Here is a 57671-nt window from a genome sequence, read left to right as displayed (position 1 = left end):
CAGGAAAAGCCGAGTTCGACGATGGGATGGTGGCGCCTGCATTGGACTCTTCCGATGAGTAAGGCTATGGACGCAGGGAACTCAAAGGCAGGATATCCCTGAGAAGAGCTTCCTGCCCGTGAGAAGGTTGGGACGCCGAGACCATTTCGGGAAGTGATCGGTCATGCCGCCCTGCGGCGGCCCCAGTTCAGGACAAAGACCGTCAGGGCCGGCAGGAAGGTCAAGGCGACGACGGCAGCTCCCATGATGCCGAACAGCACGATGGCACCCACGCCACGATAGAGCTCGCTGCCCGAGCCGGGGATAAAGACCAGGGGAGCCAGTCCGAAGATCGTGGTAATGCTGGACATGGCGATGGGGCGCAGGCGCGAGGCCACCGCCTCGGAAACGGCCTCTTGCGGTTCGCTTCCCGCCTTGCGCATGTTCTCCATGGCACGGTGAACCAGCAAGATGGGATTGTTCACCACGGTCCCCATGAGGATCAGGAAGCCCAGCATGGAGATCATGTCGAAGGGCTGGCTGATCTCCGGCAATCCGATGACCGGCAGGACGCCACCGACCAGATTCATCAGGGCCAATCCCACGATGCCACCAGCGATCCCGAGCGGGATGGTCGTCATGATCAACAGCGGATAGCCCCAATGGGTAAAGATCGCCACCAGCAGCAGATAGACGATGAGGATGGCCACGGCATAGTTCTCGAGCAGGGCGTCCTGGGTTGCCTCCAACTGATCGGCCGCACCGGAAATATCCAGGGTGATGCTGCTTGGAATCTCTCCGGCCGCGCGCAACTGCCCCACAACCTCCTCCTCCACACGCGCGACACCTGCTTCCAGGGGCACGGATCGTGGCGGAATGATGTTCAGTGTCACCGTCCGGTTGCCGTTGACCCGGCGTATTGAACTCGTATCCACCGTCTCCTCGATGCGAGCGACCGAGGACAGGGGCACCGTCGTGCCCTGCGGCGTATAGAGCGGCAGCTGACCTATGCGATCGGGGGCCGCATCCTGTCCGGCCTGGCTGTAGAGATAGATGTCGATCTTGTCATCCTGGCTGAAGAACTCGTCGACAAAGGCGCCGTCATTGAGGGCGGCCACGCTGAAGCCCAGCTGCTCGGCATCGAACCCCATTTCGGAGGCGCGCTCCCAGTCCGGATGGACCTGGATCAGCGGTTGGGAGAGCGAGAGCGTTGCGGGGTTGGTCTGAATGCGCGGATCGTCGAAGACCTGTTCGGCCTGGCGATAGGCGGCTTCGGCAACCTGGTAGATCTCCTGCAGCTCCGGACCGGAGATGTCCAGGTTGACGCTGCGCGTCCCGCCCTCGTTGCTGGTGATGATGGACCCTCTGGAGACGAACGAGCGCATGCCCGGATACTCCTCGTAGATCCGGGACAGCTCGTCCATCAGTGCCTCGATCTGTCCGGGGTCCTTCGTTGTCGCAATGATGCGAACGGACTGGGACTGGGCAGAGATACTGAACTGCCCCATCGCCGGAACCGGAGAGCGGCCGGCCTCGTAGTCGCCGGGCGAGGCGTCCTGATAGGGGCGCAGCCTTTCTTCCAGCTCCCGTGCGATCTCCGTCATCGTCGAGAGGTTATAGCCAGGCGGGGCGTTCATGGTGGCGAAGGTCTTGGCCTCTTCGCCCTCCGGCAGGTATTCAGCCGGCGGTGTCAGGGCGAATATGATGAAGCCGCTGACCGCCAGGGTTACGACGATGCAGACGGCACGGCGCAGTGGACGCGCAATGATCCAGTCCACCGTGCGCAGCACCGGATTGCGGTTTCCGTTCGTGGCTCCGGAACTTTCCTTGACGGGCTCTTTCCCGGCCATGGCCCCCACGCGCAGGATCCGCGCGCCCAGTGTCGGAATGATGGTGATCGCCACCAGCATCGATGTCAGGATCGAGGCTGAGATGGCGATCGCCACGTCGGAATAGAGCTGACCGGCCTCCTCCTTGATGAAGACGATGGGCGTGAAGACGAGCACCGTGGTCAGGGTCGAGGCCACCACCGCAGGCCAGACCTCCCGCACGCCCTCCACGGCGGCGCGGAATCGATCCAGGCCCCGCCGGCGCGCCATGTCGATGCTCTCCAGGACCACGATGCTGTTGTCGAGCGTCATGCCGATGGCAAAGGCCACCCCGGCAAGGGAGATGACGTTGATGGTCCTCCCTGCCAGCAAGAGTCCCAGGAAAGCGGCGATGGTACAGACGGGAATGCCGATCACGCCCACGAAGGTGGTGCGAAAGGACCGCAGGAAGGCATACATCACCAGCGTGGCAAGGCAGGCACCGAGGATCAGGTTGATCCATACGTTGGTCACCGAATCCTCGACATAGCGGACATCGTCATTGGTCAGTGACAACCGCATGCCGGCGGGCTCCAGCACATCCTCGTTGATCGCCTCGAGCTCCTCCATCACCGCACGCTTGATCTCGATGACGTTGGATCCGGCTTCCCGTCGTATGGAGAGGCCCAGCACCGGCTCGCCGTCGACCAGACTGACCTCCCCCGGTTCGAAATGGCCGAGACGGACGTCAGCCACATCGGACAGGCGAAGAATCGAATCGCCCCGACGGTCCAGGATGGTGGATTCCAGCGCCTCGATATCACCGTAGCGCCCGACTGTACGCAGCAGATACCTGCGCTTTCCGCTTTCCAGTTCTCCGCCGGACACATCCTGGTTGCGCGAGGTGATCGCATCGCGCACGTCGACCAGACTCAGGTCCCGTCCCGCCAGGCGATCCGGGTCCACCAGGATCTGGACCTGGCGTTCCCCGCCACGGAATTCCACCTGTGAAACTCCCTCAACCCGCTCCAGGCGCGTGCGTACATTGTCGTCTATGAAATCACCCATCATGTTCATATCCAGGCCGCGCGGGTTGCCGGGCAGGGGCGCCACGCGGAAATACATGAAGGCATTGTCGGAGAAGGAGGTGGCGTAGACCCGGGGCTGGTCCACGTTCTGCGGATAGGAGGGCACCTGGCTCAGGGCGTTGTTCACACGGATCAGGGTTTCCGTGATATCGATGTCATAGGGGAATTCCAGTTCGATCTCGGAGTCCCCGCTGGCAACCGTCGAGACCATGCGCTCGAGCCCGGGGATCGAGCTCAGGTATTCTTCCTGCTCAATCGCGATCTCCTTCTCCACATCCTGCGGTGTGGCACCAGGCCAATCGGTTTGAATGGTAATCGTGCGCACTTCCAGATCGGGAATCATCTGGACCGGGATACGCAGGGCGGCAGCCACCCCGATGACGCAAAGGATCAGCAGGATGACCGCCATCAGCGTTCCCCGCCGTACGATGCCCTCGAACATGAGTCAGGCTCCCGAAGGCTTGCAGCCGGCTATGCTCTGCGAGGGATCCTTCACGAGGCATCCTCTTCCAGGCGCACGGCCTGCCCTGGACGCAGGCCCTCATTGCCTTCTACGATGACGCGTTCGCCCGCCTCCAGGCCCTCACGGATCTGCAGCTGCCCATCAAAAGCCAAGCCTGTTTCCACCAGGCGTTCCTTGGCACGCAAACCGCCGTCGGCCTCTTCGACGGTCCAGACCACCGTGCGACCGTCCGGATACCGAATCAGCGCATCCCTGGGAATGACCGGATCCCGCTCGCCGGTTGCCAGGTGAAGGGTCACCTGAGCCGACATGCCTGGGGTCAGGGCCACCTGATCTTCTTCCAGGACCACGCGGGCGGTAAATGTCCGGGCGCTGGGATCGCCAACCGGAATGGCGCTCTCCAGACGTGCTTCGAAGTCCTCTCCTGGCAATGCCTCGAATTCCACCGAAATCTCCGTATCCTCTGCAAGGCGGGGGAAGTCATCCTGCGGCACGGGAACATCGATGCGCAGGCTGTCCATGGCCACCAGCTCGACCACAGCGGTCCCGGGAGAAACCCAGGCACCGACTTCGGTCATGCGCCGGGAAATCACACCGGAGAAGGGCGCAGCGATGTCATGGCGTTCGAGCCGCAACGCCTGTTCTTCCTGTTCCGCCTGCAATCTCTCCAGGACGGCGCGATCGGTTTCGACCTCCGTCTCGCGCGTGCGCAATTCGTCCTCGGAAACGGCCCGCTGTCCAACCAGCCGCTGGGCGACATCCAGGCGCCGCTCAGCATCAGCAAGTGCAGCCTGGGCTTCCCGCGTGGCGGCCTCGGCCTGGCGCAGGGTCAGCCTGGCGAACGCACTGTCCAGTTCGACCAGGGTCTCGCCCTTTTCGACATGACTACCGCCATCGACATGCATCCTGGAGACCCTGCCCGCAATCTCACTGGAGACGGGAGACACCCGTGCAGATGTGACCGTACCGGTCAGAGGCACCTGCTCGATGATATCGATCCGTTCCGTGGTCTCCACGGCAACCACCGCCCCTTCTTCCTGGGCCAGCGCGGACGTGCCGGTCGCCAGCGCAAGACCGACGGCGAACAGGTATTGCGGGATTGAATGCATGTATGCGAAGCCGCCTGCTCCCGTATCATTCGGACTCTCTCCCGATCTTCTGGACTGCGGACCGCAGCCACATTCCCCATCGGGAGATCCCTCTTTGTCTCAAAATAAACTAAACGTCCCGATATGACGTTCAAGTGGCAGTGTTTTCGCAGGGCTAGAGAAACGGCATGAAAGGGGCGAACGCGAGATGACGGCACGCCCCGCAAACACGGGCCCTCGTTACAGTCCCGGCACCGCCGTGCGTTTCTCCAGGTATTGCAGTACCTGCGCAACGGTTCCGGTCAGCACGATATAGACGAGGGCCAACAGCAGGAAGACTTCGAAGAACATGAAGGTCTCGTATCCGACCTTCTCGGCTCGGGCGGTGATCTCCGAAACGCCGATGGCATAGGCGATGGACGTGTATTTCAGTTCCAGGATGGCCTCGTTGGACCACTGCGGAATCACCCGGCGCAACGCCTGTGGCAACACGATCCAACGCAGGCCCTGCAGGGACGTCATGCCCATGGCACGGGCGGCCTGCATCTGCCCCCGCGGGATCGAGCGGATGGCCCCGCGGAAATACTCCGCCTGATAGGCCGAAGTGTTGAGACCTATGGCGATAACCGCTGCGGTGAATGGGTCGAAGACAATGCCGACTTCAGGCAGGCCCAGATAGATGAACAGCATCTGCACCAGCATCGGCGTGCCGCGAAACAGTTCCACATAGACGGTCGCCGCACCATAGGCCAGGGTGTTTCCGTACAGGCGCGCCCAGGCCAGCACCAGACCGAAAACCGCCCCCATCGATATGGCCAGGACCCAGAGCCCCAGCGTGATCGGCAGGCCTTCCAGGATGTAGGGCAAGTGCTCGACGGCGAAGGCATAGAACTCGCTCATGCGGCCTCCCCGCCCTGGCCGATCCGGCTGAGGAACTGACGCGTACGATCGTGTTGCGGCGCATCGAACAGCTGCGCCGGCGGCCCCTGCTCCAGGATATGGCCGCCGTCCATGAAGATGATTTCGTCCGCCGCCTGGCGCGCAAATCCGACCTCGTGACTGACCAGCAGCATCGTCATGCCCTCGCTGGCCAGGTTTTTCATGACGGCAATCACCTCGCCGGTCAGTTCCGGATCCAGCGCACTGGTCGGTTCGTCGAACAGGATGATCTTCGGCTCCATGGCCAGGGCCCGGGCGATGGAAACGCGCTGCTGCTGGCCGCCCGAGAGCTCGGCCGGATAGGCATGGGCGCGTTCGGACAGGCCCACGCGCTCCAGCTCGCGCATGGCCAGCTCGTGGGCCGCCCCTTTGCTCATGCCCCGGATCTTGCGCGGGCCGATGGCCACATTGTCGACGGCACGCAAGTGGGTGAAGAGATTGAAGTCTTGGAAGACGAAGGCCAGTTTCTCGCGCATCCTGTTGAGGTTGCGCGAGGTGATCTCGGTGCCCTCGACCAGGACCCGGCCTTCATCCGGGGGTGTCAGGTAGTTGATGCAGCGCAGCAGGGTGGACTTGCCCGTCCCCGAGGGCCCCATGATGACCTTCGACTGCCCTGTTTCCATCTCGAGCGACACGCCCTTCAGCACCTCGGCATCGTCGTAGCGCTTGTGAATGTTCTCGACCTTGAGAAGCATCTCAGGCGTCCCCTCTTTGCTCGAATCCCGGCACGGCGAGCCTCTTCTCCAGCTTGTAGAGGCCCCAGTTTCCCAGCCGGTTGAAAATGAAGTAGAGCGCCGCGACCACCGCAAAGACGATCAGGATATTCCCCTGGGTGCTGGAGATGATGTACTTCGCCTGGCGGGTCAGTTCGACCACGCCGATGACATAGGCCAGCGAAGTGGCCTTCATCTCGCTGGAGAATTCGTTGGTCCAGGGCCCGATGGACAGGCGCAGGGCCTGCGGCAGGACAATATCCCGGACAGCCTTGACCTTGGACATGCCCATGGCGCGTGCCGCCTGCATCTGGCCCGGCGGGACCGAGAGAATGCAGCCCCGGAAGATCTGGGACTGATAGGCAGCCGAGCGCAGCCCCAGCGCCAGCACGGCCGCCATGAAGGAGCCGATCTCCACGAAATCGGTGACCCCGTAATAGAACAGCAGCAAGAGGACGATGGCGGGAATGCCGCGGAAAATCCGCTCGAAGAGAATGCCCAGCCAGCGCAAGGTCCAGTGGCCATAGACCTCGAGCAATGCGAGCGACAGGCCCAGCACGAGACCCAGCGCCAGCAGGCAGACCAACAGCTGCAGGGCCACCCAGAGACCATGCAGCAGGTATGGCATCTGGCTAATGATGATTTCGACGATCATGCCCGGATCCGGATAAACTCACAGATGGGAATGCGGCGGAGCCTGAGGCTCCGCCGCACAGGTCTCAGTCGGAATAGCCGGGAATCGGCTCCTCGTAGGCATCCACGTAGTCCGGCATGGTCGTCGGAATGCTCCGGATGGTGGACTGCGGAGAGTACTCCTTCACGATCTCGGCCCACTGACCGGATTCATAGATGTTCATGATACCGGCGTTGAGCTTGCCCAGGATCTCGTTGGGATCGCCCTTCTCCACCGCCAGGGCCTGCGGCTGGTTCTGCTGGATGGTCCCGACGATCTTCACCGGCCGGTCCTTGGCGATAAAGTCCTCGGCCGTGTCGGTGGAGGTTACCACGGCGTCCAGACGTCCCGCGCCCATATCCTCGACGGCCGTCACGTAATCTTCGTAGCTGCGCAGGGTGATGCCCACGTCATCGTTGGCAGCCAGGTTGTCCTCGAGCCACTGAAATTGCGTGGCGCCACCCTGGGCTCCGACCGTAGCCCCACAGCAAAGCGCGGTGACCACGTTCAGGTCCGAGTCCTCGGCCACAAGCACCTCGTCATCGTTCTCCCACCAGGGGATCGAGAAATCGAGCACTTCGTTGCGCTCTTGCGTGATGTTGAGGCCCGTGACCAGCAGGTCGATGCGTCCCTTGGCCAGCGCGGGAATCAAGGATGGCCACGGCAGGTCCTTGAACTCGACCTCCATGCCCTGGTCCTCGGCGATGGCACGCATGGCATCGATCGCGATGCCCTTGTACTCGCCGTCTTCCACATAGGCCCAGGGCGGGAAGGACGCCTCGACACCGGCCACCAGGGCGTCCGCCGCGGCACTGGTCGTGCCCACGGCTCCGGCAGCGGCAAAGGCAGCACCCGCCGCGAGTGCACGTAGTCTACGTTTCATGAAAGCCTCCCATTGGTTCGTTGTCCAAGCTTGCCCCTCATCCCTGCCCCGCCCGGTTGGAGCGGCATGATTTTCATCCGACATTACAGGAATCAGAGAGCATCCCCAATCTGTCAGAAGGCAACAGGACAATGTCTCCAAAAGACCCCGCCCCACACCGATAATCTTTCCGTGAAAGAAGCTGTCGGCAGAGAGAAATCCTGCCTCTGTGTCCAGTAAAGCAAAGCTGGAAAGATTCTGATGTTCACGTTCGGCAAAAGGCTGACACACCCCCTGACGGTGAAATAAGAATTGGTTTGGGAGTCAGGTCGTAATGCTCCATGGCCTGGACGACGGCAACAGATCACCAGAAAGGGCGGAGGCAAGCAGCCATGAGCATCCAGGAAAACGGCGCCTTCACCCAGCATCAGCTGGAACAGCTGATGCACTCCATAGACGGGGCAATCTGGCAGGCCGATCCGGAAAGCTGGCACTATACCTTCATCAGCCCAAAGATCGAGGCAATCCTGGGCTATCCCGCCGAACGCTGGACGACCGAACCCGATTTCTGGGAAAGCCATCTGCACCCAGAAGACAGGGAGCGGACCATCGAGTTCTGCAAGGCGGCCATCCGCGAAGGCCGCACCCACCAGGTGGAATACCGGATGATCGCGGCCGATGGCCGTGTGGTCTGGCTGCACGACCTGATCTCCTTCTACAAGGGCGAGGAGAAGGACTGCCTGCAAGGCCTGCTGATCGATATAACCGAACAGCACCAGGTCCGGGAAAAGCTGCAGACGGAACGCCGGACCAGCGAGTCAATCCTGAACTCGATCGCGGATGCCGTGCATGTCCTGGACATCGACGGGCGTGTGGTCAGGCAGAACCCCACAGCCCGGAAAATCCTCGGCTGGGAGGAACCGGAAATCCTAAGCCGGGATTCCCATAGCTTGATCCACCATCATCACGCGGACGGAACCGCCTATCCGCGCGAGAACTGCCCCATCTACCGGACCCTAGGAGATGGGCTCACACGGCATGTCGACACGGACGTCTTCTTCAGCAGGGATGGCAGTGCCATAGCCGTGGACTATACCACGGCGCCCCTGACTGATGAGACGGGGGCCATCACCGGCGCGGTGGTGACCTTCCGCGACATCACCCAGAAGGAACGCTTTCGCCGGATCGCCCAGCTCGAGAAGGATATCCTGCAGAGAATTTCGGGAGGCGGAAGTCTCGAGGAAGTCATGGAGGCACTCGTCCGGGGAGCAGAAGATCTGGTCCCCCCGGCTATCGCCTCCATTGCTTTACTGGATCCCGATGGCCGGCACATCCGTGCCGGCGCGGCACCCGGCCTGCCCGAAAGTTACAACGAGGCCCTGGATGGACTGGAGATCGGCCCGGAGGCAGGCTCCTGCGGCACGGCCATGTACAAGAATGAACAGGTCATCGTCACCGACATAGAGAACGACCCCCTCTGGGCCGACTACAGGGATCTGGCCCGGCAATACGATCTGCGCGCCTGCTGGTCGACCCCCATAAAGAGCGCCGACGGCAGGATGCTGGCCAGCTTCGCACTCTATTACCGCGACGTCCGAGCGCCCAACACCTCGGACCTGGAGGTGATCGCGCGCCTGTCCCATCTCACCTCGATCATGATCGAGCGCACACGCGCTCTCGAGGCCCTGCGCGCGTCCGAGGAGAAGTTCCGCGAGTTGGCCGAGAACATCGAAGAGGTGTTCTGGATCAGCAATCCGAGCGGAGACGTGCTCCATTATGTCAGCCCCGCATTTGAGCGCATCTGGGGCCGCTCGTGCGAGAGCCTCTACGAAGACCCCATGCTCTGGCTGGACGCCATCCACGAGGAGGACCGCGAGTCCGTCATGCAGGTCCTGCAAGACCAGGCGAACGAAGGGTTCACTGCCGAGTATCGCATAGTCCGTCCCGACGGCAGCCTGTGCTGGATTTCGGATAAAGGCACAGTGATACGAAATGATGACGGAGAGGTCTTGCGTGTCATGGGGACGGCCCGGGACATCACGCGCCGCAAACAGGCCGAACTGGCCCTACGCGAAAGCGAACAGCGTTTCCAGGCCATCTCCTCGGCCGTCTCCGATGTGCTCTGGGACTGGGACTTGCAGAGCAATGCCCTGTGGTGGAATGCGGATGTAGCAAGGCTACTGGGCTGCGAACCAAGCGAACTGGAAACGCCGGAGCGCTGGCATCCATGGATTCACCCCGACGACCGGGCCAGGGTTTCTCACGATGTGCGTCAGGCAATCCTCGACAGGCAGGAGTTCTGGGAAACCGAGTATCGCGTGGTACGGCGCGACGGGCAGATCCGGCATGTGGAGGATCACGCCTGCCTGATCCTGGACCCTGCCGGGACGCCGGCACGACTGGTGGGCGGCATGACGGACGTCACCGAGCGCAAGCGCCATCAGCAACAATTGCGCGAACGCCTCAAGGAACTGCGCTGCCTCTATCGGGTATTGGAGATGACCGCCGATCCGTTGTCCTCGGTGGCGGACATCTCTCAGGGCATAGCAGATGTATTGACCGAAAGCCTGCTGCACGCGGATGTCAGTGTTGCCCGGATATATCTCGAGGACAGGGAATACCACAGTCGCGGCTGGCAGACTCCAGTGCTGGCATTCTCCGCCACCATCCGCTGCGATGGCCGGAACGTTGGTCATGTAGAGGTTGGTTACAGGGAACGGCGTCAGGCCGGCAACGACGCAGAGGAGGTTTTCTTCGAGGAAGAGCGCGAGATGGTTCACGCCGTGGCTGCGCACATCGGACGCATGCTGGAGAACCGGCGGATGGCGGAAAGCCTGACCAAGTCCGAACGATTGAAAGCCATCGGCCAGCTGACCGGCGGCGTCGCCCATGATTTCAACAATCTCCTGACGGTGATTCTCGGCAACACCGAGACCATGCTGGCCGAACTGCCCGAGGATCACGAGCTACGGGCGATGGCTGAGATGACCCAGAACGCGGCCGACCGCGGTGCAGAACTGACACGGCATCTCCTGGCCTTCGCCAGGCAGCAGCCCCTGTCCCCACAGGTCACCGATGTCGGCACCCAGATCCAGCAGATGAGCAGCTTGCTGCGTCATACACTGGGCGAGCATATAGAGATCACGACCTTGGCCGAAGACGGCCTCTGGCATGCGCTTGTGGATCCGGCCCAGCTTGAGAGTGCCGTTCTCAACCTTTGCCTCAATGCCCGTGATGCCATGCCGGAGGGAGGACGTTTGACCATAGAGCTGCGCAATGTCCGGCTCGACCAGGCTTATGGCGAGGGAGCCGACACGGTTGGACCGGGCACTTACGTGATGCTTGCGATCTCCGACAGCGGCCGCGGCATGCCGGCCGAGGTAACGGCGCGCGCCTTCGATCCCTTCTTCACCACCAAGGAGGTGGGCCAGGGTAGCGGCCTGGGCCTCAGCATGGTCTATGGCTTCGCCAAGCAATCCCAGGGGCATGCCGTGCTCTACTCCGAGGAAGGCCGGGGCACCACCGTGAAGCTCTACCTGCCACGCGCCTACAGTGGCTCCACAGGAGCCGAAGAGCCGGAACCGGAAACGGAAGCCCAGGGCGGTCCGGAGCGCATCCTGGTGGTCGAGGACGACGAACTGGTTCGCGGCCACGTGATCGGACAACTGGAAAGCCTGGGCTATAGAGTGGTCAGTGCGGAAAACGGCCATCACGCCCTGGAAATCCTGAAACAGGACAGCGATTTCGACCTGCTCTTCACGGACGTGGTCATGCCGGGCGGAATGGACGGCGGCGAGCTCGCCGAGAAGGCCAGGCAGCTGCATCCCAAGCTGCCCGTGCTCTTCACCTCGGGCTACACCGATCATGCCATCGTGCACCACGGACAGCTGGATCCCGGTGTCCACCTTCTGACCAAACCCTACCGTCGCCAAGTGCTGGCGGTAAAGCTACGCGAAGTCCTCTTGGGCACCTAAGTCGAGCAGCATAATCGGGCTTTATATGCGAATTCGTTCTGTTCGCGACTTTTCTCAGTGGAGACAGTTCGTACGGATGAGAATCGTCATCGCATCAAGCTCGAATTCCTCTGCAAGGCTCTTGCCCACCAGCTCCAGCCAACGTGCCTGCGCTTCGTAGGCCGTACGTTCGCGTGCCTCCGGACAATCGTATTCCAGCCCGCCGACATTCTGAAGGTGATGGACCACTTCATGCAGCAGCACCGAGACATCAGCAGGAGATTCAGCCGACCAGCCCTCTAACAGGTAGATCGTCTGGTTGCGATCATCGTAAACCGCGTGAAGATCGTGGTGAGTATCTGCTGCAACCGGGCCATGGAGACTCGCGGCCTGGTAACTGTAACGGCGCGCCAGCATCTCCGATGCGGAAACGAGCTCCACCTTCGGCGTTTCATAATTTGCCGGCAGAGCAAAAGTAAGGGAAAGCCAGGTCACAAACACCGTCAGCAATTCCTGCATGGCACGAACTCCGCATGAAGAGCCGGGGCATTCCGGCCTTACTTTACAAGGATGCCCGGCACTCGACAGGCCTGGAATCCTCCAGGGGTCTCGCGACGAAGGTCTCGTTCGCGACCGCCATTTCGACAGAATCCAGTCAAACAAGAGAGTTTCTGGGAGGTTTTGTCCCGTGACCACACGTGCATTGGTCCCAGTCCTGAAGTATGGTTATTGAAATTGAACAGTGGAGCGTCCTTCGATGAAGGTCCTCGTCGTCGACGACCATGTCCTGATCCGTGAGGCACTAAGCGGCGTCCTCAAGGAATTGAAGGCAAATGCCGAGATCGTCGAGGCAGGAGATGCTCGACAGGCAATGCTTTGCCTTGAAAATACTCCGGATTTCGAACTCATCCTGCTTGATCTGACTCTGCCGGACGGCAGCGGCTTCGATATCCTGGCCGAGATACGCACGCGCTTTCCGGCCATCTCCGTGGTCATACTCTCGGCCAGCAATGACCATGAGGACATTGCGCGGGCCCTTGATCTCGGCGCCCTCGGGTTCGTTCCCAAGTCGGCCAGGCGTGAGATCATGCTGAGCGCCTTCACGTTGATCTTCTCTGGCGGCATCTACGTTCCGCCGGAGATTCTCGGCCGGCCACAGCCCATCCCCGATGCTGGCCTGCACTCGCAGATGCAGCCGTCAGCCTCCGAACTCGGGCTTACCGAACGCCAGATGGAGGTGTTTGCACTGATGATGCAGGGCAAGAGCAACAAGGCAATCTGTCGCGTGCTTGATATCGCCGAGCCCACGGTAAAGAACCATGTCACTGCCATTTTGAAGGCCCTGAACGTGAGCAACCGCACCGAAGCTGTCATTGCAGCCGGGCGACCGAACTCCCGGGCATTGCCGCGCTAGGAGGAATTTCCTGTCTTGCCGTGTGTAGGACGCTCCGTGCCGCATGGGCCTGCACCAATCAAATGAGTCAGTATGGAACGCAGGGCCATAGGCGTAACCGGCTTGTGCAACAGATGATAGCCGCTGATCTGCGCCTGGTGCAGAACTTCCGGAGTCGTATCACCAGTGATGAGCAATGCGGGAACGGCATTCCCCATCACCTGACGGATCAGGGCAATTGCCTCGGGTCCGCTTCGACCTTCGGTAAGCCGATAGTCCGAGATGATCAGATCGAGCCGCGTCGGAGAGCGTTCAAGCTGCTCAACAGCTGCTCCGGAAGAGGGAGCTGTCAGTATCGTACAGCCCAACTTGCCGAGAAGCCCACCCATCTCGCTCAGCACCACCTCGTCATCATCAATCAGGAGGATACACTTTCCCACCAGAGGATCGGCAAGATCCCTTGGCATGTCCTGATAACTCGCGCTCTCTAACCCGGCCCGCGTGCGCGGTACGAAGATTGAAAAGCGCGTACCCTGGCCCGGCTGTGAACTCAGTTCTATGGAATGACCAAGAAGACGGGCAAAGCGCTCAACGATTGCGAGCCCGAGGCCGAGGCCAGCTTGCCGATCTGCTCGTCTGGGTGCCAGCTGGTAGAATTCATTGAAGATGGTCTTCTGCTGATCGTACGGAATACCAGGGCCACTGTCCCATACGTCGAACCGCAGGTTCTGACCGCGCGGCCGGCACCCGATCACCACGCTTCCCTTTTCCGTATATCGAATCGCGTTGGACACGAGATTAAGCAGAATGCGTTCAAGCAGAATGACGTCACTGCGCACCCAGGCGCTGCTCGGGACGATACGCAGGCGCAACCCCTTTGCATGGGCAACACCCGCGAATGTCGTTTCTAAGCGCATGAGCAGATGCTCGGCTGGAAACGACTTCAGGTCAGGAGCGAGAATACCCGCTTCAAGCTTCGACGTATCCAACAGCTCTTCGAACAGCTCGTTCATCGAAATGACCGACGCATCGATCCGTGTCACAAGATGGCTGCGCTTTACCGGATCCGCCTCGGCTCGCAACTGCGCCATGAAGAGGTTCAGGGCATGGAGGGGTTGACGCAGGTCATGGCTGGCCGAAGCTAGAAAGCGCGACTTGAAACTATTGGCTAGCTCCAGCTCGGCAGTACGCTGCTTGACTTCTCTTTCCAGGTAATCGGCTACCTGTAATTTCTCGGACAGCAAGGCGTCGCGTTCCAGGGTGTTGTGGCGCAGGATCTCGACCGTACGACTCATCTCCGTGATCTCATCGTTACCCTTCACCTCTACAGCTGTATGGAGGTGCCCCTCCGCAATGGCACGCATGCCCTCGGTAAGTTCACTCAGGCGGCGCACGATATTCCCACCGACATAGAACCAAACGATCAGGACCGAGGTGAACAGGCTCAGCACCACCAGAAACAGAAGCACCTGTGCACTCAGACGCTGGACCTGCAATGCATCACGGATCGCAGTGCCGATATCCTGCTTGGCATCATATCCAGCCTGATCGACGGCGGCGGTCAGCTGCATCGACAGTCTTTCCGTTTCCGCAAGCTGTCTCTTGCCCTCCTCGACCAGCTGGATTTCTTGGGCACGAGCGTTGGCGATCGCATTTGGCCCCTTGATGAAATTCCGAAGCCTGGCCAGCTGTTCCTGGAACAATGGCTGCAGCCCGGGACCAAGGCCCTCTGAGGTCGCCGCGAGAGCAGTCAGTGCAAGGCCAAGTTGGAATTCCAGGATCGGAAGCCTTTGCGTATGTTCGGTGGTCGAGGCTTCGGTCAGCATATCCACGACAGTCGAGACTTGTTGGCGAACGGATTGCACAAGCCTCTGGGTCTGGATCAGCGAGACCAGCTGCTGTGCAAAGCGATCTCGGTCCTGCGTGGGGTCTTCTTGTGTTTTCTCGACAATCATTGAGATTTCACTGTCCACAACCTGCAACCATGGCCCCAGAAGACGCTGTACCTCGGCGCTGGTGCGAAAGACCTCGCCCCTGAGCATCCCGATCTTCTCGTTGCTCTCAATTCTTTGTGCGACCAGTTCGTCCAGTTCAGCAAGGCTGTTAGCCAGCGACGAGACGATCGGTTCCATTATCTGGGACGGCAGAGTTCCTGCCCCACCGTCCGTCCTCTGGAGCAGCATGTCGTTCAGGCGTCCGCTTTCCGCGGTCAGTTCTGCCCTGATTTCAGCGAGCTTTGGTCGCTCTGTCGTCGCCAGCAAGGCCGGAGCAACAGCAATGATACGTTCGGCAGTACGAGAGAGTTCCAATGCCGAAAGCGCGGGCGTGACACGCCTATCTATGACATCCAGGCGATGGCCAACTTCTTGGAAGGCATAGATCCCCGCAACAGCAGCCAATACAGCAAAAGTGGTAATCCCAAAGAATGCAATTAAGAGCCGAGTTCCAACCCCAAGACTCAAGGACTTGTTTTCCGAATTCTTGATAGAGGTGGATTTTTCTACACTCATGACCGGACAGAATTCTTCTCCGGAATTTCAATTCTGAGAGTAGCATAGAGCCTTCAGGCCAAATGGAACTAAAAGGGGCTATCGATGAAGCGACGACAGGTTCTGCTCGGCGCTGCCTTGGCTGCAGGGGCAAGTTTTCACTTTCCGGCACCGGCCGTTGCAAGGGGACTCCGAGAACTTACGATGGTAACCGATTGGCCAGAAGGGCCTGGTCTGTTTGCAAGTGCACGACGACTGGCCCAATCGATCGGCATGGCCACAGGTGGGCGCCTCAGGATTGAAGTACTTCCCTCAGGTGCCCTGGTGCGACCTTTCGAGACCTTCGACGCCGTGGAAGCTGGCATTGCAGACATGTTCCACTCTCACACCAGCTATTTCGAGGAGAAGTCATCCGCCTTTCATTTCTATTCCGCACTGCCCTTCGGCTTCACCGCAAACGAGATGCTGGCCTGGGTGCGCTTTGGCGGAGGACAGGAACTCTGGGATCGTTTGAGCGCCAACTTCCACATAAAGCCATTTCTCTGCTGTAATACAGGTACCCAAATGGGCGGCTGGTTTGTCAATGAAATCAAATTTGTGGAAGATTTTTCGGGGTTGCGATACCGCATGGCGGGTTTGGGCGCAGAAGTCTTCCGCCGCCTCGGAGCCATCGTTATCCTCCTGCCGGCGGCTGACATCGTACAGTCGCTGCAGTCCGGCGCGATAGAAGCCTGTGAATGGGGAGGTCCCTGGATCGATACCGTTATGGGTCTGCATACAGCAGCCCGGTACTACTACTATCCAGGTTGGCATGAGCCAGGGGCCGCTGTCGCACTTGGCATAAACAAGAGCGTATGGGAAAGCCTGGCTCCAGAGGATCAACAGGTAATCGAAATAACGGCAACGAACGAGTACGCCATTTCACTCGCCGAATTCAATACAAACAATGCCCGCGCCCTGCAGCAGTTAAGAGCGGAAGGTGTTATCCATATTCAGGGCTTCAACGAAGAGATACTGCGAAGCCTGGCCAGGATCAGCAGTGACGTGGTCACCGAAGCCGCCTCAGGCGACAAGCTCTCCCGAGAGATCCATGAAAGTTACCTTACATTCCGAGATCAGATCGTAGATTGGAGCAACATTTCCGAAAGCACCTATATTGGAATACGTATGCTCCGATGAAGAGCCTCATTCCGGACACAGCGACACGACCGCTATCTCATACATCCGGTTTTCTGGCCTCTTGATCCCCATTTCGAAGAAGAAGTGATCGAAGGACAGCACAGAAAGGAGCCCCCATGTACAAGACCGTCATCGTCCCCCTGGACCTGAGTCACACAGAGAGACTCCAGCCCATGGTTTCGGCAGCTCGGCAGCTTTCCAGCGAGGATGCCGAAATCCTGCTGGTCAACGTGATCGAGGACATTCCCGCCTATGTAAGATCCCAGGTCCCGCAAAGCATTCGTGACGAACGTGATGAAGAGGTGCGCAAGCACTTGCATAAGATCGCCAAGGAGAACGGGCTCAGCGAGAACATCATGGTCCGCACGGGCCATGCGGCGACGGAAATCCTGGCCGCGGCGAAGGAGAAAAAGGCCGACCTGATCGTGATCGCCTCTCACAAGCCGGGCTTCGGCGACTTCCTCATCGGCTCCACGGCCGCCCGCGTCGTCCGCCATGCGGCCTGCACCGTCCACGTGGTGCGCGAAACGGGCTGAAAGACACTCACTGTGTTTCAAGCTATTTGAAGAAGGCTGCCAGAGCCTCTCGATAGGCTTCCGTGAAGCCGGCCTTACGCTGTAGGTCGCGTTCCAGATCGAGCTGTTGGTCGAGCGTATTGGCTGTCGACACATGCAAGGCCTGCTTCGCCAGGGCAAGCGCATCGGGAGAACGTGTTACCAACTCTCCGGCTATGCCGGAGACGACACATTCAAGCTGTGCATCTTCGACTTTTTGCCAGATAAGGCCCCAGCTTTCCGCGTCTTCCGCGCTGACCGGACGGGCCAGCATCACCATGCCCGTTGCACGTGCCGACCCGACCAGGCGCGGCAGGCTCCAGGTTCCACCGCCGTCGGGGATCAGGCCGAGGCGCATGAAAGACTGGATGAAACTCGCGGACCTGGCAGCCACGACGATGTCGCAAGCCAGGGCAATGTTCGCACCCGCTCCGGCGGCCACACCATTCACAGCGCAGACAACCGGCTTGGGCAGATCACGGATCCCACGCACGATGCGATTGACACCAGCTTCCAGTGTTTCGCCCAGATCCACCGCTTCTCCCTCGAGGACAGGCCTGCGTTCTCCCAGATCCTGCCCTGCACAGAAGGCACGCCCCGCACCCGTCAGAATGATGCAGCGGACATTCTCTTCGTGTCCTGCCCGCTCCAGCGCCGCAACAAGCTCGTCCCGCAACTGCACCGTGATGCTGTTCAGCTTCTTCGGACGATTGAGCGTAATTCGCGTGACACCCTCTGCCGGCCTATCATAGAGAACGGTCGCCGAATCTGCGGCAGGCTCTGCCATTCTCTCACTTCCCGCTATAGGTCGGCTTGCGTTTTTCGAGGAAGGCGTTCATGCCCTCCTGCTTGTCCTGGCTGGCGAAGAGCACCTGCACCGCCTTGCGCTCGAGAGCCAGGGCGGTGCCGAGAGACGCATCCGCGCCGTGCAGGATCACTTCCTTGATCTGCTCCACCGCGATGGGCGGAAGTGCGGCAAGCTGTTCCGCCATTTCCGTGGCCGAGGACATGACCTGGTCATCTTCGACCAGCTTGCTCACCAGGCCCATGGAATAGGCTTCCTCGGCCCCGATGATCTCACCGGTCAGGCAAAGGCGCATGGCGCGGTACTTGCCCACGGCGCGGGTCAGGCGCTGAGTGCCGCCTGCCCCTGGCATGATGCCGACTTTCACCTCCGGCTGACCGAAGCGAGCCCCCCGACCGGCGATGATGATGTCCGCATGCATGGCCAGTTCCATGCCGCCGCCCAACGCGAACCCGTTGACGGCAGCAATCACCGGAACCGGACAGTCCCCGACGGCACCCCAGAGCCGCTCCGTGTGCCGTTGGTACATCTCGATGGCACCGATTTGCGACATGTCCTGGATGTCAGCCCCGGCCGCGAAGCTTTCCTCGTTGCCGGTCAGGATCACGCACCGCAGGTCCGGATCCTCCGCCAGTCCTCGAAAGATGGCTGCCATCTGCTGACGCACGGTCAGGTTCAGTGCATTGCGAACCTGCGGTCGGTTCAACCGGACAACGGCGATAGCCGGACTGACACGTTCCAGCAAAACCTCTTCAGACGTCTGAGCTTCTGTCATCGAACCCTCTCCAACACCATGGCGATACCCTGGCCGACGCCGATGCACATCGTGCAGAGGGCGCGATCCAGATCCTGTTCCTCAAGCTCCAGTGCCGCCGTGAGAACAAGGCGCGCACCGGACATCCCCAGCGGATGGCCCAGCGCGATGGCCCCACCATTCGGATTGACCTGCTCGGCATCGTCCGGCAACCCGAGATCGCGCAGGACGGCCAGGCTCTGGGCCGCAAAGGCCTCGTTCAACTCGATCAAATCCAGGTTCGACAGCTTCAGGTCCAGGCGCTCCAGCAACTTGCGTGTCGCCGGGGCCGGGCCCATGCCCATGATGCGCGGCGGCACGCCCGCCGTCGCCATCCCCCGGACGCGCACCAGCGGGGTCAGTCCATAGCGCTCGACAGCCTCGGGCGAAGCAACCAGAAGCGCGGCCGCGCCATCGTTCACGCCCGAGGCGTTGCCTGCGGTGACACTGCCGCTTTCCCGGAAGGGTGTGGGCAGGCTGGCCAGCTTCTCCAGGGTGGTCTGCCTGGGATGCTCATCTTGCTCCACGATGACCGGATCGCCCTTGCGCTGGGGAATGGTGACGGCTGAGATCTCCTTCGCAAGCCGACCGTTCTTCTGGGCCGCTGCGGTGCGCTCCTGGCTGCGCAGGGCGAAGGCATCCTGGTCGGCGCGCGCAACGGCGTAATCCTCGGCCACGTTCTCGGCCGTCTCTGGCATGGAATCGATGCCGTACTCGGCTTTCAGCTTCCTGTTCACGAAGCGCCAGCCGATCGTGGTGTCGTACATCTCGGCCGTGCGCGAGAAGGCCGTCTCGGCCTTGCCGGTCACGAAGGGCGCGCGAGTCATGGATTCCACGCCGCCGGCCAGAATCACCTCCGCTTCTCCTGTGCGGATGGCGCGGGCGGCCATGCCCACGGCATCCATACCGGAGCCGCAGAGGCGATTGACCGTGCTGCCGGGCACGCTGTCGGGAAGATCGGCCAACAGGGTGGCCATGCGTGCCACGTTGCGATTGTCCTCGCCCGCCTGGTTGGCGCACCCCAGGATCACTTCGTCGATGGCTTCGGCGGGCAGATCAGGCGCTTTCTTCAGGGTTTCGCGCAGCACATGGGCAGCCATGTCGTCCGGACGCACGCTCGCCAGCGCGCCGCCGTATCGGCCGATGGGCGTGCGCAGGCCGGCGCAGATAAAGGCATCTCTCATTGTGTGGTCTTCCTTACAGCGGGCTTTTCTTGTTGAAGTTCGGGCGGCGTTTCTCGCGCAGAGAGTTCAACCCCTCCTGCACGTCGGGCCCGTTGAAGCCCATGAACTCCAGGGCGAGGGAGGAATCGAAGGTCGGCCCTGCCATGCGCAGCCAGTTGTTCAGCGCATACTTGGTCCAGCGAATGGCCGAGGGAGATCCATTGGCCAGTTTCGTGGCCACCTCGAAGGCCTTGTCGTGCAGCTCTTCGGGCTCCGTGCAGAGCGAGACCAGCCCGATGCGCTCGGCCTCTTCGCCGCTGACCGGCTCACAGAGCAGCAGGTAGTACTTGGATTTCGCCAGTCCACAGAGCAGCGGCCAGACGATGGCGGCATGGTCACCAGCCGCCACGCCCAGGCGCGTGTGCCCGTCGATGATCTTGGCCGTGCGCGAGGCGATGGAGATGTCGGCCAGCAAGCCAGCCACGAGCCCGGCCCCCACAGCCGGCCCCTCCATCGCGGAGACAATCGGTTTCGAGCAATTCACCAGATTGTAGACAAGGTCGCGCGCTTCCTTCCAGGTGCGTGTCAGGGTCTCGAAGTCCTGAGTCATCTCCTCGACCAGGTCCAGGTCGCCGCCGGCCGAGAAGGCATCCCCCTCTCCGCGGATCATCACGGCCCCGACGTCGGGATCGGCGTCGATGTCGCGCCAGACCTGAACCAGTTCCCCGTGCATCACCGCATCGGCGGCATTGAGACGACCGGGATTGTCCATGGTGACACGCAGGATGCGCTCGCCCGGCCAGTCGAACTTGAGTTTCCGGTAACTCGCGTAGCGCTCGCTCATATCTTCTTCTCCCGGTCTTTCCAGTAGTTCTCGCGCAGGATGTTCTTCTGAATCTTGCCGATTGGGGTCTTCGGAAAGCTGTCCACGAACTCCACGAGCCGCGGCCGCTTGAAACGTGCAAGATGCTCCGCGCAATGTGCGACAAGATCCTCTTCGCTGATGCCGGCCTCGGCCTTCAGCGTGACATAGGCCGCGGGCACCTCGCCCCACTTGTCGTCGGGGATGCCGAAGACGGCGCATTCGGCCACGGCCGGGTGATCATAGAGGACGTTCTCGATTTCCTTGGGATAGATGTTCTCGCCGCCCGAGATGATCATGTCCTTGGCGCGGTCCACCAGGGTTATGAAGCCGTCCTCGTCCATGATCCCCAGGTCGCCGGTCACGGCCCAGCCATTCTTCCAGAAGGCTTCTGTCTGCTCCGGCTCGTCGTAGTACTCCAGCATGACGTTCTCGCCGCGCGAGGCGATCTCGCCGACTACGCCGGGGCCGACCGGAGTCCCCTCCAGGTCCAGCAGCGCCACATCCACGTTATAGGCCTGCCGCCCCACGGAGCCGAGCTTCTCGGGCAGGTACCAGGGACGCAGAGAGGTCAGGACCCCCATCTCGGACTGACCGTAGATCTGGGTCATCTGCACCTTCGGCAGTTTCTCCAGCATCTCCTTCTGTACCCAGTCGGGCATGGGCGCACCGGCGAAGGACAGCTTGCGCCAGGTGGCATAGTCTTCTGCCCTGAAGTCCGGATCACTCATCACCATGGCCACCTGAGTCGGCACCATGAAAGCCGCCGTCATGCCCGTCTCGCGCACCATGGCCGCGAAATCGGGCACACTCCACTTGCTGAGGAAGGTGCTCGTCGCACCCGCCAGCACGGCCGGCTGGAACATGATATTCAGTGCCGCAACGTGGAACAGCGGCGTGACGATCCCGACCACGTCGCGCTCGTCGATGGTCTCCTCGACCATGACCGTGTGCGCGGTGATCGCCCGGTTGCGATGGCTACAGAGAACGCCCTTCGGACGACCGGTGGTGCCGCCGGTATAGGTCATGCAGAAGGGATCGTCCTCGTGGATCTCAACGTCCGGATAGTCCTCGGATCCCTTCGCGTTGAACTGCGCGAAGCTTTCGTCGTTTCCGCCCTCGCCGATGCGCACCAGTTGTTGCAGCTTCGGCAGGGCGTCGCGTACGGCATCCACCTTTTCCGCGAACATGTCCTCGTAAATGAGGAATTTCACATCCGCCTTGTCGAGGACGAAGGTCAGTTCCTCCGGCGCATAAAGCACCGAGACGTTCACCAGCACGGCACCCGAGCGCGCAACACCGAAGAAGACGATACCGTATTCCGTGCGGTTGCGGCAGATGATGCCGACCTTGTCACCCTTCTTCACGCCTTGGTCGATCAGGGTGTTGGCCAAGCGGTTGGCCGCCCTGTCCAGCTCCCGATAGCTGAGCGCCTCACCCTGCCACAGAATGGCGGCCTTGTTCGGAAAGCGCTCGGCCGATCGGCGCAGCATGTCACCGGTCAGCATCGTTTCCATCCCCTTTGCAGTTTCTTGCTACACGCTTTTCAGCGATTACGGGATCGACTTTCCCCGGAAAGATTGCTATTCGCAATAGAATATTGCGGAAAGCAATTCCGCATAGCGGAAAAACATTCGTATGCTGTCTAAGGAGAGGCATGTGCAGAAGGACAGACAATTCGTCGATGCCCTGGCCCGAGGCCTTGCCATTCTGGAGTGCCTTTCGCGGACCCAGAAACCACTGGGCAACGGCGAAATCGCCAAAATGGTCGATCTCGCGCCCTCCACAGTCAGCCGCCTGACCCACACCCTCACCGCCCTGGGTTATATCCGGCTCAGCCGCTCCGGGCGTGCCTATGAACTGACTCCCAAGAACCTCACACTGGGATACCCGGTACTGGCCGGCATGAGCCTGCTGGAACGGGCGCGCCCCTACCTGAACTCCATCAGCGAACAGACAGGCGAAACAGCCGCACTGGCGGTTCGAGACGGCCTGCATGTTACATTCGTGGAGGTGGTTCAGGGCGCCAACATGGTGGCCGTCCGTCTGGCAACGGGGGGCCGTCTGCGTATTGCGACAGCTGCCGCCGGCATTGCCCTGGTTGCCGCCCTGCCGGACAAGGAGCGGCGCGCCCTTGCCGGTCGCGTGCGCACCGACATACGCGCCAGGGACGACTCCACGGAAGCCTTCAACCGGGAGCTGGCAGCCTGCATTTACAGTGGCGCGGCGACCGTGCGCAACTGGTGGCGCGAAGGCATCGGAGGAGTTGCCGTACCGATCCACGCCCAGGGCGACTACGCCGCCTTGACCATCCCCGTGGCCACCGGGAGCGTGAACGAGAAGACCATGCGTGGCCCACTGGCCGAAGTCCTGCGGGAAACCGCCGAAGCCATCGGTTCCGTCACCTTCGACGAAATGACTTGATATCCCACCGCTGCAGCGGTCATCCGCAGGGGCCGCGGCACAATCGGGGATATTCAAAGCGCCCTTGCAGACAGGCCGAGCTGGGCACGCCGGCGCAGCCATTGACTGGGGCGGTACCGGTCATCCCCGGTCAAGGCCTGTGCCTGCACGAGAATGCGATGAGTCACGGCAACCCCCATGGCATCGACCAGTTCCAGCGGGCCCCTGGGATAATTGAGGCCCAGACGCATGGCGAGATCGATGTCCTCCACGGAGGCCAGTCCCGTCTGCGCCATTTCGCAGCCAAGGTTGGCAACCATGGCAGCTATCCGCTGACCCACGAAACCAGGGGAGTCAGCAATGGTGGTTACCCTGCGCGCCTGGGCGAACAGCGCGGCAACCGAGGCCAGTGCCTCCGGCAACGCGGCCGGCGCCGTCATCAGGGTTACGCGCTGCGAGATATCCATGACGGTATCGACACAGATCAGCCGACGATGGTCGCACCCGGTGCGAGCGGCATAGGCCGTCGCATCCTCCCCCACCGGGGCCGCGAGCAAGGCGGCCCTGCTGTCATCGTTTTCCAGTATGCGGCCGCCGCACTCCTCGACGAGAGCCTTCAACTGCGCATCCTGGTCACAGAGCACGACAGCCTCGGCCGGTACGGCATTCAGCGGTGCGTCCGCCGAAGGTGTCTCGCTGCCTTCGGCGTAGTCGTAGAAGCCGCGTCCCGTCTTGCGGCCCAGTTGGCCGGTTTCCAGCATGTAGCGATGCAGGGGGGTCGAGCGCAGGCGCGGGTCGCCGAACGCGCTTTCATGGACGAAGCGCGTGACCGGGAAGTTCACATCCATTCCCGTCAAATCCATAAGCTCGAAGGGGCCCATGCGGAAGCCGAAGCCGTCGCGCATGATGGCATCCACCTGAGCCGGCGTCGCCACGCCTTCGTGCACCACGGCCAAGCCTTCCGTGTTGTAGGCACGCCCGCCATAGTTGACCAGGAATCCTGGAGTGTCCTTCACCTGCACCGGCTCCCGTCCCAGGCGACGCCCCAGCGTGGTCAAGGCCTCCATGACGTCGTCGCGGGTATCGGGCCCGCGAATGACCTCCACCAGTTTCATGACGGGAACGGGATTGAAGAAATGCAGGCCGGCCATGCGGTCCCTGTGCCGGAGCTGAGCGGCAATGGCACCGATCGGCAGGGAGGAGGTATTGGAGGCGAGGATTGCATCCGCACGCAGCAGGCCTTCCAATTCGCTGAAAAGCTTCGTCTTGGCTTCCAGGTCCTCGACAATGGCCTCGACCACCACATCGCAGTCCGACAGTTCCGCAAGTGTCCCGACCGCTTTCAGACAGTCCGCCGCTGAATCGCGCGCTGGCCGGGACATCTTGTCCTGGGAGACCCGCTTGTCCAGGCGTTTGAGAATGCCCTCCCGGGCCAGTTCGCCCGCACCCGCACGCGCATCATAGACCAGGGTCTCCAGGCCAGCCATTGCAGCCACCTGCGCTATACCGCCGCCCATGGCGCCGGCACCGACAATACCCAGCTTGAGATTGCCGTTCTCCATGTCCTTCATCTCCAAAGGGTCCCTTCTTTCGTGGGGTGTCTGTTCTGGTTCTCGAGGGCCTCGGCTTCGCGAGGCCACGCTAAAGCAGCGAGCGGACCAGGCCGCCATCGACTGTGATGTTCTGGCCTGTCATGTAGCCTGCGTGAGCCGAACAGAGGAAGGCACAAACCCGGCCGAAATCCTCCCCCCGACCCAGGCGCTTCATGGGCACGGACTCCGCCATGTGCGCCTTGGCCTCGTCCTCGGTAATTCCCTGGTTTCTTGCCTGCGCTGCATAGACCCGGTGCAGGGCGCCTGTGTCCATCAGGCCGGGCAGCAGGTTGTTCACCGTAATGCCCTGGTCGGCGACTTCCTGGGACAGGCTCGACATCGCCCCGGTCAGGCCGGCGCGTACGCCTGTCGCCAACCCCATGTTCGGATAGGGTTCGCGCACCGTGAAGGAGGTGATGTTGACGATGCGCCCGAAGCCGGCCTGCTTCATGTCCGGCAGGGTCATGACGGCGAAGTCCAGTGCCGCCAGCATGTTCATCTCCACGGCTTTCTGCCAAGTCTCGTGATCGTGTCCTGCCACAGGGCCCGGCGGAGGACCACCCGCGTTCGTTACCAGGATCGAGATCGGCTGTTCGCCACGTGCCTGCGCAAAGATACGCTTGCGCTCCCCGGGGTCGGAAACGTCGCCGGCGACGGCCCAGGCTCCCTTTCCGAGAGAGTCTGCGGCCTCCTTTGCGCGCGCTTGGTCGCGCCCGTTGACTACGACCTCCACACCGGCCTCAGCCAGGGCTTCCGCGCAACTGAACCCGAGGCCCTGCGAGCCGCCGAGAACGAGCGCCTTGTGACCGGAGATTTGGAGATCCATGACGTTAACTCACTTCATGTCACACGAATGAGGGCAGATAGAGAATGATGTCCGGCAGCAGAGCCAGCACGACGATCATCAGCAGGAAGATCAGCACGAAGGGTACGGCTGCACGATAGACCGACTGTATGGGGACGTCGCGCGCCACGCCCTGCAGGGCAAACAGTGTATACCCGAAGGGCGGCGTGATCCCGCCGATGGACATGTTGATGAGAAAGATCGTCCAGAACCAGAGGGGATCGAACTCAAGCCCGGTGATGATCGGCTGATAGAGAGGCACCAGCAGGATCATGAGTGCAATCTGGTCGATGAACATGCAGAGGATCAACGGCAGTGCCTGCAGGACGATGAAGATCAGCACGACCGGCAGGGCCAGAGAGGTCACGAAGGCGACCAGTTCGAAGGTGACGCCCGTCATGTTCAGGATCTGGCTGAAGGAAACGGAGCTGACCATGATGATCATGATCATGCCGGTGATCCAGGCTGTGGAGCGAACGGCCTCCACCAGCTTGGCAAACTTCAGGTCGCCCAGGATGGAGCAGATCACCGCCGCCACGACACACCCCATGGCTGCGGATTCCGTTGGCGTGGCCACACCCCCCAGGATCAGGCCCAGGATGGTAACGATGATCAGAAGGAAAGGCAGCGCTTTCAGAACCAGAAGGGCGCGTTCGCGTCCGGGCAGGTCGGCGCGCGGACTGAGCGGGGCCAGGTCGGGATTCCGCCAGCCACGAATCACGATGTAGATGAAGAAGGCCAGCGCCAACAGGATACCGGGTACGATTCCCGCAATCAGCAGTTCTGCGATAGACACGCCGGAGAGAATGCCCAGCACCACTGCCATGACACTGGGCGGAATGATCGGGGCCAGGCTGGAGCCTGCCAGGATCGCGCCGACAGAGAGATTGCGGTCATAGCCGCGACTGCGCATTTCCGGCAGCAGCGAAGAGCCCATCATCGCGGCAACTGCCATTGCAGATCCGGACAGGGCTCCAAAGATGGTGGACAGCACGATCGTGACGGCGTAGAGCCTCGCCCGGATATTGCCGATCACGGCATCGACCGCATTGAAGAGAATCCGCACGGCCCCTGAGCGGAAAAGGATCTCGCCCAACAGGATGAACAGCGGGATAGCCGCCAGCGATATGCTGGTGCCGGTGTCGAACATGGAGTTCACCACCAGCAGCACACCGCCGAAGTTCCCTGTCATCAGGTAAAGACCGATCAGGTTCAGCGTCAGGAACGACAGGAAGATCGGCAATCCGGTGGCAAACAGCGCCAGCAAGAGGAAGAAGGCGCCCGTGAGCAGCACATACCACTCCATCAGGACAGCTCCTCACCGACCGGCTTGCCATCGCGCGACTCTGCAGGAGCGGAAGGCGACTGCATGAACGTCGCTCCCAAATGGCGGAGGAAATAGAGCGCCATGCTTGCCAGCGCATAGACGACCGTGATCATGACCCACCACTTCTGGATTGGCGTCACCGTGATCATCGTCACGCCGCGCGTGTAGAGTCGGAAGGTTTCCTGTGCTCCGAACCAGGCACAAAGCCCGCACACCAGAACGGCCAGCAGAAGCGTCAGGCGTCGCATCCAGAGGGAAACACCTTGAGGGACGTGATCCACCACGGCGGTCATGGCCGCATGACCCCCCTTCCAGGTCAGCATGGGAGCGGCCAGGAAGGTCACGAAGGCAAAGCTGACCGCCGCTGTATCCGGCGCCCAATCGCTTGGCATGCGAAGAAAATAGCGCCCCACGACCTCCCAGGCCGTGACCAGGGTCAAATAGGCGACTGACGCAGCCGACACCCAGAAGGTCAGCTGCGTCAGTCCGTCGTGAATGCGCAACAGCCAGCGCATTGCTTCAATCCCCAGCCAGACTATAAGCCGTCATTCGGCGGCTGTGAGGCCCTTTTCCACGGCCAGGTCATGGAACTCGGCACCATCCTCGCCGGCTTTCGCACGCACCTGCTTCCAGACGCCGCTGGCGAAGATGGCGTTCACATCCCCCGCAACATCCGGACCAAATTCGGTGATTTCCAGTCCGGCATCCTGCATGGCCTGGTCTTCTTCCGCCCAAAGCTTCTCGAAGTGCTCACGGCCCTCGATTTCCAGTTCGCGCGCGGTTTCCTCCACAAGCGCCTGCTGGTCTTCCGTCAGACTGTTCCAGCTGTCCAGGTTCATGAACAGCGTCAGGTTGGTGACACCGAAGGTAGGGCGGGTCATGTAGTCCGCGACTTCGTACCACTTGTAGTCCATCGCACCGAAGACAGGCCAGGCCGCACCATCGACCAGACCACGATCCAGTGCGGAGTAGATATCGCTGGCCGGCATGGTCACCACCGAGCCTCCGAGCTCGATCACCATGTCGTGATAGGTGCCGGATGCGCGGATCTTGCGACCTTCCAGGCCCCCGTCCTCACCAATCGGGTCGCTCAAGAGGAAGTGGTAGCCGGAGGCTGCCGAGAACACGCCGATCAGCTTGAGGTTGCGGTCCTGGTAATGCGCATCGATCAACTCGTAGATGCCGCTCTCACGGCGCGCTACGGGATCGTCCTTGACGGCATCCATGCCGAAGGCCATGGCCGTCTCGCCCAGGTGATAGGCGCCATGGGTGAACAGCATGTCGAACAGGCCGGTTGAGACCGGCTGAAGCTGCTCGAAGGGGGAAACGGTTTCCGGTCCGCGCAGGTTGATGTTCAAGTCTCCATCGGATTTTTCCTCAAGGCGCTCGGCGAAGCCCTGGGCAAATACCGGAACAGCATTATAGCTCTCATCCCAGCTCGAGAGCAGGGTCATGTCTTCCGCTTGGGCAGAACCGGCAACCAGGGTTGCGGCCAGGGCGGCAGTCGCAAAAAAACTACGGCGAATCATGATGGCGTCCTCCTCGCTTGTGGCTTCACAGCTATCACCCGGCCATGGTGGATCAGGCGCATCCAGGAAACCTTGATTGTTCAAACAGCAAAGCCACAGGCCGCTTGACCGTCAAGCAGAATTGCAGAAACCAGTTCCGCTGTGCGGAATTGTCGCTCGATCTGCCGTTTCGACGTACGTCACCCCTGTCCGGCTTCGCAAGCTTGGAAAGCCGGAGGCACCCATACCGCAGTATTTCAGAGCAGCGACGGATCAGGAAGGCCGCGCGCTGACCGCTTTCCGTGGATGCAAAACCCGAGAACCACTCGGTCCCGGTCAGGCGGTCTTGGCAAATTCCTCCCAGGCCGCGCAGAGGTCCTCCAGCGCGGCCTCGTAGAGCGTCTCGCCGGCCTCCGCATTGGCGAGCGTGGGGTCGGAGCCGATACGGCCGTCGGGGAAGCGCGAACGGAAATCCCGGGAATCGCCGATCGGCCCCTTGGGCGCGATCTTCGGCGAGAGCGGGCGCGACTTCATGTGGGGGCCGTGAGCGAAATGCGTCAGCGAGACCTCGCTGCAGGTCACGTGCGAGCCCTCGGCCTCGCCGAACAGCTCGGCGCTGCGCGCGCGTACCGACGGCATCATCCACCAGCTGTGCAGCTGGAACTGCAGGGAAGGACGATTGCTCTGCATGCCGTAGGAGACATCGGCGTGGATCTCGGAAAAAGCGGCCTGCAGGGTAGCGATGTTGCCGCCGTGTCCGTTGACGAAGAAGAAGCGCTCGAAGCCCTGGCTGGCCAGCGAGGTCACCACGTCGCGCACCACGGCGATCAGCGTGCTGGGGCGCAGCGAGATGCTGCCCGGAAAGCCCAGGTGATGCTGCGCCATCCCGATGGACAACGTCGGCGCGATCAGGGCTCCGGTGCGCGCGGCTATGCCACGGGACAGCACTTCCGGACAGAGCGCATCGGTGCCCAGCAGGCCCGTGGGTCCGTGCTGCTCGGTGGAGCCGATGGGGATCAGGATGCTGCGCGAGCTCTGCAGGTACTCCTCGATATCCGGCCAGGTCAGCAGCTGCAGGCGCCTGCGCTCACCCGCTTCCCAGGTCCGTTCGTCCTGTGCCATGCTCTCCTCCTCTTGGCTTATGCGCTGCCGGGCAGCCTACACCTTCAGGCGTCCTTGCACAGCCGCTCGACCAGCCGGCCGAGCAGCTGCTCCATTTCCGCCAACTGGGACAGGGCGGCGAACTCGTTCGCTTTGTGGGCCTGGTCGATATGCCCCGGCCCGCAGATCACCGTCGGAATGCCGGCGTGCTGCTGGAACTTGCCGCCCTCGGTCCCATAGGCGACCCGGCGCGTGCTGTTGGTGGCGGCTAGGCCCTTCATGAAGGTAACGGCCTCCGCGTCCTCGTCCATGTCCAGGCCGGGGAAGGAGAAGAGCTGGGTCCAGGTGACGGACGCCTCCGGTGCCTTCTTCTGCATGGCCGCCTCCAGCTCCCGGCCATAGGCCTTGAGCTCGTCCAGCTTGGCAAAAGGATCGTCCAGGGGCAGGTGCCGAAACTCGAAGACGAAGGAGCAGTGGTCCGGCACGATGTTCAGCGCCTGCCCGCCCTGCAGCTGGCCCACGTGGATCGTCGTGTGCTCCACGTCATAGCGGGGATCGAAGGGCCCGTCGCGTTCCACCGCGTCGGCCATGTCGGCAATCCGTGCCACCAGCCGCGCCGCCGTCTGCACGGCATTGGCCGCGCGCGGCGCCAGGCTCGAGTGCGCGATACTGCCCTTCACCACGCATTCCACGGCCAGCTTGCCCTTGTGGCCGGTGACCACGTCCATGCCGGTGGGTTCGCCAACCAGACAAAGGCCGGGCTTGTTCTCCAATGTGGCGATGTATTCGATCAGACCGTCGACACCACGACAGCCCACCTCCTCGTCATAGGAGAAGCAGAGGTCGATGGGCCGGGCCAGCGGCGCCTCCTGCATGCGCGGCACCAGCGCCAGACAGCAGGCCAGGAACCCCTTCATGTCGGCCGTCCCGCGCCCCACCAGAGCTCCGTTGCGTTCCTCCAGGGTAAAGGGGTCGCTGTCCCAATCCTGCCCCTCCACCGGCACCACGTCGGTATGCCCGCTGAGTGCCACACCGCCCGGCCGGTCCGGGCCGATGCGCGCCCAGAGATTGGCCTTGTTGCCCTCCTCGTTCGGCAGCACGTGGCACGCGATGCCGCGCGCCGCGAGATAGTCCTTCACATGCTCGATCAGGGCCAGGTTGGAGTCCCGGCTGACCGTGGGGAAGCCCACCAGCCGGCGCAGCCACTCCACGACATCCGAGGAAGGACGGTCCGTCCCCTGCGCCGGAATGGCCTCCGGCAAGGTCTGGTCGGATGAGGGGGCACGATCGGGGGTCATGGTCTGTCTGTCCTTGAGGTGGTGTTGAGGTGGCAGGCGGAGAAGTGTCCCGGTGCAATCTCTTCCAAAGCCGGCTCCTCCACCCGGCAGCGGTCGAAGGCATGGGGGCAGCGCGGATGGAAATGACAGCCGGGCGGCGGGTCCAGCGGCGAGGGAATCTCTCCCTTGATCGGATGGAAGCGGCGTTTGCCGGCTTCCAGGCGCGGCACGTCCTCCAGCAACGCCTGGGTATAGGGATGGTTGGGGCCGGCGAAGAGTTCCGCCGTGGGGGCCTGTTCCACCACCCGCCCGAGGTACATGATCACCACCTGGTCCGAGAGATGCTCGACCACCCCCAGATCGTGGCTGATGAACAGATAGGTCAGGCCGAAATCCTGCTGCAGCTCCATGAAGAGGTTGAGCACCTGAGCCTGGATCGAGACGTCCAGGGCGGCCACCGACTCGTCACAGACCAGCATTTCCGGCTTCACGGCCAGGGCGCGCGCGATGCCGATGCGCTGGCGCTGCCCGCCGGAGAACTGGTGCGGATAGCGCGCGCGATAGTCCGGATCCAGGCCTACGCGCTGCATCATCTGGGCGACATAGTCCTTCTGTTCGGCGCGCGGCACCAGGCCATGAGCCTGCACCGCCTCGCCGATGATCTGCCCCGCCTTCATGCGCGGATTGAGCGAAGCCATGGGGTCCTGGAAGATCATCTGGATCGCCAGGTCCAGATGGGCCGCATCGCGCTTGGCCAGTTGTTCGACCGGCTGCCCCCGGTAGAGGAAACGGCCGTCAGAAGGCTTGTGCAGTCCGGCCACGATGCGGCCCAGAGTGGACTTCCCGCAGCCGCTTTCGCCCACAAGGCCGACCACTTCGCCCTTGCCCACGTTCAGGGTCACCCGGTCCACCGCGTGAACCGTCTGCTCCTTGATTTTCGCCCCCAGGCCGCGGGCCAGGCGCTCCGCCACATCCAGCCTGCGCGTGAAGCGCTTCGAAACGGTCTCCAGGGTGATCAGGGGCTCTGCCGAGGTCATGACCAGATACTCTCGTCCTTGCCTACGGGAAAATGACAGCGCCAGGAGCGATTGCCCTGCCAGCTGTCCTCGGGTTCGCTGCGACAGAGATCCTGCGCCTTGGGACAGCGCGGATGGAAGGGGCAGCCTTCCGGCAGGTGCGTCATGGAGGGCGTCATGCCGGGAATCTGACGCAGCCGCTGTCGCCGCTGGTTACGCGAGGGCACAGAGGCGATCAGGCCCGCCGTATAGGGGTGTCGCGGCGCGCTGATCACCGCGTCCGAGGGCCCCTGCTCCACGATACGGCCGGCATACATCACGGCGATGCGATCGGCCAGGCCGGCCACCACCGAGAGGTCGTGGGTGATCAGCATCATGGCCACCCCCTTCTGCTCCACCAGGCGCTGGACCTCCGCCAGAATCTGCGCCTGAATGGTGACATCCAGCGCCGTGGTCGGCTCGTCGGCGATGATCAGTTCGGGATCGTTCAGCAGGGCTATCGCGATGGCCACGCGCTGGCGCATGCCGCCGGACAGCTGGTGCGGATAATTCCTCAGGCGCGCCTCCGGCGCCGAGATACCGACCATGGTCAGCGACTCGCGGCAGCGCTGCACCGCCGCCGCGCGCGAGATGTCCTGGTGCGCCTGCAGGGTTTCCACCATCTGGGTGTCGATGCGCAGCACCGGGTTCAGGGTCATCATGGGGTCCTGGAAGATCATGGAGATGCGGCGCCCGCGATAGCGCCGCAGCTGTTCGCCCGCCAGGCCCACGAGCTCCTGCCCGTCGAAGCGGATGGAGCCCCCCACCACGCGCCCGGGATGATCGACCAGCCCCATGATCGAGAAGCCCGTTACCGACTTGCCGGAGCCGCTTTCACCCACCAGGCCCAGGACTTCGCCGGAGCGCAGCGAAAGACTGACCCCGTCCACCGCCTTCACCGGGCGGGAATAGGTTTCGAAGTGGGTCTGCAGTCGGTCGACCTGGAGCAGGGGATCAGTCATCGCGGCGCATCCTCGGGTTCAGGACCTCGCGCAGGCGATCGCCCACCAGGTTGATGGCGACGATGGTGACCAGCAGGGCCACGCCGGGGAAGACACTGATCCAGTAGCGCCCGGAAAGCAGGTAGTCGAAGCCGTTGGAGATCAGCAGGCCCAGCGACGGCTCGGTCTGCGGCATTCCCAGTCCCAGGAAGCTGAGCGTCGCCTCCAGGGCGATGGCATTGGCCACCTGGACCGTACCCACCACGATCATGGGCGGAATGCAGTTGGGCAGCATGTGGCGCAGGACGATGCGCCAGCGGCTGAGCGCCAGGCAGCGCGCCGCCTCGATATACTCCTTGCTGCGTTCCACCAGCCCGGCCGAGCGGGCCGTGCGTGCGTAGTAGGCCCATTGGGCGATGACCAAGGCCAGGATCACCTTGTCCGGTCCGCGCCCCAGGATCGCCAGCAGCAGCAGCGCCACCAGGATGGCCGGGAAGCTGAGCTGCAAGTCGACGATGCGCATGATCAGGGCATCGATCCGTCCGCCCGCGTAGGCGGCGGTCAGCCCGACCACCAGGCCGATCATCAGGGCCAGCGCACCGCTGAAGATGCCCACGGAGATACTGATGCGCAGGCCATAGATGATAGCCGAGAACATGTCGCGGCCCTGCCCGTCGGTGCCCAGCCAATAGAGCTGTTCGACCTCGCCCTCGGCCTGCTGGGCCCGGATCTCCAGTTCGAAGTCGCCTTCATAGCCCTCGGGCAACTGCACCTCGAACGCCGTGATCTCCTCCGGTGTCACCAACCAGAAATTCCGGAAATCGTGTTCTTCGCCCACCGAGAGTTCGGCCCCGCGCGGCAGGCCTTCCACCCTCAGCTCCCGCTCCAGGGTCTCGAGGTTCTCTGCCGGTTGCGGGTCCAGGCTTACAGCCACACGGTCGGACTCGACCCTTTCCCACTCGGCCTGAACGCTTTCGAAGGGCACATCGCCGCTCAGCTCCAGGCTTTCGCTGCCGGACTCCGCCGCGCTGGAAATCTGGATGGGCAGGGATTGCCTGGCGGGATCGGCGCGTCCGGCCGTGCCGGGCGGCAGGCGGCTGTGCTCCACCCGGATCTCGGTCAGGTCATAGGGGTTCTGCGGCGCGATCCAGGGCGCGAATATCGCGGCAAACACGATCAGCAGCAGGACGGCCGCACCGACTACGGCCAGTTTGCTGGCCATGAACTCGCGCAGCGTGCGCCGGAATGGCGTGTCCTTGGCGGGGGCCGCCTCGGCGTTTGCGACGCCCCCCTCCCGGGCCTGGTGCTCCTGTATGGTCATGAACCCAGATCCTGCAGCCGGACCCGCGGGTCGAAGACCGAATAGAGCACGTCCACGATCAGGTTGATCGTGATGAAGGTCAGAACGATGACGATCAGGTACGAGACGATGACGGGGCGATCGAGCACGAAGATGGAATCGATGATCAGCTTGCCGATGCCCGGCCAGGCAAAGACCGTCTCCGTCACCACCGCAAAGGCGATCAGGGTGCCGAATTCCAGGCCGATGATGGTGATCACCGGAATCATGATGACCTTCAGGATGTGCACACTGACGATGCGCCGCTCGTGCAGGCCCTTGGCGCGGGCGAACTTCACGAAATCAAGCTGGATGGCTTCCAGCACGCTGGCCCGGGTCAGGCGGATGATCAGGGCCATCTTGAACAGCGCCAGGTTCAGGGCCGGCAGCACCAGGTGCGACCAGCCGTCCATGGAGAACAGCGTGGACTGCATGCCCAGGAACTCGCCCGGCTCGCCGCGCCCGCCCGACGGCAGCCAGCCCAGCAGCACGGCAAACAGCAGGATCAGCATCAGTCCCTGCCAGAAGTTGGGCAGGCTGAACCCGAAGATCGAGCCCACCATGATGGAATGCCCAGCAATGCTGTGCGGCTTGAGGCCGGCCCAGAGGCCCAGCGGGATGCCGACCAGGATGGACAGGGACAGCGCAAAGAGGGCCAGTTCGAGTGTCGCCGGCAGGCGGCTCAACACCAGCGAGAAGGCCGGCACGTTGAACACGAAGGAGCGGCCGACGTCGCCCTGCAGCAGATTGCCGACGAAGGAGATGTATTGCTGGTGAAGCGGCTGGTCGAGACCCAGCCGGGCGATCGCCGCCGTGCGCTCCGCCTGGGTGGCGTCGGGGGCGATCAGGATATCCACCGGATTGCCGATGGCATAGACGGCCACGAACACGATCACAGTCATGGCCACCAGTACGAAAAAGCTCTGAAGCAGACGACGGATTATGAAGACCGTCATTCCACGGCTCTCCTCAAGACGGTCGCCCCGGCATCACCTTGCCTCCAGGACAAGGATGACACCGGGACTATCCGTTATACGCTTCAGTCAACCGGACGCACGGAGGTCGCGAGCGTGTACTCGTCGGTCCGCGGGATGTACTCCAGGCCGTCACGGGTGCCCCAGGTATTGACCTGGAAGTGCACCGGGATCAGGCCGACATCCTCCATGGCCACTTCCGTGGCCTGGGCCAGAAGCTCGTCGCGCTTCTCGTCATCCACGGTGACCAGGGCTTTCTTCAGCAGGGCATCCATTTCCTCGTTGGAGTAGCGCCCGCGGTTGGTGGCCCCGAAGCCGGCGTCAGGCTCGTAGGTCGCCAGCAGCGCGCGCAGGGGCGAGGAGGCCTCGCCGGAGCCGGCGCCCCAGCCGACCAGCATCACCGAGAACTCCAGGTCCGAGGCGCGGCCGAAATAGACCGAGACCGGAATCGTCTCGACCTCGGTCTCGATGCCGAGGCGGCTCCACATCTGGGCCACGGCCTGCAGCACCTGCTCGTCGTTGATGTAACGACCGGCCGGTCCGTGAACCGTCATCCTGAAGCCATCCTCATAGCCCGCCTCGGCCAACAGTTCCTGGGCGCGCTCGGGCTGGTATTCCGGTACCTCGATGTCCTCGGAGACCCCGAAGAAGCCCTCGGGCAGCAACTGCCCGGCCGGGATGGCGATACCCTCCATCACGTCCTCGACGATCGACTCGCGGTCGATGGCGATGGACAGGGCCTTGCGCACCTTGGTGTCGCGCAACGGGTTCTCGATCTCGCTGCCGTCCTTGGCGGTGATCTGGGGCGTCACTTCGCGGTCGCTGTCCAGGTGGATGTAGATCACGCGGTTGGAAATGCCCTGCCAGATCGAGACATCCTCGTCCTCCTCCAGCGAGGCCACGTCGTTCGTCGGAACCCCTTCGATCACGTCGATATCGCCGGACAGCAGACCGGCGACGCGGGCCGAGGCGCTGGTAACCGGCCGGAAGGTGACGTTGTCCCACTGCGGCTCATCCCCCCAGTAGTCGTCATAGGCCGCCATCTCGACTTCCTCGCCGGGCGTGTAGCTGACGAACTGGTAGGGGCCCGTGCCGACGGCCGCCTCGCCGCTGTTGAAGTCCTCGGTGGAGGCGCCTTCCGCGTGCTTCTTGCTGATGATGGCCACCGTGGACAGGTTGTTGGCCATCAGGGGCACGGGCTCTTCGGTATGGAAGCGCACCGTGTGCTCGTCGACGATCTCGACCTCGGCGATGTCGTTGATGTAGAGGCTGAAGCTCGAGGGGCTGTTGGGTACGTCCGGCGCCCGTTCGATGGTGAAGGCCACGTCCTCGGCCGTGAACGGCGTACCGTCGTGGAAGGTCACGTCCTCGCGCAGCTTGAACTCCCAGACCAGGGGGTCGTCCGTGACGCCCCATTCCGTGGCCAGGCCCGGTTCCAGGGATTGGTTCTCGTCCTGCTTGATCAGCGGCTCGAAGATATGCCGCGTCAGGGCGTTGTTCGGTGTCAAGTTGTGATAATGGGGGTCGACGGAAGTGGGTTCCGCCGCCAGGGCGATCGTCAGGTCCTCCGCCGCTGCCGGAGCAGCCGCAAAGGACACGACAAAGGCCGTGGCCATGAGCAAACGGGATTGCATGTCCTATCCTCCTGTTCAGATAAACCGATCGGCAATTCTTGTTCTCTTTTTATCTTATCGTTGTACGATAATTATTTATCACTTATAAGTATGAAACCGCCCTGAAAAAGAATCAACCATGACGTTTCCGCCAGGAGACGGAAGACAACGGAAGACACTAGACCACAGGACCGGCAGAGCATGGCCCACGACTCCGCCAAAGCCCCTTCCGAGGACGTCCCTGCCCCACCATCACAGGCCGGCGCAGAGCGAAACCCGCTCTTCATCACCGCCCTGGCCCGCGGACTGCACGTGCTCGAGGTCTTCTCCAACGGCTGGGAGGCCATGGGCCTCAGCGAAATCGCCAACGCCACCGGCCTGGCGGTGCCCACCGTCCAGCGCGCGGTCCATACACTGACCGAGATGGGCTATCTGGCGAAAGACGCGCAGACCCGGCGCTATCGCCTGACCCCCAAGGCGCTGGACTCGACCTATCGCTACCTGCAGTCCAGCCCGCTCTACGAGGCCGCGATCCCCGTCGTCGTGGCCCTGCGCGACGAGTGGCAGGAAACCGTCAACGTCTCCATCCTGGATGGGCCGGAAGCCATGCTGCTGATCCGCATGCCCGGGGCGCGCCGGATCAACCCGACCTCGATGATCGGCCGCCGCATGCCGGCCCACGCCACCTCCACTGGCCTGGCCATGCTGGCCATGCTGCCGCCGGCCGAGCAGCGCCGGCGCCTCCACGAGGCGCCGCTGACGGCCATGACGGCGCAGACAGTCACCGACCCGGAGGTGCTGGAGAAGCGCCTGCAGGTCGTCCGCCGTGACGGCTACGCCCTGGTCAACGAGGAAGCCGCCGACGGCGAGATTTCCGTCGCAGCCCCGATCCTGGACCACGACGGCCGCCTGGTGGCGGCCATCAGCATGACCACCGCGGTCAGTCACTGGTCGGAAGAAGAGGCGCGCAAACAGATCGCACCGGCCGTCAAACACGCCGCCCGGGCAATCACCGACAGCCTGCGCGGCTGGCGCTCGAAATAGACCCGGGTTTGCGTCAGGACGCGCTGGCCGCCGCCTCGCTCTCCGCGAAGACGGCCATGTGGTCCTTCAGCGCCCGGCGATAGGCCGGACGATGCTCGCAGCGGGCCAGATAGGCGACCAGCCGAGGCTGCTCCTCCACCAGATCTGTCCCGCGCAGGATCTGCAGCACGCAGGCCATCATCAGGTCGCCCAGCGTGAAACGGTTTTCCAGGTACTCCTGGTCGCCCAGCCAGGCCGCCAGCTGGTCCAGGCGCCGCCGGGCGGCCTTCTCGGCCGCCGGCCGTCGCTGGCGCGCCCAGTCCTCTTCGGCGTGGAACAGGTCGAGTTCGGCCAGCGTCTGGATCGCCGGCTCCATGGTGTTCAGGGCCGCGAGCAGCCAGGTGACGCTGCGCGCCCGGGCGGCCGGGTCCATCGGCAGCAGGACCTCGCTGCGCGCGCCGATGTGCAGGACGATGGCGCCCGATTCGAACAGGCTGACGGTCTCGTCCTCATAGGCCGGCACCTGCCCGAAGGGCTGGCGGGCCAGGTGCTCGGGACTGTCCCGCTGCTCCAGGTCGATCAGGCGCGTGCGATAGGGCAGTCCCGCCTCCTCCAGCGCCCAGCGCACGCGCATGTCGCGCACCAGTCCCTGGGCAAAGGGTGGCACCCAGCGATAGGTCGTAAGCGTGATCATGACTGTCCTCCCGTATAAGCCTGTTCCAAAGCGGCAATCTCCAGCTTCCTCATCTGCAGCATCGCACCGGTCACGCGGTCGACCTTGCCGGCGTCCTCGTCCTTCAGAAGGCGCGGCAGCGCCCGCGGCACCACCTGCCAGGAGAGGCCGAAGCGGTCCTTCAGCCAGCCGCAGCGCTGGGCCTCAAGATCGCCCGCCTCGCCGAGCTGAGTCCAGTAGCGGTCGACCTCGTCCTGGCTGTCGCAGAGCACCTGCAGGGACAGCGCCTCGTTGAAAGTGAAGTCGTGGGCCAGGGCCGAGTCCATGGCCCGGAATTCCTGCCCCGCCAGCGTGAAGACGGCCTGGCGGACCGTTCCCTCCCTGTCCGGTGCCGCATCGGAACCATAGCGATCGATTGTCTGGACGGCGGAGTCCGGGAACAGGGAGGTATAGGCCTGCATGGCCTCTTCGGCCCGGCCGCATTGCGCTCCGGTGAAGAGAAGGCTGGGCGCAATCGCCTGCTCGCGCGGCGTGCCGTTGACCTGCCAGGTCAGGCCGAAGCGATCCGCCACCCAACCATAGCCTGCGCTGAAGGGGTATTCCTGGAAGGGCATCAGGGCCGTCCCTCCCTCGGCCAGTCGCTCGAAGAGCCCCCGGGCTTCCTCCACGTCCGCGCAGCTGACGAAGAGCGAGATGGCCGGCGTGAAGCGGAACAGCGGTCCGCCGTTCAGGCCGACGAAGGACCGGCCGGCCAGCCGGAAGCCGACGGTCATGACAGCACCTTCCGGACGCCCGGACATCTCTGCCGCCGCGCGGCTGTAGCGGGTGGTCTCCGCGATGCCGGAGTCGGGAAACAGCGAGGTGTAGAACGTTGCCGCCGCCTCGGCCTGGTCGTCGAACCAGAGGCAGGGGACGATCGTTTGCTCTGTGGTCATGACCGATCCTTGTCCTGTCGTGGTTCAGCGCGGCATCTCTGCCGGGTCCATCCAGAAGGCTTCCCAGATGTGGCCGTCCGGGTCCTCGAAGGTGCGGCCGTACATGAAGCCGTGTTCCTCGGGGGCGCGGGGCTCCGGTGCGCCGGCCGCCAGCGCCTTGTCCATCAGGGCATCCACCGCCGCCCGGCTGTCCAGCTGCAGGGCCAGCAGCACCTCGGTGGAGGTGCGCGCATCGGCGATGTCCTTCTCGGTGAAGCGCTTCAGGCTGGCCGGCAGGTGCAACATGGCGCGGATCTGCTCCGAGAGGATCAGGCAGGCCACCTCGTCGTTGCTGAACTGCTCGTTGAAGCGATAGCCCAGCGCCTCGAAGAAGCGGCGGCTGCGCCCCAAGTCACCCACTGGCAGGTTGAGATAAACGGCACCCGGGGTGGCGCCTGCGCTCTCCCTGGCAAAGGTTTTCGTATTGGCTTCAGGCATGGCGTTTCCTTACCTGATTGGAGGGCTCACAGCTCGACGATCGGCGAGAAACCGCCGAAGATCATGCGCTTGCCGTCGAAGGGCATGGGGTTCGCATCCATCTGCAGGCGCGGATCTTCCATGACCTTGGGCATCGATTCGTCGCGCACGGCGCGCGAGGGCCAGACGATCCAGCCGAAGACCACCGTCTCATCCTCCTTGCGCTTCACGGCCATGGGGAACGAGGTGACCTCGCCGTCCGGAACGTCGTCTCCCCAGCACTCCATGACCTTCAGCGCGCCGTATTCCTTGAACACCGCACCGGCCGTTTCAGCGTGTTGGCGAAAGGTCTCGCGATTGGCCGTGGGCACAGCCAGAACAAACCCGTCGATATAGCTCATCAGCTTTTCCTTTCTGTTGGCCGTGCCTTCTGGCCGTGCCGTGGTTAAGAGACACGTCTTGGCCGCAATCACTCTGCGGCTTCGTTCGTATGCGCCCAGCTCAGGGCTGGCGCCTCGCCGTTCAGGAACGGCAGCACGCTGCGCACCATGGCGGGCGCACCGAACAGCTCGTAGTGGGTCATGTTCGGCAGGATGGCCAGGCGGTTCTCCGGCATGTGCTCGCGCTCCCAGCCGGCATCGCGCTGGCCGCCGCCCAGGCGCTTGTAGAATTCGACCATGTGCTCCAGGCGGATCATGTCGCCGTCGCCGTAAACCAGCATCACCGGCGGCTCCAGCGCCTCGACATCCAGCGTGAAGGAGTCCGGCTGGCTCAGCAGCTCGCCCACCGCATCCAACAGGTCGGGGAAGGCCGTCACGTCCGGCGCCACGTTGGCATAGGCCTGGTACATGGGGGTGTCCTTCATGGCCTCGGCCTGCTGGGCGCCGATCTGCTCCATCTGTGCCTGGATGCCGTCGTGGAAGCCGGCGCGCTCGAAGGGCGCGGACAGCAGCACAAGGCGCCGCACACGCTCGGGGTGCTGCACCGCCATCTGCCCGGCCACGCCGCCGCCCAGGGAATAGCCCATGACGTCGACCTGCTCATAGCCCAACTCCTCCGCCAGCGCGGCCATGTCACGGCCCATCCCGGCAAGGTCCAGGGGCCGGCCGCCCACCAGCTGCGTGCGTCCGTGGCCGTAGAGATCGACCCCGATCACCTGCCGGGTCTCGGTCAGAACCGGCAGGACTGGCGTGAACATCTCGAAGGTCCCCAGCCCACCGTGCAGCAACAGCAAGGGTTCGCCCTCGCCGTGGATCTCGTAATAGTAGTCGATGCCGTTGACGCTTTGGTGGCCGGAGCGCTCGGGCTCCGGCCCTTCGGCCAACACCGGCCCCGCCCCGAAGGACAGCGCCAGGACCACGGCAAGTGCAGCAAACACTTTACGCCCCCACATGCGAGCACTCTCCCTGCTTCAATTCATAAGGTTGATATCAACCTATTCAATGGCTGTCAAATGACAATGAATGCACCCATTGGTGATAAGCCGTTTGCTTGGAGCTAAGCCGGGGCAGCCATTATCATGCTGCAAGCTGACGGCTCATCCCCAGATCATTCCCTGAGCCTTATTCGAACGTCCACGCCTCGTGCTCGATGCGGATGACGCGAGGCTCCCCCTTCTCATAGCGCAGGCGCACGACGGCCCGGCGTGATTGGCCGAAGTTGCGGAAGTCGGCGTTGACGGTGATCAGGCCGCGGAACATGGGGCGCTCCTCGTCGAGCGCGATGTCGAGGTTCGTGATGTCGCTGTCCTGGGCATCGAGCAGCGGATCGGCCTGCAGGCCTTCGCTGGCCATGCGCTCCGCGAGCGGTGCAGTGAAGAAGTCGCCGGCACGCTCGAGGGCGAGCGGGCTGGTCATGTTGCCCGTCATGGACTGCAGGTGATCGCGGTAGAGCCGTTGGACCAGGCGTTCGGCCTCCTGCGCCGGATCGGGCGCCTGCTCAGCCGCGTCTTCACCCGTCACCGCAAAGTCCTCGCCCAGATAGCGCTGGGCCACCCAGCCGCGCGTGCTGTTGTCCGCGCTTTCCATCAGGCACCAGCGCGGCGGCAGGGCGGCGCGCTCGGCCTCGCTCATCTCGAAGAAGATCTCGCGCGGCACCAGGGGAACGCAGGTCACCTGCTGCAGTCCCCGGGCATCATGGGCGAACTCGCCGATCACGGCATAGTCCGTGCCCGGCCCCATGCGCACGTTCAGAACGTCCTCGGACGCCACATCCACCACACGCCAGGCATCCGGCCCGTCGGCCTCCGCCTGCACCTCCTGTCCGCAGGAGAGAAAGAGGACGCCGCCCAGTGCCAGCACCATTTGAAACACGCGCCGTGCGTTCGCCATTCCGCTCATGATCGTGCCCCCAGGATGTCCCGAAACCTTGAAAGCGGCGAGACTAGCATCGCGATCTCCCGGGCGTCCCTATTTGAACGGAGGGGAGTCTCACCCTACGTCGTCTGCGCCCTGCCCTGTGCTCAGGTCCTGGGGGTTTCCCCGGCACCGTCGTAATCGCGGACTCCCTGGAGGATCCATCCATCCTCCGGCATGTCGCCCGCGTGGCTGTGCAGGACGTTGATCGTTCCCGTCCCTTCCATCACGACGGCCTGGACCAAGCTTGGATCCACGACGTTCGCCTTGCGAAGGTGGGTGCGCAGGTCGTCCTCGGTCACCCGCGCAATGCGCATGTTCGAGGGCTTGAGTGTACCACCGGGCCCCATCAGCAGGATCGGCGCATTGTCGGTCGAGGTCTTGAAGACGGCAAAGCGGCTGCGCAGGCGCGAAACGACCAGCTGGATGGCGAACAGGGTGGCCACGGCCGTCATGCCCTGGAGCAGTGGCGGAGTCTTGGCGACGATGGTGGTTGCCACGAGGGAGCCCAGGGCAATCGTGACCGCGATGTCGAAGGTGGACATCTCCGCAAAACTGCGCACGCCGGACCACCTGGCAAAGCCGAGGATCGTCAGGTACATCCCCAGCGTCCCCAGAACGATCCAGAGGATCGGCTGGAGTGATGATGGTGCAAACCATTCAATCCACATCTCGAGGCTCCTTGTCAGACCAGGCGCAGGGGACGGCGGCGCAATCGGGCGATTGCCCGGAAAAGCAAAGGTGAGCCTTCCGCTTCATGCGGTCAAATCAGGAACCTATGACAGTCTCTTCTGAACTGCCCCCATATTCATGGCTTGGCAGGATCCCAACCAGCGACGGCCAGGACATGACAGATTACACACAGAAAAGGCTCCGATCGCTCGATACTTCATGCTACCAAGCGCATTTAGGTAGATTGGGAGAAGGATTGGGCAAGTCTCTATGAAACCTGTCAGAATCGTGGTGGCCAGCAACGGCTTCCGCTCGGCCTTGGACTATTTCCGGACGGTCCTGCCCGGGGCCGGCGTGGAGGCCGAGGTGGAGGCCGTGGATCCGGCCGTGCTGGCGGAGGGGGCCACGTCGGCCGACGTCATCATTCCCGCCATGGCGCGCTTCGACGGAGCGCTGATGGACCGGATCGCCGGTCTGCGCCTGATCCAGCAGTGGGGCGCGGGCCTGGAGGGCGTGGACCAGCAGGCGGCCCGCCAGCGCGGCATCGCTGTGGCCAATGTGCCCACCGCCGGCTCCGGCAATGCGGAGTCGGTGGCGGAGTGGTGCGTCATGGCTGCCATCGCCCTAAGCCGCCGGCTGCCGGTTCTGCAGAAGAGCATCCAGGACGGCGCCTCCTGGGGCGGTCCGTCCGGCCAGGCCCTGATGGGCAAGACGGCCGGCCTCGTGGGGCTGGGCGGCATTGGCCAGGCCCTGGCCCAGCGTCTGCACCCCTTCGGCCTGCGGCAGATCGCGATCAAGCGCACTCCTGACCGCAGACTGGCAGAAGACCTGGGCCTGGACTGGCTGGGTGGCCTCGGGGAACTGCCCACGCTGCTACGGCAATCGGATTTCCTGTTCCTCTGCCTGCCGCTCAGCGCTGAGACGCACCGCCTGCTCGACGCCGACGCTCTCGCCCGGCTGCCCGAGGGCGCCTGCATCATCAATGCCAGCAGGGGCGGGCTGCTGAATCACGACGCCCTACTGGCAGAACTGGAGACCGGCCGCCTGCGCGGCGCCGCCCTGGACGTCTTCGAGCAGGAGCCCCTGCCCATTGACTCCCCGTTATTGGGACGCAGCGACGTGCTCGCCACACCCCATGTCGCCGGGGTCACGGATATCTCCTATGAGGGAATCGCCCGCAACGTCGCCGAGAACATCCGCCGCTTGCTGGCCGGGGAAGCGCTCAGGAACTGCGTAAACCAGGGTGACTGACAACCCCCTTGCAGGAGGCCCTCCGTCCATCCCCGTCTTGCTTCATCTTTGCTACATGCCGCTCTGATGACGTCCGGCAACTGGATACCTATCTCCCACACTCTCCCAGGACAGATGGGAGTGGAGAACGATACCGCCATTCGGCAAGCCCCTGTTCGAGCCGCGCAGCACGCTGATCGGGTCGGATTTTTGCAACGCCAAAAGCCATCTCCGCGATGGTCACGGTTGGCAGGGCGAGCTCGGCACCATGCTGAACGAGCCAGGCAACCACCGCCGGCTCCGGCGTTCTGCGCGGGTCTCCAACACCATATTGGTGTCGAGGAAGACCAAAGGTCCGGCCCCGTATGAAAGGTCCGTTTCTCGCGGATGATAGCCTCGATATCGATGTCGGTTCCGTATTTGGTCGAAAGCCTGGCATAGAAATCCTTAGCCGGCTCGCGCCCGGCCTCGCGAATCTCATAGGCTTCCAGCGGGCTCGACGATGTTGGCGATCGAATGCTTCTCCCTCTGTGCCAGCCGGTGGGCAAGATCGCGTGCCTTGGCGCTGCGAACGGAAAGCTGTGGCTCGGCCATGTGAGACTCCTTTCGTCTCATAAGATAGGTCGGACTCCTTCAGCCATCTTGATGGCTGAACACGACACCTATTCCACACGGCACGTTTAGCGGGCTTCGAGGACGCGCATCAAAGCATTGTAATTGCCTTCGCTGATGAAAGCCTCCCGACGGGGGATCGCGTAGGGCCACATGAGCGGCGCCAGGGTCGTGGGATGTTCCCCATTTCCCTCGACGGCAGATTTGTTCTGCCCTGACATGCCGCCGCGTGCCACGCGGAACCCCTCGATGCTGTAATCGCTGTAGACCGACGGCGCGTAGAAGACCTCAGACGCATCGGCAGGGCGGTGGGCCAGCCCAAAATAATGTCCAAACTCATGGACGAGTGCCTGCGCCAGGGCCGAGTGTGAGCGGGCCGTCGTGATGGGCAGGACAATGCCGCGATGGGCTGCATGACTGAACGTCCCGTGAATTGACTGCCCTGCTCCGTAAAACTCCGGTGGGGAAAATACGACCAGAATATCGTTCGGCTGCACCACGGCCTGCAGTTCCCCGCGCAACTTCCGGATCGTGTTCTTGAGTGAGTCCAGGCTCACTGTGGGACGGCCTTTTTCCTGAGCCCACTCCTCAAGGCTTGAAATGCCGATCCATCCCAAGGCTTCGGCCGTCGTAACGACGGCGTCGACTCCGCCAGGGACGATGCCGCGACCAGTGTTCACATAGGCACGATCGGGAGTCCGTGTGGTGTCGATGCCATAGGCTTCCTTGATCGGCATCAGCTGAACCGCGAACTCTTCAGCCAAGGACACGATGCCATTTGCCCACTGCCTCTCGAGTTCAGGCACGCCATCCTTCCATGATCCGACTTCCAGAAAGGAATATCGAAAGACCAGCGAGTCCGGATCGACGCGCCAGTTCTCCAACTGGCGTTCGGCAAGGACCTCCGGCGCCGCAACCGAGGCAGGCCAGGGGTCATGGGGGGTGAGCCGGACTTCAAGATCGGTCGCTGCCCCCTGCCGCTCTGGTTTCCAGCCAAACACATTGATGGTGTGGCGTGCCTGGCGCCGGATTTCGTCCTTCACGAGGTCCCGCTCGAGCGTATCCGAGCGGACGACACGCACCACATTGCCATCGATGGCACCGCCCTGCTGCGGCTGTACGCGCCACTGGCCCTGATCCAGGACATTGATATCCAGTTCCGCCGGATAGCTTTCGGGCTGCCAGCCGGCGTCTATGTGGTCATGCGGCTGCCAATCCACATAGATGCGCTGCACGGCCGGCTTGCCCATCACCAGAGGGGCGTCGCGAATGGTCTGAAAGGCATGGACCCGGACGGGGTCTTCGACCGGCCCGCCATGGTTTTCGAGGTCGACCAGCGTCGAGAACCGCCACCAATGCGCGTCCTCCTGCAGGGTCGTGCCGGTGGTGCTTTCCACCCCCTCTTCACCGCCCTGGATGCGTGCTTCGTAGATGACCCCGGATTCGAGATCGGCATCCGGTATGAACCGGTACAGTCTTTCGTTGGCCTGGTTGATCTGGCCGTGCACCTCGAGCAGGTCACCCTTGGCATCGCGCGTCGCCAGACGGAAATTCTCCTTCAGGCTGAAGGGATCCACGGGGTCGTTGAATTCCATTTCGATCCGCGGCGATCCGAGGTGGACATTCTCGCGTTCATGCCCGGGGCTGTTTTCCACGAGCTTGAGCGGTTCCGGCGCTTCGCATGCCTGCGGATCGTTCTCCCAGGACTCGCGATCGCAGACCCAGCCCCGCACCTCACCGACGCGGCCCGTCAGCTCCGTCAAACGATACCCCTTGTCCCGATGGCTGCGGGATTCCTCCACACGCGCGTCAAACTCGATCCTGTACCTGTCAGCCCCCTGTTGGTGAACATACAGCTTTCTCAGACGGGGCAGTTCCGTCTCGTAGTACTCATCGGGATAATCGACACAGCCGGTGCGCCCGGGCTCGAACATGTGGCACAGCCAGGTCGCTTCGAATAGACCCTTCACCTCCTCGACCTCGGTGCCGAGCGCCTGTCCGCCGCTGTCGGCCGGGAAGACGGCGCTCAGCGTGAAGACATGCTCGCCGTCCGTTTCCAGCCGGGCGTTGTACATGTGGAAGCCCTTTGCCCCGGTAAACTTCTCCCGATCGATCGCGGGCGATGCACCCCGGCCTTCAGTGAAGTCGGTGACCTGCAGGGTCCCTGTGCCCGTCATGCTGTCGGTCCAGTCCCCGCTCACCTCCATGCCCCAGACCACGTCAACGAAGGCGTAGGGCGACTCGCCCAGCATCGAGTCGAGAACGGCTTCGGGCAGTGTCCCGGTCAGATCCAGTTCCATCGCCTCGAACATCTGGTTGACCGGCCCACCCGACGGATCGGGCACCGGAATCGGCTTGTAGTCCTCGACGGCCTCGAATTCCTCTTCGGGGATCTCAAGTGTCTGCTGTGCCTGCGCCATACCGCCGAACGCCAGCACCAATGTGGCCAGAACACCGGCTACAAAGGGGCGCACCCTCGTCACACCCCGCGTCACCCGCCAGATCCTGAACCGGGATTGTCCGCCGCCTCCTCGCCAAGTTCGGTCTCGAAACGGCCCGCGACCAGGATACAGACGTCAGGATCGATGTCGCCCTGCATCAGGGCCGTAATCGGACACAAGCTGGCCTCGAAGGCACCTTCGGCCGCCCCGCCGCCGTCCTCGATCTCCAGCCGGTCGAACTCGACGACAGCATCGGTTCCGACATCGTGCGAGGACGCGTAGAACCCGGTCGGCTCTCCAAAATTCTTGTGATAGGAAATCTCGGCGCTGTTGGGCCCGGCCAGGATCTGGTCAACATCCTCGGCAGAGAACGGGTCCAGCTCGATCGTAAGGCCGCCTTGGCGCAGGATCTTATCCGCCTCCGGATAAACGCCCATGATACGCAAGGCGATCTTGTCTTCGCCCTCGCCCCCGAACATCTGCGCCATCGGATTGCTGTCGGCGTCGTCGCCCAGCATCTCTTTCATCATCTCCATGCGCTTTTCCATCTGCGCACGCTGTTGCTCACTCATCCCCTCGAGAGCACCTTCCATGACGTTCGCCGGCGAGTAGGGACGCCAGGCCGCGGAGGACATCTCCTTGCCCTCGACCTCTCCCGAGATCGTCACCCAGCTCCGCTCGATGCTCCCGACCGTACCGTCTATCGAGCCAAGCACCGTCATTGTCCGGGAGTCCTGGGCAACAGCCCCAGGTCCGGATGGAATGGCGGCTAGCAAACCCGAAAACAGAATCGTGGCCCCGATTGTCGATGCGACGCGAATGGCATTCATGAAGAGGTTTTCCTTTTTTGAGGTGCGCCTGATCAATTGGATCGGGCGCACTGAGTTGCGTTGCCGCCTCGGATCTGGCTTCAGGGGAGCATCCAGTCGTCGTGCTGAACTCGCATGATCCGTATCGGTGCCCCGTCACGGGCGGTATCGGGTCGCAGATTGAACTCCACCGTTTGCGGCTGGCCAAAGTTGCTGTACGCGGCCTGCACCGTAATCATGCCACGCAGCACCGGCGTGTCAGGATCGGGCATGATCGCCAGGCCGCTGATGTCGGTGTCCTGCGCATTGTAGAGCGGATCGGCACCGGCATCCCGCACCGAGGCGGCGATTTGGGGAATGTCCCCTGCAAAGAAGAACTCGTGAGCGACCGGGCTCTCGAATGGGCTGGAGGATTGCCCTCGCATGTACTGATCGTGACGAGCGTAGAGCTTTTCGACCAGAGCGACCGCACTGGCCACAGGGTCGTCCGAGGTCTGGGTTGCTTCGACCTGCGGGGTTTGGTCTTCCATCAGGAATCTGCCGGCAACCCAGCCGTGGGTGGCCCGATCGGCATCCGACATCAGACACCAGCGCGGCGGCAGGTTTTTGCGCTCGGCGTCCGACATGGCGACGCTTTGCTCGAAGGTAATGAATGGCACACAGGTCACCTGCTGGAGGCCGGCGGCGTCATGAGGAAAGGCCCGGATCACCGGATAGTCCGTGCCCGGCCCCATGCGCATGTTCAACTCGTCGTTCACTGCGACGCCGGTGACTTGCCAAGCGTCGGGGCCATGTCCGTCAAGCTGTGCCTGCCCCATGGGCACGCCGGTAGTGACAAACAGAGCTGCCAGACCCCACCGCGCTGCGAACCTCGAGATACGGGTGATCATGATGTGTCAGCCTCGCTGCGTTCCGTGTGGATGAGGACTGCCTGCACTGTCATTGCCACGCTTGCAGGGCCTGGCGGGCGGTCGGGCTGAAATCCGGATCGTCCAGGGCCTCGACCTCTTCGAGAAAGGCGATCCAGGTCTCGAGCGAGTCCGGATCACGTTGCAGCCAGGCTGGCCGCCCCAGCATCGGCTGCATGAACGACTCCATCGAGAAGCCATACTGTGCGGGCTTTTCCTCGGCAAAGACGTTGGGTGTGAAGACGGCGATCACGCCCTCGACGCTGTTGCTCTCCAGGACGGCCAGCGCCCCGCCCCCGCGGGCAAGATGCGGGCCCAGATAGTCCATATCGAGCGCCCGGCTGGCCAGGGCCTTGCCCATGACGCCGCCTGCCTTTTCGCGGACCGAGCTGAAGTCCAGCCCTCCTATCGTGCCAGCGACGGTGACGACGGCGGTGGCCGGGTTCACGCTCCAACCGTCCTGATGGTCGTCGACCTGCTCGGCAATCCTGTTGACGACGAGCTCGACATGATCCGGCGAGCGCATCAAGGCGCTGAGCAACCCGACCGGCAACTCTGCCAGCTCGGGTGTGGTCGCCGTCCAGAGCAGCGCCAAGGATCGGTCAACGAAGTACTCCGGGTCGCCCGCGGCGATCCGTGCCGGGCTCTGCAGGAGCGCGCGCGCCGCAGCGGTTTGGACAGCCGGGCTGCCGGCCAGCTCGAACAGATCGAAAACCGGATCCAGTGCAGGGGCCAGCGGTGCGTCTTCGTGGCGCTGCAGAAACAGCACCTGCCGCTGAATGCCGGTGACCCTATGCACGTCACTGGGCCCGTCGGCGATCAGCGAGCCCATCGCATCGACAAAAAGCCGCAGGTCTTCCGCACGCTCGGCCTGCGAGCCTGCATCGTCGGTCCGGTCGCGGACCATGGATTCAAGGGATGATATCACCCGCCCGACGTCCTGCCTGGAAGACCTGGCGCGGGCCTCGGCCAGAAGGTTGTCCAATATCTTGTCCAGGCTCATCGGTCCGTTTGCAAACCTGCTGATCGTCAGGTGCCGCTCGACACCGCTATCGCCGTCAAGCTGCAAGGCAGCCTCGAGGGCAGCATCGGTGCCGATGCCGGCCAGCGCCTCCTGCGTTTGCTGGCGCTGCCGTACCGCAAGCTCCCTGTGAGCCAGCAGATAGTCCACCTTGGCCGCGTCATTGAGAAAGTGCAGCGCGGGCAGGTTGGCGAGAAAATGACGGGTGGCCGCCTGATTGTGGTCCGTCCTGAAAACGGCCTCGTGAAGGGCGGATTGCACCGGAGCTTCCAGCGCGTCCATCACCATGAGCCGGCTTGCGTGATCCGGCGCCGTCTCGGTCAGGGAAATCATGTCCTGTATCAGCGTGTCATGATCGACGCCGATCTGTCCGCTGGCCGTTAGCAGGATTTCATAGGACCGGTCGTGCGTCAGGTAGTCCGGATCCATTATTTTCTGCCGCAGGAGGTCCTCTGCCTCGGGCGCACGCATTGCGGCCAGCACCGAAAGGGAATTGACCTTCAGGTCATCGTCCTCCTTCGAGCCCCTGGTGTATGGACCGCCCTCGTCGGCATACGCCCGAACTAGCTCGCGGGCGGGCAAGGCATCGACGCCCATCCGGGCCAGAGCCTGAAGGGCCGCTCGCGGCTTGGTTCCACCCTCGTGAGAGACGTCCTCGGCATACTCAAGGGCGGTCTTGCCGTCGAGCATGGCGTCCGGGTCATGCTCAGGTAGGGGCTGGGTCGCTTTTGCATCCGGGTCGGGCAAATTCTTGGCCTGGGCAGCAGGTACGATCGCCAGGCCAAGACAAATCAGCAGACTGCCTATGGTCCGGGAGAGTGCGCGGCTCATGAGATCTTCCCCTTCGGAACTTGATGATCGGGTCGTGTTTCTCGCAAATTCGCTTCGTCCTCATATCTGTCGATCGGCCGATGCAGCCCCATGGCTGCGCTGGCATCCGAAGAGACATGGCGGGCCGCATGGGCAAATGGGAGGGCGCTTCCACCCGAACGGGCCGGCCTCTCGGCCTTGCAGAATGCCCGGACGAGGTCCCCAACATCCGCCGACAGGGATTGAAGGTGTTTCAATCTTCCGGACAGAGCAGGCGTGCCTGCAGCTGTGAAGCCTCGACGTCGGCCTGATCACAGCCGGCGGCCGCCAACCCGATCGATACGGTGAGCCGCGATCGCTTCGGTAGAGGCATGCTGATATCCTTGCTGTTGATCAGGGAACACCCGGTTCGTGGTGTCGATGATCAACCTATGGGCTCGGGGCCACAAAAGCCCCGTTCGTTTGCAGGGGAAGGGGACGTCAAGTTGCTGGAGAAGGCGGGATCATTCTCGACCGGCTACGCCACAGCCTTCCGAAAACTCACAGCGGGATGTGGCGACACCCCAAGGAGACGCTGCAGAACACAAGAAAGCCGCCAAGTCTCCTTCTTGACGGCTTTGCAACTCTGGTTCCGGGAGCGTTTAGCCGACTGCACCCAATGCTCTGTCGACATGCACCAAGGGCACCGGTCTCTGATTCATGAGAGGCTGAACAGAACCGGAATCTGCCGGACAAGATTTCAAGGCATATGAACTAGAACGGATATAATCACAAAGATATCACATCACGTTTCTTGCGAGGTGGTCAGTCCTGCTTGTTGAATCTGATCGGGTCATGGTCATCTGTAATGTCTGAACATTTGCAATAATAACGAGGAATTCGCCAATGACCCCCAAAGGGTATTCGACAGCACTCGCCGCCGTTCTGCTGGCCTCCACGGCACTGCCAGGGGCGGCCTTCGCGGCATCCGAACGCGCCGGAACACTCGCCGGGACTGCCCTCGCCGGAACTGCCATGGAGCGCGGGTCCCTGGGCGCACAGCCCGCTTCGGATCGCGCCGGCATCGTGCAGATCGCGCAATCGCGCGATGTCCGGGAGATCCAGACCCACCTCAACCGTCTCGGCTACGAGGCCGGGCCAGAGGACGGCCTGATGGGATCGCGTACGCGCTCTGCGATCCGGGCCTATCAGGACGATGAAGGCCTGCTCGTGACGGGACAGCCGTCGCAATCCCTGCTGAACCATGTCGAGGAAAGTGTCGAGGAGCGCTTCGGCAGCGTCGAGGAGCCCGAAGAGGAGACCGGCGCCTCGGATACCGACGGCGATACGGAGATGATCGCCGCGATCCAGTCCGAACTGCGCCAGCGCGATTACCGCATCCCGGCCGTTTCGGGCGAAATGGACGCAGCGACCCGCGAAGCGATCCGGGCCTATGAGCGCGATCGGGGGTACCTGGTCACGGGCCGCGCCACAGAGGAGCTGCTCGAGGACCTGCGGGCGGACGATAACCGCGAGGACAGCGACGACCTGACCAGCCGCGACATCGCCGACGTCCAGCAGGCCCTGAATGACCGCGGTTACGATGCCGGTCCGGCTGATGGCGTCCTGGGCCCGAAGACCCGGACCGCCATCCGGACCTACCAGTCCGATGCGGACATGGACCCGACCGGCCGCGTCTCGGCCGAACTGCTGGCACGTCTGGAGGGCGATGCCCCCGATGAGGAGGAAGCCGACGACGGCGAGGACGAGGCCAACTGGGACGAGGTTGAAGAGGATGAAGAGGATGACGGCCGGGTCGAGTTCGCCACCCTGCTGTCCGACGATTTCGCGGACGGCAATTACACCGCGAACCCCGAATGGCGCGTCGCGACGGGCGACTTCTCGGTGCGCAACGGCGGACTGACCAGCCGCAAGGTCCAGCCCCGCGAGGAGAGCGTGCAGGGCACCGGCATGGAATTGCTGGGATCGGTTCTGGAACGGGAACTGGGCATCCGCCTGCCGTCCCAGGGCGATGCGGCTGCCGCCCACACCACCGTCTCCATTCCCGACAGCTTCCGGATCTCGACGGAACTCTCCGGACGCGACTTCGCCGGCGGCCAGCTTAATATCGGCCCCTATCGCGGCAGACAGCTCGGCAATGGCTATCGTCTGGTCTATCTCGAGGGCAATGCCGAACCCCTGGCGCTGCTGCGCATAACGGATGACGATCAGCTGGTGCTGGACAGCACATCCCTGTCGCTGTCCGACGACCAGACGCTGTCACTGGACTGGCAGCGTCAGGACAATGGCCTGATGACGGTCTCGTCGAACGGTGACGTCCTGCTGCAGGCCAGGGACCGGGCCTTCTCCGGCGGCTTCGACGGCGTCTCGCTAATCAACGCCGGCGGCGAATGGACCCTGCACAGCGTGACGGTCGAAGGCCCCGAATAGGAATCATTGCCCATACGTGGGGCCTATAGGTGGGGCCTATGCGTAAGCCATTTGCGACTGGAGTCATGTCCGGGAGTCCAACGCACTGTCCGTCATCAGCGCGGCGATCTCCCCACCGGGCAGGGCTTCGGCCGCATAGGTGAAGGTGCCATTCTCCTTCACCTCCCGTGCGGCCCGCATCAGGGCGCCGAGGGCCGCCCGCGCCATCGACCCGCCGACGCTGATGCGGCGCACCCCCGCCTCTTCCAGCTCCGCCACCGAATAGACCGGTCCCTTGAGGCCCATCACCACATTGACCGGCCTCGAAACCGAGGCGCATACGCTCCGGATCGCGTCGAGGTCGGGAAGGCCGGGCGCATACAAGACATCCGCCCCCGCCTCTTCGAAGGCCTGAAGGCGCCGGATCGTCTCGTCGAGGTCGTCGCGCCCATAGAGATGGTTCTCGGCGCGCGCCGTCAGGACGAAGGGGCGCTCCCGAGCTGCCTCCGCCGCGGCGCGAACGCGCACAACGGCCTGCGAAAATTCATACACCGGAGCTTCGGGATTGCCCGTTGCATCCTCGATCGACCCGCCGACAAGGCCGACGTCGGCTGCGCTACGGATCGTCTCGGCACAGGTCTCCGGGTCTGCGCCGAAGCCGTCGCCCAGATCCGCCGAAACCGGAAGGTGAGTGGCCGCAACGATCCCGGCGGCGTTGTCCAGCATCTCGGCGCGGCCGAGAGCTGACAGCGAATCCCGCTTGCCTTTTGAGAAGGCATAGCCCGCGCTTGTGGTCGCGAGCGCCTCGAACCCCAGGCTGGTCAGAAGCCGCGCCGATCCCGCATCCCAGGGATTGGGGATGACGAAGCTGGATCTGCGTTGATGCAGGGTCCTGAACTGCTCGAACTTGCGTGTCTGGTCTGTCATCTGTCTCTCCCTGAACTCATGCGGCCCTGAACTCATGCAGTGCGGATCGGGGCGCGCAGGGCGACCAGGGCGGCCGCCAGGATCAGTACGAAGCCCACCAGGTCCGCCGGCGTGGGCCGTTCCCCCAGCAGGATCGCCGAGGCGATCACGCCGAAGACCGGCACCAGCAGCACGCCAAGCCCGGCCGTCCCGGCCGGCAGGCGCTCCAGGACCCGGAACCACAACAGATACCCCAGCGCGGTTCCGGCCACGATACCATAGAGCAGGCCCAACCAGGGCTGAAAGCCGACAGGGAACTCCGGGCCCTCTCCGGCCACGAGCATGCCCAGCGCGGACACCAGGGCGCCGGCGAAGATCTGATAGACGGCGACCGTCAGGGGATGCGCCGCGATGCGCGCCCATTTCAGGTAAACGATGCCGATCGCCCAGCTTACGGCCCCACCGATCGCGGCCAGCGCGCCCAGGGACACCCCGGCCTGCAGCAGCGGCCACAGGAGGATGAGCAGCCCCAGGCAACAGAGCGTCAATGCCAACATGCGCGCCGGTGTCAGCGCCTCCTTGAGCATGACGCGGGCCAGCAGCACGACCCATATGGGCATGGTATAGATGCAGATCGCGACCCGGCCGGTCGAGGTCAGCAGGATTGCGATCGCCGACAAGGCGCCGAACCCGCCGCAGGCAAACATGCCGGAGACAATCAGATGCAGCTTGTCGCGTGCAGAGGGGACACGCAGGTCGGCGCCGAGTGCGCGCGCCAGGGGCAGAAGCAGGATCCCGCCGGCAACGAAAGACATCGTGCGAAAGGTCCAGGGCGAAAATCCCTGCAGCGCGAAGCTCGTCGCCACGAAGTTCACGCCCCACACGAGCGCGACCAACAGCAGTATGGCGCGGGCGCCAAGCGGCTCGGCCGCATCCGAGCGGGACTCGAGACCGGCACTCACCGCTCGAACGTCAGCCGGCTCAACTGACCTCCTGTCGCAGAAAAATTGTCAGCACTCAGCCAACGTTCATAGCCGGGCTGCAGCTTGCTCAGATCCGCCAAGACACCGTCCTTGATTGTGACGAGGGGTATTCCCTCAAAAGTAATGAGACCGAGTCATGCCATAGATTTGGTATGCTGAACCGATCCAATTTCACTAAATCAAGCAGGCCAATTATGTGCTTTATGTTAGTCAAAACAAACACTCTAAACGCAAAAAACCGCCAACCTGTTGGGTTGACGGGTAGTGTCCAGAATTTGTCGCTCTTTTGGGCTGGTGGACTGTCTGGTTAGGCTATCTACTCCTCGCACTGTGAGTAGAGGGCTTCATGTCGAGATAGCGGCACAGGCCCTAGAGGGTGCCGGCAATGATGAAATACTACCTGCCGACGAGGTATGCACTCAAGTCGTTTTAATCCGAAAGGCTCTAGTCAAGCAGCCGAAACCGCCCCCCTGCTTCCCACTTTACAAGATCTGAATCTTTGGGTGGTTCCAGCGTATAGTAGCTATATTCGGATGCCTGTTTGAACCATTTGTATTGGGCTCTGGTAAAACGCAACATTAGCAGGTTTTCATGAAGTTCAGTATGGATTTGTTTAATGTTGGCGTTTTGAGCAAAGCCCTGCGACACAAACTCAACGGTTCTATATCCTGAGCCTATAGTGCGCGCGCTTCCATCTGCTTCCCAAAGTTGTCGCCGCATGGCCGGGCCGTAAGCATCGCGCAAGGCTGGAAACATTTCGACTTGCTTCCTGATCAGGAGCGCTTTGAAGCGCTGACGCTTCTGCTGCCCTTCCGGATCCAAATCAAGCTCCGCACCCTGCTCGTAAAGAAGATTCCATGCCCCAATGAGGCTCAGTACAACGTTTATTTCATCGACTGAACCCGTGTATTTCGTGGCGCTAACATTCGGCAAAGACGCTATCTCGCGGTCAAGCTGTTCAAGGTGTTGAGCAACATCTCTCTGTTCCGCTTCCTTTGGTTTGGGTTGGGTACCATTCCCATCATTCTCGCTTTGACTCTTTTGATTTGCAGCGTTTGAAGTAAAATTCAGATTCTGTGAAATTTCAGGTTTTTTGCAATTAATGTTACCGTTCTTAACAGAATTCAATGTTGGAGGCGCAATTCCTTTTCGATCTTGGAAAAGAAACGTTGGATAAGAGCGATAACCACTTGCGTCGATGACAGTTTTGTTGGGCAAATACCATCGATTGATCTGGTTACTGTCGCCGAGCTCAATTGAGCATGCGCCATATTCTGTAGATGAACTATTATTAACTCGTAGATTCCCACCTCCCGAACCATCTTCTAAGTAATTTTCAAACACGACGGTAAATGGTCCCTCCCCCTCTGGGTCTTGGCTGCGATTAGCCTTTTTTGAAGTCCCAACTTTTTGCTTTGAATCACGTTCTCGTGGTGCATCTTGGTGCCCTTGCTCTTCCGAGCTCGTTCGTTGATCTGACTGCTGTTCAGCCACCGAACCAGCGACTGAGGCCTCGTCATCACCTGAAACCCAACTCCAAGTGCCCCATACGAGAAGTCCTATTAATACAAGCCCAACTAGGCCGCTAACCCATCCCCCTTCTTGAGGGGCCTTCGCAGGATTTCTATCCGCGATCCCATTGTCGGAAACAGAGGCAACAGATTCCGAAGATTTTCCCTCAAGACGTTTCCCTTCACGAACCTTCTGAGCGATGAAGCGAGCCGCCGGTTTAGGCAGGTTTCGGATTTGCAGATTTTCGCTGTGCGTCTTAACCGTGATGCTTGCAAGAACAAGTCCGGATTTTATATCTACGCCAAGTATATCACTCAGGCCAATTTCAGTTTCGTCAACTCCAGACAATACGCCAACGCGGATCAGAAGTAGGCGATCTGATGTGACGACAACCAAGCAGCCCTTGTTTCCAACCTCCCCGTCGGATAGTGCGACGACACTTTCCTCATCAATGAGCGAGCCAACGAGGTGATCAAGTTCTTTAGTCTTCTTATAGCCGGCCACGCTACCGGTTGCCTTGCTGACTCTCCGCCATTCAGCCTTCAGATCCTTTGGTGAAGCACTCTTGTATCGGATACTCATATCAACAGACACCGCTAAAATAGTTGGAATGGTATGGGCTTAGACTGATTTCGTGTTTTGGACGATGCCTGTGAGGCTTCTTCGTGGTCCATTCTTAGAGTTCGCCAATCTGAAATTGGTCCTTGCCCTTAGCCTGGATAACGCCAAGCGACCGCGCCGAGCCTCGTCAAGTTTATTAGCGTCCATTTTCCAGCACTCATGGCAGTTATCGCGCGTGCCTTATCGTAGTCCCACAACCTTAACGTGGAGTGAATGTAAGGCGAATTCGCTCGAGCCTGTCCTCCGGGCCATGGAGCACTGGGCGCAGGAGCGGCAGGAGGCGGGTGTAAAGCGATCCGGACGCTCTCCGTGACGTATTCCCCGAACGCAAGAAAGCCCCGCGGCTTTGTGGGCCGACGGGGCTTTTTATGCTTTGATATCGGTGCGTTATTTGGTTGCGGGGGCAGGATTTGAACCTGCGACCTTCAGGTTATGAGCCTGACGAGCTACCGGGCTGCTCCACCCCGCGGTTGTGGGTGTTTGTTGGTTTGCGTGTGTTTGGGGTTTGCGGAGAGGGT

The 57671-nt window shown here is 62.4% G+C and carries 48 protein-coding genes and 1 tRNA gene (1 of these 49 running past the window's edge); 8 read left to right on the top strand and 41 right to left on the bottom strand.

The window, feature by feature from the left end:
• The 7 genes from ACFOW6_RS10935 to ACFOW6_RS10905 form a co-directional block, all read right to left on the bottom strand.
• Positions 1-42, bottom strand: partial view of a DUF3541 domain-containing protein gene (locus tag ACFOW6_RS10935; RefSeq protein ID WP_382422407.1) — the beginning only. Its footprint begins 1047 nt before the window's first position; the window shows 42 of its 1089 coding nt (coding positions 1-42); the start codon lies at positions 40-42; the stop codon falls past the left edge of the window.
• A 119-nt stretch (positions 43-161) separates the two neighbouring features.
• Entirely contained in the window at positions 162-3317 is a 3156-nt protein-coding gene (locus ACFOW6_RS10930; RefSeq protein WP_382422406.1) for an efflux RND transporter permease subunit, read from the bottom strand.
• 50 nt (positions 3318-3367) lie between these two features.
• The gene (locus ACFOW6_RS10925; RefSeq protein ID WP_382422405.1) at positions 3368-4447 is read right to left on the bottom strand and encodes an efflux RND transporter periplasmic adaptor subunit; all 1080 of its coding nucleotides are present in this window, start codon (positions 4445-4447) and stop codon (positions 3368-3370) included.
• Positions 4448-4666: 219 nt separating this feature from the next.
• Positions 4667-5326, bottom strand: a complete 660-nt coding sequence (locus tag ACFOW6_RS10920) for an amino acid ABC transporter permease (protein WP_382422403.1) — start codon at positions 5324-5326, stop codon at positions 4667-4669.
• Positions 5323-6060 carry an amino acid ABC transporter ATP-binding protein gene (locus tag ACFOW6_RS10915; protein WP_382422402.1) on the bottom strand — a complete coding sequence of 246 codons (738 nt, stop codon included), beginning with the start codon at positions 6058-6060 and terminating at the stop codon, positions 5323-5325. The genes ACFOW6_RS10920 and ACFOW6_RS10915 overlap by 4 nt, the downstream gene beginning before the upstream one ends.
• A gap of 1 nt (position 6061) precedes the next feature.
• Positions 6062-6733, bottom strand: coding sequence for an amino acid ABC transporter permease (locus ACFOW6_RS10910; RefSeq protein WP_382422401.1), 672 nt, complete (start codon positions 6731-6733; stop codon positions 6062-6064).
• Positions 6734-6797: 64 nt separating this feature from the next.
• The gene (locus ACFOW6_RS10905; protein WP_382422400.1) at positions 6798-7634 is read right to left on the bottom strand and encodes a transporter substrate-binding domain-containing protein; all 837 of its coding nucleotides are present in this window, start codon (positions 7632-7634) and stop codon (positions 6798-6800) included.
• Positions 7635-8005: 371 nt separating this feature from the next.
• Between ACFOW6_RS10905 and ACFOW6_RS10900 the strand changes: the two genes are divergently transcribed.
• Positions 8006-11587, top strand: a complete 3582-nt coding sequence (locus ACFOW6_RS10900) for a PAS domain S-box protein (protein WP_382422399.1) — start codon at positions 8006-8008, stop codon at positions 11585-11587.
• 54 nt (positions 11588-11641) lie between these two features.
• On the opposite strand, the gene ACFOW6_RS10895 is transcribed toward ACFOW6_RS10900, so the two are convergent.
• Entirely contained in the window at positions 11642-12085 is a 444-nt protein-coding gene (locus ACFOW6_RS10895; RefSeq protein WP_382422398.1) for a DUF6647 family protein, read from the bottom strand.
• Between the two features lie 238 nt (positions 12086-12323).
• Between ACFOW6_RS10895 and ACFOW6_RS10890 the strand changes: the two genes are divergently transcribed.
• Entirely contained in the window at positions 12324-12980 is a 657-nt protein-coding gene (locus ACFOW6_RS10890) for a response regulator (RefSeq protein ID WP_382422397.1), read from the top strand.
• Here ACFOW6_RS10890 and ACFOW6_RS10885 read toward each other — a convergent pair.
• On the bottom strand, positions 12977-15469 hold the full coding sequence (locus tag ACFOW6_RS10885) for an ATP-binding protein (protein ID WP_382422396.1): 2493 nt from the start codon (positions 15467-15469) through the stop codon (positions 12977-12979). The two genes, ACFOW6_RS10890 and ACFOW6_RS10885, sit on opposite strands and share 4 nt — an antisense overlap.
• An 84-nt stretch (positions 15470-15553) precedes the next feature.
• Here ACFOW6_RS10885 and ACFOW6_RS10880 point away from each other — a divergent pair, with 84 nt between their 5' ends.
• Both ACFOW6_RS10880 and ACFOW6_RS10875 read left to right on the top strand, forming a co-directional pair.
• Positions 15554-16627 carry a TRAP transporter substrate-binding protein gene (locus ACFOW6_RS10880; protein ID WP_382422395.1) on the top strand — a complete coding sequence of 358 codons (1074 nt, stop codon included), beginning with the start codon at positions 15554-15556 and terminating at the stop codon, positions 16625-16627.
• Between the two features lie 116 nt (positions 16628-16743).
• The gene (locus ACFOW6_RS10875) at positions 16744-17163 is read left to right on the top strand and encodes a universal stress protein (RefSeq protein ID WP_382422394.1); all 420 of its coding nucleotides are present in this window, start codon (positions 16744-16746) and stop codon (positions 17161-17163) included.
• A gap of 22 nt (positions 17164-17185) precedes the next feature.
• Here ACFOW6_RS10875 and ACFOW6_RS10870 read toward each other — a convergent pair whose 3' ends face one another.
• The 5 genes from ACFOW6_RS10870 to ACFOW6_RS10850 are packed head-to-tail and all read right to left on the bottom strand — an operon-like array spanning position 17186 to position 22312.
• Entirely contained in the window at positions 17186-17968 is a 783-nt protein-coding gene (locus ACFOW6_RS10870; RefSeq protein ID WP_382422393.1) for an enoyl-CoA hydratase-related protein, read from the bottom strand.
• Positions 17969-17972: 4 nt separating this feature from the next.
• The gene (locus ACFOW6_RS10865) at positions 17973-18761 is read right to left on the bottom strand and encodes an enoyl-CoA hydratase (RefSeq protein ID WP_382422392.1); all 789 of its coding nucleotides are present in this window, start codon (positions 18759-18761) and stop codon (positions 17973-17975) included.
• Positions 18758-19963, bottom strand: coding sequence for a 3-oxoadipyl-CoA thiolase (gene pcaF, locus ACFOW6_RS10860; protein ID WP_382422391.1), 1206 nt, complete (start codon positions 19961-19963; stop codon positions 18758-18760). The genes ACFOW6_RS10865 and pcaF overlap by 4 nt, the downstream gene beginning before the upstream one ends.
• Positions 19964-19976: 13 nt before the next feature.
• Positions 19977-20786: an enoyl-CoA hydratase/isomerase family protein gene (locus ACFOW6_RS10855; protein WP_382422390.1), complete on the bottom strand. Its 810-nt coding sequence runs from the start codon at positions 20784-20786 to the stop codon at positions 19977-19979.
• Positions 20783-22312: a class I adenylate-forming enzyme family protein gene (locus ACFOW6_RS10850; RefSeq protein ID WP_382422389.1), complete on the bottom strand. Its 1530-nt coding sequence runs from the start codon at positions 22310-22312 to the stop codon at positions 20783-20785. Before ACFOW6_RS10850 ends, ACFOW6_RS10855 begins: the two co-directional genes overlap by 4 nt.
• Positions 22313-22463: 151 nt before the next feature.
• Here ACFOW6_RS10850 and ACFOW6_RS10845 point away from each other — a divergent pair, with 151 nt between their 5' ends.
• Positions 22464-23228 (top strand): IclR family transcriptional regulator, encoded by a 765-nt coding sequence (locus ACFOW6_RS10845; RefSeq protein ID WP_382422388.1) that lies wholly within the window; start codon positions 22464-22466, stop codon positions 23226-23228.
• 53 nt (positions 23229-23281) lie between these two features.
• On the opposite strand, the gene ACFOW6_RS10840 is transcribed toward ACFOW6_RS10845, so the two are convergent.
• From ACFOW6_RS10840 to ACFOW6_RS10780, 12 genes are all read right to left on the bottom strand, one after another.
• Positions 23282-24778, bottom strand: coding sequence for a 3-hydroxyacyl-CoA dehydrogenase (locus ACFOW6_RS10840; protein WP_382422387.1), 1497 nt, complete (start codon positions 24776-24778; stop codon positions 23282-23284).
• 70 nt (positions 24779-24848) lie between these two features.
• Positions 24849-25625 carry an SDR family oxidoreductase gene (locus ACFOW6_RS10835; protein ID WP_382422386.1) on the bottom strand — a complete coding sequence of 259 codons (777 nt, stop codon included), beginning with the start codon at positions 25623-25625 and terminating at the stop codon, positions 24849-24851.
• A 19-nt stretch (positions 25626-25644) separates the two neighbouring features.
• Entirely contained in the window at positions 25645-26949 is a 1305-nt protein-coding gene (locus ACFOW6_RS10830; protein WP_382422385.1) for a TRAP transporter large permease, read from the bottom strand.
• The gene (locus tag ACFOW6_RS10825; RefSeq protein WP_382422384.1) at positions 26949-27485 is read right to left on the bottom strand and encodes a TRAP transporter small permease; all 537 of its coding nucleotides are present in this window, start codon (positions 27483-27485) and stop codon (positions 26949-26951) included. Before ACFOW6_RS10825 ends, ACFOW6_RS10830 begins: the two co-directional genes overlap by 1 nt.
• Before the next feature lie 30 nt (positions 27486-27515).
• Positions 27516-28499, bottom strand: a complete 984-nt coding sequence (gene dctP / locus ACFOW6_RS10820; RefSeq protein WP_382422383.1) for a TRAP transporter substrate-binding protein DctP — start codon at positions 28497-28499, stop codon at positions 27516-27518.
• A gap of 315 nt (positions 28500-28814) precedes the next feature.
• Positions 28815-29600 carry a creatininase family protein gene (locus ACFOW6_RS10815; RefSeq protein WP_382422382.1) on the bottom strand — a complete coding sequence of 262 codons (786 nt, stop codon included), beginning with the start codon at positions 29598-29600 and terminating at the stop codon, positions 28815-28817.
• Between the two features lie 44 nt (positions 29601-29644).
• Positions 29645-30877, bottom strand: a complete 1233-nt coding sequence (gene argE / locus ACFOW6_RS10810; RefSeq protein ID WP_382422381.1) for an acetylornithine deacetylase — start codon at positions 30875-30877, stop codon at positions 29645-29647.
• Complete coding sequence (locus ACFOW6_RS10805) at positions 30874-31893, bottom strand: ABC transporter ATP-binding protein (protein ID WP_382422380.1); 1020 nt, start codon at positions 31891-31893, stop codon at positions 30874-30876. The genes argE and ACFOW6_RS10805 overlap by 4 nt, the downstream gene beginning before the upstream one ends.
• Positions 31890-32873: an ABC transporter ATP-binding protein gene (locus tag ACFOW6_RS10800; protein WP_382422379.1), complete on the bottom strand. Its 984-nt coding sequence runs from the start codon at positions 32871-32873 to the stop codon at positions 31890-31892. Before ACFOW6_RS10800 ends, ACFOW6_RS10805 begins: the two co-directional genes overlap by 4 nt.
• Positions 32866-34173 carry an ABC transporter permease gene (locus ACFOW6_RS18180; RefSeq protein ID WP_449267362.1) on the bottom strand — a complete coding sequence of 436 codons (1308 nt, stop codon included), beginning with the start codon at positions 34171-34173 and terminating at the stop codon, positions 32866-32868. Before ACFOW6_RS18180 ends, ACFOW6_RS10800 begins: the two co-directional genes overlap by 8 nt.
• Positions 34170-35147 (bottom strand): ABC transporter permease, encoded by a 978-nt coding sequence (locus ACFOW6_RS10785; RefSeq protein ID WP_382422378.1) that lies wholly within the window; start codon positions 35145-35147, stop codon positions 34170-34172. Before ACFOW6_RS10785 ends, ACFOW6_RS18180 begins: the two co-directional genes overlap by 4 nt.
• A gap of 83 nt (positions 35148-35230) precedes the next feature.
• Positions 35231-36799: an ABC transporter substrate-binding protein gene (locus ACFOW6_RS10780; RefSeq protein WP_382422377.1), complete on the bottom strand. Its 1569-nt coding sequence runs from the start codon at positions 36797-36799 to the stop codon at positions 35231-35233.
• Positions 36800-36979: 180 nt separating this feature from the next.
• Here ACFOW6_RS10780 and ACFOW6_RS10775 point away from each other — a divergent pair, with 180 nt between their 5' ends.
• On the top strand, positions 36980-37822 hold the full coding sequence (locus tag ACFOW6_RS10775; protein WP_382422376.1) for an IclR family transcriptional regulator: 843 nt from the start codon (positions 36980-36982) through the stop codon (positions 37820-37822).
• A 13-nt stretch (positions 37823-37835) separates the two neighbouring features.
• Here the strand turns inward: ACFOW6_RS10775 and ACFOW6_RS10770 are convergent, their stop codons facing one another.
• The 7 genes from ACFOW6_RS10770 to ACFOW6_RS10740 form a co-directional block, all read right to left on the bottom strand.
• The gene (locus ACFOW6_RS10770; protein WP_382422375.1) at positions 37836-38495 is read right to left on the bottom strand and encodes a glutathione S-transferase family protein; all 660 of its coding nucleotides are present in this window, start codon (positions 38493-38495) and stop codon (positions 37836-37838) included.
• Positions 38492-39409: a VOC family protein gene (locus ACFOW6_RS10765; protein ID WP_382422374.1), complete on the bottom strand. Its 918-nt coding sequence runs from the start codon at positions 39407-39409 to the stop codon at positions 38492-38494. Before ACFOW6_RS10765 ends, ACFOW6_RS10770 begins: the two co-directional genes overlap by 4 nt.
• A 24-nt stretch (positions 39410-39433) precedes the next feature.
• On the bottom strand, positions 39434-39886 hold the full coding sequence (locus ACFOW6_RS10760; RefSeq protein ID WP_382422373.1) for a VOC family protein: 453 nt from the start codon (positions 39884-39886) through the stop codon (positions 39434-39436).
• Between the two features lie 26 nt (positions 39887-39912).
• A complete protein-coding gene (locus ACFOW6_RS10755; RefSeq protein ID WP_382422372.1) occupies positions 39913-40266 on the bottom strand; it encodes a DUF1428 domain-containing protein in 354 nt (117 codons plus the stop codon).
• Positions 40267-40334: 68 nt separating this feature from the next.
• Positions 40335-41258 carry an alpha/beta fold hydrolase gene (locus ACFOW6_RS10750; RefSeq protein WP_382422371.1) on the bottom strand — a complete coding sequence of 308 codons (924 nt, stop codon included), beginning with the start codon at positions 41256-41258 and terminating at the stop codon, positions 40335-40337.
• Positions 41259-41427: 169 nt separating this feature from the next.
• Entirely contained in the window at positions 41428-42204 is a 777-nt protein-coding gene (locus ACFOW6_RS10745) for a hypothetical protein (RefSeq protein ID WP_382422370.1), read from the bottom strand.
• A gap of 122 nt (positions 42205-42326) precedes the next feature.
• A complete protein-coding gene (locus ACFOW6_RS10740) occupies positions 42327-42890 on the bottom strand; it encodes a DUF421 domain-containing protein (RefSeq protein ID WP_382422369.1) in 564 nt (187 codons plus the stop codon).
• Between the two features lie 271 nt (positions 42891-43161).
• Here ACFOW6_RS10740 and ACFOW6_RS10735 point away from each other — a divergent pair, with 271 nt between their 5' ends.
• Entirely contained in the window at positions 43162-44142 is a 981-nt protein-coding gene (locus tag ACFOW6_RS10735; protein WP_382422368.1) for a 2-hydroxyacid dehydrogenase, read from the top strand.
• Between the two features lie 659 nt (positions 44143-44801).
• Here ACFOW6_RS10735 and ACFOW6_RS10730 read toward each other — a convergent pair.
• The 4 genes from ACFOW6_RS10730 to ACFOW6_RS10715 all read right to left on the bottom strand — a co-directional run bounded on the left by ACFOW6_RS10730 (position 44802) and on the right by ACFOW6_RS10715 (position 50743).
• Complete coding sequence (locus ACFOW6_RS10730; RefSeq protein WP_382422367.1) at positions 44802-47228, bottom strand: Ig-like domain-containing protein; 2427 nt, start codon at positions 47226-47228, stop codon at positions 44802-44804.
• Positions 47225-47896, bottom strand: coding sequence for a hypothetical protein (locus ACFOW6_RS10725; RefSeq protein WP_382422366.1), 672 nt, complete (start codon positions 47894-47896; stop codon positions 47225-47227). Before ACFOW6_RS10725 ends, ACFOW6_RS10730 begins: the two co-directional genes overlap by 4 nt.
• A gap of 188 nt (positions 47897-48084) precedes the next feature.
• Positions 48085-48873: a hypothetical protein gene (locus ACFOW6_RS10720; RefSeq protein WP_382422365.1), complete on the bottom strand. Its 789-nt coding sequence runs from the start codon at positions 48871-48873 to the stop codon at positions 48085-48087.
• 49 nt (positions 48874-48922) lie between these two features.
• Positions 48923-50743, bottom strand: a complete 1821-nt coding sequence (locus ACFOW6_RS10715) for a hypothetical protein (RefSeq protein WP_382422364.1) — start codon at positions 50741-50743, stop codon at positions 48923-48925.
• Positions 50744-51607: 864 nt separating this feature from the next.
• Between ACFOW6_RS10715 and ACFOW6_RS10710 the strand changes: the two genes are divergently transcribed.
• Positions 51608-53152, top strand: coding sequence for a peptidoglycan-binding domain-containing protein (locus tag ACFOW6_RS10710; protein WP_382422363.1), 1545 nt, complete (start codon positions 51608-51610; stop codon positions 53150-53152).
• Between the two features lie 63 nt (positions 53153-53215).
• Here the strand turns inward: ACFOW6_RS10710 and ACFOW6_RS10705 are convergent, their stop codons facing one another.
• The 4 genes from ACFOW6_RS10705 to ACFOW6_RS10690 form a co-directional block, all read right to left on the bottom strand.
• Positions 53216-54058, bottom strand: coding sequence for an isocitrate lyase/PEP mutase family protein (locus ACFOW6_RS10705; RefSeq protein WP_382422362.1), 843 nt, complete (start codon positions 54056-54058; stop codon positions 53216-53218).
• 32 nt (positions 54059-54090) lie between these two features.
• On the bottom strand, positions 54091-54999 hold the full coding sequence (locus tag ACFOW6_RS10700; protein WP_382422361.1) for a DMT family transporter: 909 nt from the start codon (positions 54997-54999) through the stop codon (positions 54091-54093).
• 465 nt (positions 55000-55464) lie between these two features.
• Positions 55465-57114, bottom strand: a complete 1650-nt coding sequence (locus ACFOW6_RS10695; protein WP_382422360.1) for a PH domain-containing protein — start codon at positions 57112-57114, stop codon at positions 55465-55467.
• A gap of 431 nt (positions 57115-57545) precedes the next feature.
• A tRNA-Met gene (locus ACFOW6_RS10690) sits at positions 57546-57622 on the bottom strand.
• Positions 57623-57671: the final 49 nt, after the last annotated feature.

Source organism: Fodinicurvata halophila (assembly GCF_042651425.1).
In the GTDB taxonomy this organism is placed as follows: domain Bacteria; phylum Pseudomonadota; class Alphaproteobacteria; order Kiloniellales; family DSM-21159; genus Fodinicurvata; species Fodinicurvata halophila.
The sequence above is the reverse complement of the archived record's forward strand: the minus strand, read 5'-3'. Positions and strand labels throughout refer to the sequence as shown.

What these genes read in the sequence shown, in the direction of transcription:
- ACFOW6_RS10930 (WP_382422406.1), bottom strand. Translation starts at nt 3,317, where the DNA reads ATGTTCGAGGGCATCGTACGGCGGGGAACGCTGATGGCGGTCATCCTG.
- ACFOW6_RS10925 (WP_382422405.1), bottom strand. Translation starts at nt 4,447, where the DNA reads ATGCATTCAATCCCGCAATACCTGTTCGCCGTCGGTCTTGCGCTGGCG.
- ACFOW6_RS10920 (WP_382422403.1), bottom strand. Translation starts at nt 5,326, where the DNA reads ATGAGCGAGTTCTATGCCTTCGCCGTCGAGCACTTGCCCTACATCCTG.
- ACFOW6_RS10915 (WP_382422402.1), bottom strand. Translation starts at nt 6,060, where the DNA reads ATGCTTCTCAAGGTCGAGAACATTCACAAGCGCTACGACGATGCCGAG.
- ACFOW6_RS10910 (WP_382422401.1), bottom strand. Translation starts at nt 6,733, where the DNA reads ATGATCGTCGAAATCATCATTAGCCAGATGCCATACCTGCTGCATGGT.
- ACFOW6_RS10905 (WP_382422400.1), bottom strand. Translation starts at nt 7,634, where the DNA reads ATGAAACGTAGACTACGTGCACTCGCGGCGGGTGCTGCCTTTGCCGCT.
- ACFOW6_RS10900 (WP_382422399.1), top strand. Translation starts at nt 8,006, where the DNA reads ATGAGCATCCAGGAAAACGGCGCCTTCACCCAGCATCAGCTGGAACAG.
- ACFOW6_RS10895 (WP_382422398.1), bottom strand. Translation starts at nt 12,085, where the DNA reads ATGCAGGAATTGCTGACGGTGTTTGTGACCTGGCTTTCCCTTACTTTT.
- ACFOW6_RS10890 (WP_382422397.1), top strand. Translation starts at nt 12,324, where the DNA reads ATGAAGGTCCTCGTCGTCGACGACCATGTCCTGATCCGTGAGGCACTA.
- ACFOW6_RS10885 (WP_382422396.1), bottom strand. Translation starts at nt 15,469, where the DNA reads ATGAGTGTAGAAAAATCCACCTCTATCAAGAATTCGGAAAACAAGTCC.
- ACFOW6_RS10880 (WP_382422395.1), top strand. Translation starts at nt 15,554, where the DNA reads ATGAAGCGACGACAGGTTCTGCTCGGCGCTGCCTTGGCTGCAGGGGCA.
- ACFOW6_RS10875 (WP_382422394.1), top strand. Translation starts at nt 16,744, where the DNA reads ATGTACAAGACCGTCATCGTCCCCCTGGACCTGAGTCACACAGAGAGA.
- ACFOW6_RS10870 (WP_382422393.1), bottom strand. Translation starts at nt 17,968, where the DNA reads ATGGCAGAGCCTGCCGCAGATTCGGCGACCGTTCTCTATGATAGGCCG.
- ACFOW6_RS10865 (WP_382422392.1), bottom strand. Translation starts at nt 18,761, where the DNA reads ATGACAGAAGCTCAGACGTCTGAAGAGGTTTTGCTGGAACGTGTCAGT.
- pcaF (WP_382422391.1), bottom strand. Translation starts at nt 19,963, where the DNA reads ATGAGAGATGCCTTTATCTGCGCCGGCCTGCGCACGCCCATCGGCCGA.
- ACFOW6_RS10855 (WP_382422390.1), bottom strand. Translation starts at nt 20,786, where the DNA reads ATGAGCGAGCGCTACGCGAGTTACCGGAAACTCAAGTTCGACTGGCCG.
- ACFOW6_RS10850 (WP_382422389.1), bottom strand. Translation starts at nt 22,312, where the DNA reads ATGCTGACCGGTGACATGCTGCGCCGATCGGCCGAGCGCTTTCCGAAC.
- ACFOW6_RS10840 (WP_382422387.1), bottom strand. Translation starts at nt 24,778, where the DNA reads ATGAAGGACATGGAGAACGGCAATCTCAAGCTGGGTATTGTCGGTGCC.
- ACFOW6_RS10835 (WP_382422386.1), bottom strand. Translation starts at nt 25,625, where the DNA reads ATGGATCTCCAAATCTCCGGTCACAAGGCGCTCGTTCTCGGCGGCTCG.
- ACFOW6_RS10830 (WP_382422385.1), bottom strand. Translation starts at nt 26,949, where the DNA reads ATGGAGTGGTATGTGCTGCTCACGGGCGCCTTCTTCCTCTTGCTGGCG.
- ACFOW6_RS10825 (WP_382422384.1), bottom strand. Translation starts at nt 27,485, where the DNA reads ATGCGCTGGCTGTTGCGCATTCACGACGGACTGACGCAGCTGACCTTC.
- dctP (WP_382422383.1), bottom strand. Translation starts at nt 28,499, where the DNA reads ATGATTCGCCGTAGTTTTTTTGCGACTGCCGCCCTGGCCGCAACCCTG.
- ACFOW6_RS10815 (WP_382422382.1), bottom strand. Translation starts at nt 29,600, where the DNA reads ATGGCACAGGACGAACGGACCTGGGAAGCGGGTGAGCGCAGGCGCCTG.
- argE (WP_382422381.1), bottom strand. Translation starts at nt 30,877, where the DNA reads ATGACCCCCGATCGTGCCCCCTCATCCGACCAGACCTTGCCGGAGGCC.
- ACFOW6_RS10805 (WP_382422380.1), bottom strand. Translation starts at nt 31,893, where the DNA reads ATGACCTCGGCAGAGCCCCTGATCACCCTGGAGACCGTTTCGAAGCGC.
- ACFOW6_RS10800 (WP_382422379.1), bottom strand. Translation starts at nt 32,873, where the DNA reads ATGACTGATCCCCTGCTCCAGGTCGACCGACTGCAGACCCACTTCGAA.
- ACFOW6_RS18180 (WP_449267362.1), bottom strand. Translation starts at nt 34,173, where the DNA reads ATGACCATACAGGAGCACCAGGCCCGGGAGGGGGGCGTCGCAAACGCC.
- ACFOW6_RS10785 (WP_382422378.1), bottom strand. Translation starts at nt 35,147, where the DNA reads ATGACGGTCTTCATAATCCGTCGTCTGCTTCAGAGCTTTTTCGTACTG.
- ACFOW6_RS10780 (WP_382422377.1), bottom strand. Translation starts at nt 36,799, where the DNA reads ATGCAATCCCGTTTGCTCATGGCCACGGCCTTTGTCGTGTCCTTTGCG.
- ACFOW6_RS10775 (WP_382422376.1), top strand. Translation starts at nt 36,980, where the DNA reads ATGGCCCACGACTCCGCCAAAGCCCCTTCCGAGGACGTCCCTGCCCCA.
- ACFOW6_RS10770 (WP_382422375.1), bottom strand. Translation starts at nt 38,495, where the DNA reads ATGATCACGCTTACGACCTATCGCTGGGTGCCACCCTTTGCCCAGGGA.
- ACFOW6_RS10765 (WP_382422374.1), bottom strand. Translation starts at nt 39,409, where the DNA reads ATGACCACAGAGCAAACGATCGTCCCCTGCCTCTGGTTCGACGACCAG.
- ACFOW6_RS10760 (WP_382422373.1), bottom strand. Translation starts at nt 39,886, where the DNA reads ATGCCTGAAGCCAATACGAAAACCTTTGCCAGGGAGAGCGCAGGCGCC.
- ACFOW6_RS10755 (WP_382422372.1), bottom strand. Translation starts at nt 40,266, where the DNA reads ATGAGCTATATCGACGGGTTTGTTCTGGCTGTGCCCACGGCCAATCGC.
- ACFOW6_RS10750 (WP_382422371.1), bottom strand. Translation starts at nt 41,258, where the DNA reads ATGTGGGGGCGTAAAGTGTTTGCTGCACTTGCCGTGGTCCTGGCGCTG.
- ACFOW6_RS10745 (WP_382422370.1), bottom strand. Translation starts at nt 42,204, where the DNA reads ATGAGCGGAATGGCGAACGCACGGCGCGTGTTTCAAATGGTGCTGGCA.
- ACFOW6_RS10740 (WP_382422369.1), bottom strand. Translation starts at nt 42,890, where the DNA reads ATGTGGATTGAATGGTTTGCACCATCATCACTCCAGCCGATCCTCTGG.
- ACFOW6_RS10735 (WP_382422368.1), top strand. Translation starts at nt 43,162, where the DNA reads ATGAAACCTGTCAGAATCGTGGTGGCCAGCAACGGCTTCCGCTCGGCC.
- ACFOW6_RS10725 (WP_382422366.1), bottom strand. Translation starts at nt 47,896, where the DNA reads ATGACGGTGCTTGGCTCGATAGACGGTACGGTCGGGAGCATCGAGCGG.
- ACFOW6_RS10720 (WP_382422365.1), bottom strand. Translation starts at nt 48,873, where the DNA reads ATGATCACCCGTATCTCGAGGTTCGCAGCGCGGTGGGGTCTGGCAGCT.
- ACFOW6_RS10715 (WP_382422364.1), bottom strand. Translation starts at nt 50,743, where the DNA reads ATGAGCCGCGCACTCTCCCGGACCATAGGCAGTCTGCTGATTTGTCTT.
- ACFOW6_RS10710 (WP_382422363.1), top strand. Translation starts at nt 51,608, where the DNA reads ATGACCCCCAAAGGGTATTCGACAGCACTCGCCGCCGTTCTGCTGGCC.
- ACFOW6_RS10705 (WP_382422362.1), bottom strand. Translation starts at nt 54,058, where the DNA reads ATGACAGACCAGACACGCAAGTTCGAGCAGTTCAGGACCCTGCATCAA.
- ACFOW6_RS10695 (WP_382422360.1), bottom strand. Translation starts at nt 57,114, where the DNA reads ATGAGTATCCGATACAAGAGTGCTTCACCAAAGGATCTGAAGGCTGAA.